This window comes from Comamonas sp. C24C, assembly GCF_053345995.1.
Window position 1 is genome coordinate 212,700 of sequence record NZ_JBKFBC010000007.1, and the last position, 56,201, is coordinate 268,900.

The following is a 56,201-nucleotide window of genomic DNA, read 5'->3' on the forward strand; positions in this document are numbered from 1 at the left end:
CGACTGAAGGCGCGCGGGCAGCCAAGGCTTTGATAAGCTAGCGTGCTCTCGCAAGACAAGGCCCGCCGGGTGTCAATCCGGCGGGCCTTTATTTGGCAAAGAAACAGGATGGCGGCGCGGATGGCCGCGCCGACGCAAGCAAGAAAGAAGAAATCATGAGCACTATCGTTGTGGTCTACCACTCCGGCTACGGCCATACCCAGCGCATGGCGCAGTCGGTGGCGCAGGGCGCGGGCGCGCAGCTGCTGGCCATCGATGCCGACGGCAATCTGCCAGACGGCGGCTGGGAGCAACTGGCCGCGGCCGACGCCATCGTCTTTGGCGCGCCCACCTATATGGCGGCTCCGAGCTGGCAGTTCAAGAAGTTTGCCGACGCCTCGTCCAAGGCCTGGTTTGCCCAGGCCTGGAAGGACAAGCTGTTCGCCGGCTTCAGCAATAGCGCCAGCGTGCAGGGCGACAAGCAGGTCACGCTCGACTACTTCTACCACCTGGCCATGCAGCATGGCGGCGTCTGGGTGGGTCTGGGCCTGCTGCCTTCGAACACCAAGGCCGCGCAGCGCAATGATGTGAACTGGATGGGCAGCTTCAGCGGCGCCATGGCGCAGTCGCCCTCGGATGCATCGGCCGGCGAGATGGCCGCTGGCGATCTGGAGACCGCACGCCAGTTCGGCGAGCGCGTGGCCAGCGCTGCGGCACGCTGGGCCAGATAAGCAGCTTTGATCTGCTATTGAATAAGAAGCAGCTAGCGCTTTTCTATATTGGATTTCAGATTGATTTGTATCTGAAATCCTTTGATGACAAGCGCTAGCTGCTCTTTTTTTGAGAGTAGTCCAGACGGGCCGGCTTATTCCATCAGATGCTTTTTGATGGGGCGGGGGTGAACCAGTTCGGTACGCGACAGATCGGTGCCCAGCGAGTCGCGGCCGTCAAAGACAAAGCAGCCGCCGTCGTAGAACTTGCCGTCGGTTTCCTCGAAGTACTTGAGGATGCCGCCTTCGAGCTGATAGACGTTTTCGATGCCTTCGTCCTGCATCAGGATGGCGGCCTTTTCACAGCGGATGCCGCCCGTGCAGTAGCTGACCACGGTCTTGCCGGCGAATTCGTCCTTGTGCTGGCGCAGTGCCTGCGGGAATTCGGTGAACTTGCTCAGGCGCCAGTCGATCGTGCCTGCAAACGCGCCTTCGTCCACTTCGTAGTCGTTGCGCGTGTCCAAAGTCACCACCTCGCGGCCCTCGTCGTCATGGCCTTGCTCCAGCCAGCGGCGCAGCGTGACCGGGCTGACCGAAGGCGCACGTCCATGGGCAGGGCGAATGGCGGGATGATCCATGCGGATGATCTCGCTCTTGACCTTGACCAGCATTTTGCGAAAGGGCACGGTCTCGGACCAGCTTTCCTTGGGGGTCAGGTCGGCAAAACGCGGGTCTTGCTTCAGCTGCTCGACAAAGCCGCGTACGGCATCGGCCGGGCCGGCCAGGAAGAAGTTGATGCCTTCCTCGGCCAGCAGCACCGTGCCCTTGAGGCTCAGGGCATGGGCGCGCTCCAGCAGCGTCTGGCGCAACTGGTCGGCATCAGGCAGGGGCGTGAATTTGTAGCAGGAGATGTTGAGTATGTCGGCCACGTCGATATCCGGGGGGCGGCCGCGCGGCTGCTGCATCGACGGTGATGCAGCTCAGACCGGGGCCGTCAGCTCTGCCTTGATTTTATTGGACAGCTGTGCCACTGCGAGGGATGCGGGTGCTCCGGGCATGGCCTGCAGCAGCAGCTGTCGGCGCATCACGGCTTCGCGCACGGCGGAGTCGACCGGAATATCGCCCCAGTGCGTCAACTGCAGCGGCTGGCCGGAATCGGTGGTCACGAAGCGGTTGAGCACCTGCTGCAGCTGTCCCGTGATGGCGCGACCATCGCCGGGACGCTGCGCCTGGTTGATGACCAGACGGATCTGCTGGCGCTTTTGCTGCAGGGCCAGCACCTTGATGGCTGCATAGGCGTCGGTCAGCGAGGTGGGCTCGGGCGTGGCCACGACCAGTACCTCGGTGGCCAGAGAGACGGAGAACAGCACCACGTCGGAGATGCCGGCGCCGGTGTCGAGCAGGATGATGTCGTAGCGCGGACGCAGCAGCTCCACCGTGCGCATGAACTGGGAGCGGATCTCGGGCGTCAGGCGTGAATACTCGATCATGCCCGAGCCGGCCAGCAGCACGGAGTAGCCGCCCGGCGTGGTCAGAATCGCATCTTCCAGCGTGGAGCGGCCCGTGAACACATCGTGCAGCGTGACCTTGGGGTAGAGGTTGAGCACCACGTCCAGATTGGCCAGACCCAGGTCGGCGTCCAGTACCAGCACGTTGAAGCCATGACGCGTCAGAGCCGCAGCCAGATTGGCAGAGACAAAAGTCTTGCCGACACCGCCTTTGCCGCTGGTGACGGCAATGATGTGGGCCTGCTTGGTGCGGCCAGGCGCCCGCAGGGCATCTTCCATGGATATATGAGCGGGCAAAGTAGGGTGAGGGGCCAAGGTGTCCATCGTCTCAAGGCGTTATGACCTGGCTTGCGGCGTCGGTGTTTACGTCTGGTGCTGTGTTGTCGGAAACATTTTCCTCTAAAGAGGCAGCATGCAAAGGGCTGAATAGCAGGCTTTTTTCCTCGGCACTCACCGTACTGTCGGGCGGTTCCTCGACACAGACGCAGTTGCGGCCTGCCGATTTGGCCAGATAAAGCTGACGATCGGCACGCTCGGTCCACAGTTGCGCGGTGCTGCGAATCCATTGCTGGGCGTAGACCCCGCCGATACTCACGGTGACCTTCAGCATCTGACCCGAGGACACCGCGATGGAGTTGTCTTCGATGGCCTGGCGCAGGCGCTCGGCGACCGCACGGCCTTGATGCGCGGGGCAGACCGGCAGCACTATGGCGAATTCCTCGCCGCCGAAGCGCGCCAGCGTGTCCATGGGGCGAATGATTTCGGACAGCGTCTGTGCCACCGATTGCAGCACCATGTCGCCGGCGATGTGGCCGTGCTCGTCGTTGATCTGCTTGAAGTGGTCGATGTCCAGCATCAGCAGCAGAGCGGTCTCGCCCGAGCGGGCCACGCGGTCGATCTCGCGCTCGATCACCGAGCGGAAATGGCGGCGGTTGGCTAGTCCCGTGAGAGGGTCGCGCAAAGACAGAGCGCACAAGCCATCAATCAGGGCTTGCAGGTAATGGGTGGGAGTGTCGGTGGGCAGACGGATATCGCCACCGCCCGCGCGAGTCACCAGATTGTGTGCGGTGGCAAGGCGCAGATCGCGCAGGAACACGGATTGATGGGGGGCGGATGAGGTCACGACAAGCTATCAATGGTGGCCGTCAGTGTAGCAGCGACCCTTATCATTTTGTGGGTGTAGGCTTTTCGTCAGCGTTTACAGATGGCGGTTCTGTGGGGAAATTGCCAAGCGTTCGCAGAAAGTCGGCATCGGTGCGATAGAGCCTGATGGGGCTGCCGGGCTGGTGCAGCAGGCCGGCGCGCTCCAGTCGTTGCTCGGCAGGCAGTTTCAGCCCCACCACATGCAGCAGGCCACCACGCAAGGCAACCATGCGTTCGAGGCGGGCAAATGTTTCGACGCCGGTGATGTCGATGCTGTTGATGGACTGCATCAGCAATGCCAGGTCTTTGGCCTGAGGCGCCTGCTGCAGTGCGTCGGCCGCATAGCGCTCAAGGGCCGTGGCTGTGGCGAAGTCCAGGTCTGCGTCCATGCGCAGGGCCACCACATTGGGCGCCAGGGCCGGCAACTGCCAGAGCTGGCGGCTGCGCAGGCTGCCGTCGGGATGCTCTCCGATCTCGATGATGCGCGGGTGCAGGTGGTGATAGAGGTAATAAGCCTGGCTGAGCATGATGCCCGCAAACACCCCCCAGTACATGCGCGGGGCGGTGACGATGGTCAGCACCAGTGTGGCGACGCTGATGCAGGCTTCCACCTTGGAGACCCTGAACAGCTTGAGGATCGCGCTGGGCTTGACCAGGTTGAGCACGGCGGTGATCACGATGGCTGCCAGCGTGGCCTGAGGCACATGGTAGAGCCAGGGAATGAACCAGAGCACGACGACCACCACCAGCAAGATGGAAAAGACATTCGCATAGCCGGTCTTGGCACCGGCGAGCAGATTGACCGCCGAGCGTGAGAACGAGGCGCTGGTGGAAAAGCTGCCGAACAGGCCGGCGCTGATCTTGGACAGACCCTGGGCAATCAGATCCTGGTTCTCGTTCCAGCGCGTGCCGGCCTGCTGATGCTCGACCTGGGCGCTGGAGGCCGTCTCCAGAAAGCTGACCAGTGAGATGACCAGCACCGGCATGACCAGGGCGCCGAACTGCTCCCAGTCCAGCATGCCCGGCCATTGGAAGCTGGGCAGCCCTGCAGGCAGGTGGCCGATCACGGAGCCGCCCGCATCGGCAAAGCCCGTGATACAGCTGATGAAGCCGCTCAGGCCGATGATGAAAATGGCCGAGGGAAAGGCCGGACGCCATTTCTTGGCCAGCATCAGAAGAGCCATGCTGACCAGGCCGTAGGCGATGGACTGGATGCTGAACAGGTAGATGGACGGCGAGTGCCAGACGGTGGACCAGTCAGCACGCATGCCTAGAAGGGTGGGCAGCTGCGAAGCCAGGATCAGCAGGGCTGCTGCCTGGGTGAAACCTGCCAGTACGGGCGAGGTGACCAGGTTGAGCAGCCAGCCTGCGCGCACCACGCCCAGACTCCATTGCACCAGGCCGGAAAGAATGGCCATCCATGCCGCAAGCACCACCCATTGGGCCGAGCCCGGTTCGGCCATGCCGGTCAGGGAGGCGCCGATCAGCAAGGCGCTCAGCGCCGTCGGCCCCACGCCGAGCCGTGGCGAGGGGCTGAAGAGAATGGCCACTGCGGCCGGAATGATGGAGGCGTAGATGCCGGTGATCAGTGGCATGCCGGCCAGCGCGGCGTAAGCCACGCCCTGGGGCAGCAGCATCAGGCCCACGGTCAGGCCGGCCCAGAATTCGCCGCGCAGCAGGCCGAAAGTAGGTTTGGGCCAATCGAGAAAGGGCAGCCATCGGGCCAGGGATTGCATGGAAGTCATGATTGCGGCGAACTAAACCGTCTGCAAGCTTAGTCGGGCTTTGTTGTGCAGAGATTAAAACAGGGCGAGGCTGCGACCTGGGTCGAGAAGGTCGGGCGACTCGGGGGGCGTTGTCCGAACCGGGCCCGCATGGCATCGATGGCGACAAGGTTGTCGGCGGATGGCCGATGAATCCGGGCTTTGCCAGGCGACCGGGTGGGGCGCTGGCAGCTTGTGAATGATGCTCACGTTGAAATCGACTCGAAGACAGAAAAAACGGCGCCAACAGCCATGGTTTTCAATGCCGCCGCCGTGTTTCATCCTAGCACGCTGCCCGGGCATATGCGGGAGCGCGCCAGCTTCGGGCGTTGGAGCAGCCATAAAAAAGAGAGGCTCATGGCCTCTCTTTGCACGCTGTGGTGCGGTGCGCGCGGTGGCTGAGCCACCTGTCGTCTATCAGTTGCCCAGATTGCGGATCGCTTCGGGGGTGTACTGGCTGGGCTTGAGGTTGTCCTTGCCCAGGATCGGCGCCTTGGGGCGCTCCTGGACCAGATTCATGCTCACATAGGAGCCGGCATTCAGGTCGTAGTAGAACGATGTGCCGGCATGCCATTTCCTGATGTCGTAGGCGTAGTAGTAATTGATCTCTGCGTGCTGCCACAACTGGCCGCGTGCATCGTAGAAGTCGCCCGAGATGGCGTGGCCGGTATCTTCGTCGATGAACATCACGCGCTTGGAGTACAGGTGGCGAAAGCCCGGCTTGAGCTTGCCCTCCAGCACCCAGACACGGCGCAGCTCATAGCGGGTGTAGGCCGGGTTGGGGTGGCCGGGTTTGAGCAGATCGGCGTACTTCAGCGGCTGGTTGATGCGAAAGGTATTGGCCGGAACGAACATTTCGCGCTTGCCGTGCATGGTCCATTCATAGCGCTCGGAGCCACCGTTGAACAGGCGCTCGGAGTCGATGGTCGCCTTGCCGCTGGTGCCCGGGGAGGGTTGGTCATAGCCGAACTCGGGCAGCTGGCGCACGCGCCGGGTGCCGGGGTCGTAGTTCCAGGCCAGGCGCTTGTCCGTGCCGAAGTTCATGGGCTCTATGGACAGGATCACACCGCCTTTTTCGCGCTCGGGCAGGATGGAGAAGTTGGTCACATAGGCGTACTTGCCTTCGTTGGGCTTGCCCAGGTTTTCCTTGGAGTCATAGCGGCTGAGCTGGATGTAGCTGGTGCGGCCCCAGGCGATATCGCCGCCTGCGCCCACCAGTGCCATGTCGCGCTCCACCTCTTCGGTGCTGGCGCGGCTGGGCATGAGGTTGTTCCAGAGCAGCTCCACACCGCTCTTCGGAATGGGGAAGGGAAGGGCGCCCATGAAGCCCTTGACGCCGTTGCCGTCGTTGGTGATTTCGGCTTCCTGAGCGTTGCGCTTGGCGACGGCGCAGATATCGTCGTCATAGCGGAAGTCGCGGTGGCCCGGATAGACGGGAATGCGCATCGTGGCTGGGAATTTGCCAAGCAGCGCCTTCTGGCCGTCACTGAGCTTGTCGCCGTACTGCGCCATATTGGCGGCCGTGATCTCGAACAGCGGCTTCTCGTGGGCATAGATATCGGGCTGGAACTGTCCCACGGACCTTGTGAACTTCACGCCGGGCGGGACACCCAGGATCTTGCCCGTGAAGGGCGGAATGCTGCCGTCGGCATTGCCGGCCCTGATGGCGCCCGTGCAGGTCAGCTCCTTGCCCAGTTTGTCGGCCTCGGCGGCGGGAACCTTGGCACAGGCTGCACCTGCGCTCAGCAAACCCATGCACAGCAGCTGCGCCATATTCATCGTTTTGTTTTTCATTGCTCTCCTCCCTGATGAAAACCATGCAGGCTCTTGCCTGCGAGCATCGATTCTTCAGATATTTGTCATGACATGAATCGTCTGTTGAGACTAATCGGCAGCGTCCGGGGCCGGCCCATGATGCAAAAAGGGCAGCGCCGTTGCCGGTGCTGCCCTTTGGAGGGATCAAAAATGACTAGGTATTAACGTGAGCCGTTCAGATCCATTTCCGAGTATTTGACGATGCGCGTGCCCTTGACCCATTTGTAGCCGAACCAGATGACCAGGAAGAGAGGCAGGCCGATATAGGTGGCGATGGCGCCAACCCAGTCGATCTGGTCCTTGATCAGGTTCTCGTAGTTCTGGCCCAGGGTGATGATCAAGCACAGCACAAAAGCGAAGATGGGGCCGAAGGGGAAGGCCGCAGCCTTGTAGGGCAGCTGGTTCATATCGTAGTTCTGCACCTCGCAGCCCTTGCGGAAACGATAGTGGCTGATGGCAATGCCCAGCCAGGCGACGAAGCCGCACATGCCGGACAGATTCAGCAGCCAGATGTAGACCACTTCGGGGCTGAAGATATTGGTCAGGAAGCACAGGGCGGCGATCACGGTGGTGGCGATCAAGGCCAGCACGGGCACGCCACGCGTGTTGACCTGGGCGAACACCTTGGGCGCCATGCCTTGCTTGGCCAGTGCATACAGCATGCGGGTGGAGGCATACATGCCGGAGTTGCCGGCCGACAGCACCGAGGTCAGCACCACGGCATTCATCACGGCGGCAGCGCCCAGCAGGCCGGCACGCTCGAACACCAGCGTGAAGGGGCTGACGGCGATATCGCCCAGATCGTTGCGCAGCAGCTTGGGATCGGTATAGGGAATCAGCAGGCCGATGATGAGGATGGCGAAGACGTAGAACAGCAAAATGCGCCAGAACACCTTGCGCACGGCCTTGGGCACGTTCTTGGCGGGATCTTCGGACTCGCCGGCGGCGATACCGATCAGCTCCGTGCCCTGGAAGGAAAAGCCCACCACCATGGCCACGCCGATCAAGGCCGCAAAGCCGCCTGCAAACGGGGCGTCGCCCGTGCTCAGGTTGGCAATATTGCCCCAGATTCCGTCAGGTGCGCCGCCTTGCAGAATGCCGAAGATCATCAGCACGCCGATGCCAATGAAGACCAGCACCGTGGTCACCTTGATGGCGGCGAACCAGAATTCGGATTCGCCAAAGCCCTTTGCCGACAGTGCGTTGAGGCCGAACATCAGGGCCAGAAACAGCGCACTCCAGAGCACTCCGTTGGTGCCCGGGAACCAGTAGGCCATCACCAGCTGTGCGGCCACCAGATCCACGGCAATGGTCACGGCCCAGTTGTACCAGTAGTTCCAGCCCAGCGCGAAGCCGAAACCTTCATCCACGTACTTGGCGCCATAGGTGGCAAAAGAGCCGGAGACGGGCATGTGCGCGGCCATCTCGCCCAGACTGGTCATCAGGAAATAGACCATCAGGCCCACGATCATGTAGGCCAGCAAGGCGCCGCCCGGGCCTGCCTGGGAGATGGTTGCGCCGGAGGCGACAAAAAGGCCGGTGCCGATGGAGCCGCCGATGGCGATCATCGACATATGACGGGCCTTGAGGGAACGGTGCAACTGGCCGGTTGCTGCAGTGGATTCGCTGTCGCTCATGAATACGAGATTTTCTGGCAGGACATGACAAGGGGAAACAGGCTGGCTAAGGCCGTTGTCATGGCTTGCATTATTGTGGTTCTGCACGGCCGGCCCTGAGATAACAACGCGGCGTGCGCGATCGGCGATGACACTCATTGCCGTTCAGTGGGTGCAGATTGTGAGCGATTTATGGGCGGTGCGTGCGCTTCGGGTTGTCATGAAGTGCAGCGAATTAGCGGATATTTTTTCCAAGTATCTGTTTTTTATGGGTTTATGGGCTTGGGTCGGTGGCTGCCTCTTGTGGGTGGCATTGGCTCTGCATAGAGCGGTGGCGCACAAATGGTGGCATGGACGCAACGGATCGAGGCAAAGTACGGACCGACAGCGGTCTTTCGGCCAGCCGGTAGAGGCTGCAGCGAGCCTGGGGCGTCAGTGCTTTACCGCGGCCCGATGCGCCAGACCTCGGTTTTAACGGCGGTAGCAACACAGCGCCTGCAACTCGTGTGATGCCACGACGCGGCTGCGCGGTCTGGCACTGTTCTTCCGGCTGTGCCTGTATGCCGGTAGTGGAGAAGATCGGCAGTCCCCGGCAGGTGCAAGATGCTCTGTGGGCGTCCCGACCGAAACAGGCTTCAGCTTGCCGGTGATGGTTTCGTGAGCATTTCTATTCTTGAATTCAATTCAAGAGAATTTATTGGATACAGGGCTTAATCGGCAAAGATGAAGCGGGCACACTGCGGGTCATGAAATCCTCTGCCGCTTTATTTGCCCTGGCCGTTGGCGCTTTTGCCATTGGCACGACCGAGTTCACTCCCATGGGATTGCTGCCCGTGATTGCCGATGGGGTGCAGGTCAGCATTCCCACGGCGGGCATGCTGGTCTCGGCCTATGCCGTGGGCGTCATGCTGGGGGCTCCGGTCATGACGCTGCTTTTCAGCCGTTTTGGCAAACGGGCTGCGCTGATGGGCCTGATGGTGCTGTTCACAGTGGGCAATCTGTTGTCGGCCTTTGCGCCGGGCTATACCACGCTGCTGCTGTCGCGTCTGGTCACCAGTCTCAACCACGGCGCTTTCTTCGGCATCGGTGCCGTGGTGGCCGCGAGCGTGGTGCCCAGGGACAAGCAGGCCAGCGCGATTGCCGCCATGTTCATGGGCCTGACGATTGCCAATATCGGTGGCGTGCCGGCTGCGACCTGGATCGGCCAGCAGGTGGGCTGGCGCCTGGCCTTTGGCGGCACGGCCGTGCTGGGCCTGGTCACCATTGCCGCGCTGTGGCTGGCGCTGCCCAAGGGCGAGCCGGGCACACGCCCCGACGTGCGCCGCGAGCTGAAGGTGCTGGCGCGCCCCGAAGTGCTGCTGGCCATGGGCACCACGGTGCTGGGGGCCGGCGCCATGTTTGCGCTCTATACCTATGTGGCGCCCGTGCTGGCCGAGATCACGCACGCCAGTCCCGGCTTTGTGGCCTTTGCCCTGGTGCTGATCGGCGTCGGATTCACGCTGGGCAATACGCTGGGCGGCAAGCTGGCCGACTGGTCGCTGGACGGGGCGACGAAGATCATTCTGGCGCTGCTCGCCGTCATCATGGCCTTGCTGCCGCTGGTCATGACAACCCATCTGGGTGCGGCCATCGGTCTGGTGGTCTGGGGCGCTGCGGCGTTTGGCATCGTGCCGCCAGTGCAGATGCGGGTCATGCAGGCCGCGGCGCAGGCCCCAGGTCTGGCTTCATCGGTCAATGTGGGGGCATTCAATCTGGGCAATGCGGTGGGCGCTGCGTTGGGCGGCTTCGTCATCGGTCAGGGCCTGGGATATGCGGCCGTGCCGCTGGTGGGCGCTGCGCTGGCCGCTGGCGGTCTGGGCCTGGTCTGGCTGGGCAAGGCCGGCCGCAGTCCTGCGGCGCAAGGGGCTGGCGAGAGTGCCGTTCGCAAGGTTTGACGGCGTTGTCGTTCCGAGCGGCTCCGGCCTGTCGCTTACCAGCGCGCCTGCTCCAGCAGCATCTGGGTCAGCGCCTTGATCTTGGGTGAGGCATGGCGGGTGCGTGGGTAGACCAGAGACAGCTCGCGGCTGCGGCCTTCGAGCTGGGTCAGCACGGGTATGAGCCGCGCACTGGCAATGTGCTCGCGCACGGCAAACTCCATGACCTGAGCCACGCCCAGACCAGCCAGCGAGCCCTCGACCAAAGGGTCGCCGCTGTCAAAGCTGATGGACTGCGGCGGCATCCAGTCCAGCGGCTCTTCCCCTTCGGCCTTGAACTGCCAGGGCACCTTAAATCCCAGATAGTGGTTGTAGACCGACAGGCAGCGGTGCCGGGCCAGCTCCTGCAGCGTGCGCGGTGCGCCATGGGCTTGCAGATAGCCGGGTGAGACCACGGTCACCCAGCGCAGCGGCGGCAGGCTGCGCGCAATCATGCGGCTGTCGGCAAGAGGGCCTATGCGCACGGCTGCGTCAAAACCTTCTTCCACCATGTCCACCACCCGGTCGGTAAAGCTGGCATCGATCTGCAGACCCGGATAGCAATCCATCAGCGGCCCCAGCAACGGCGTGAGCACCACCCGTCCCAGCACCGAGGGCGCGGTCATGCGCAACACGCCACTGGGTTCGCAGCGCCGGTCCAGCATCAGCTGGCGCGCTTCGTCGAGCCCGGCAATCAGCGCGGCGCTGCGGTCCACCAGGGTGCAGCCATCGGGCGTGAGCGAGACATTGCGCGTATTGCGATGCAGCAGCCGGGTGCCCAGATCGGCTTCCAGCTGGGCAATCGCCCGCGAGATGCGGGACTGCGTGGTCCCCAGGCTGTGCGCGGCCTGCGTGAAGCTTTTGCACTCGGCCACCTTGACCAGCATGTGTACGGCGTTCAGATCCATGGTGCTCAAGCTTAATTGATGCGTATACGCATAAGTTAAACATGATTTTCATGTTTATCTACGTCCTTGAATTAAATACGATGCCTGCCTGACCGGTCATTCACGCTGTACCTGCAATGCAGCACGCTTTGGAGCACTCACGCCCGTCGCCGCGACGAGGCGTGCAGCCGCTTCTTTTCGAGAATGAGGACCGATGTGATGGATCAAAAGAGAGACAAGTTGCCACCCCTGCCCAGCCTGCGCTATCCGCGTGCAGCGCTGGCCCTGTTGTCGCTGGCGCAGCTGATGATTGCGCTGGATGCGACGATCGTGTTTGTGGCGCTGGACGCCATAGGCATGCATCTGCAGCTGCCTGCACACCATCTGCAATGGGTAATCAGCGGCTATAGCGTGGCTTTCGGCGGCTGTCTGCTGCTGGGCGGTCGCTGCGCCGATCTGCTGGGGCAGCGCCGCATGTACATAGCAGCCATGGCCTTGTTCGGACTGGCGTCGCTGGCCGGAGGCTTTGCCACCGAGGCCTGGCTGCTGATCGCGGCGCGTGCGGCCCAGGGCGTGGGGGCGGCGCTGCTGTTCCCGGCCACGCTGGCCATGATCAACACCCTGTACCGCCCAGGTGCCGAGCGCAATCGGGCGCTGGCCGTGTGGAGCATGGCCAGCGCCGGAGGGCTGGCGGCAGGGGCCTTGCTGGGCGGCGTGCTGACCCAGTTGCTGGGCTGGAACTGGGTGCTGTGGGTGCTGGTGCCGATTGCCTGGCCTTGTGCGGTGGCGGCGCTGCGCTATCTGCCCGCCATGCCCAGCGTGCCGCGTCATAAGCGCCGCTTCGATGTGGCCGGGTGCATCAGCGTGACGCTGGGCAGCTGCCTGCTGGTCACGGCCCTGGTGCAAGGTCCGCAATGGGGCTGGCTGGACGGGCGCACCTTGGGTGTGCTGCTGGTCGCCGCACTGGCGCTGGCGGCATTCTTTGCCATTGAAAAACAGGTGACTGCGCCGCTGATGCCGCTGGCCATGCTGAAAGTGCGTGGCCTGCAGCATGCCATGCTGCTGACGCTGCTGTTCATGAGTTGCTACGGCGTGCAGTACTACTTTCTGGGCCTGTACTTTCAGCAGGTGCTGGGCTGGAGCCCACTGCAGGCCGGGCTGGCCTTTGTGCTGCCCACCATTGTCTGCACCGTCGGTATTCGCTGGGCCGAACGCGGATTGGCGCGCTACAGCGCCCGCATCGTGCTGATGGCCGGCTGGGCTGCAGGCCTGGCGGGCCTGGTCTGGACCACCGCCGTGCTGCCACTGGCCGGCAATTACTGGTGGCTGGTGCCGGGCTTCATCGTGATGAGCATAGGCCAGGGTGCAAGCTGGACCGGCATGTGGGTATTGGTGGGCGAGGGCATTGCGCCGCAGCAGCAGGGGGTGGCTTCCGGTGTGGCCGCCACGGCCCAGCAGGTGGGGGCGGCACTGGGGCTGGCCGTGCTGGTGATGGTCGCTTCCCTGCCGGTGGCGCAAGTGCAGGCCACGGGTTCGGCAAATGCCCAGACACTGCAGCAGGCCAATGCCCTGGGTCTGCAGAATGCGGAATGGGGCACCGCGCTGATTGCCTTGGTGGCCTTGCTGGTCTGCGCGCTCATGGGGCACAGGCCGCTGGCTCAGGAGCTGAAGCCTCAGCTTGGCTGAGTTGAGTTGATATAAAAATAGCTGCTAACGCTTATGGATAAAGCGTTGGCAGCTATTGTTTTGATGGTTTCTGGTTTAGCTCAGCAGCAATGCATCGTCGGCCAGCTTTTCGCCACGCACCTTCTCGAACATGTGCAGCAGGTCGGGCACATCCATTCTGGAGCGCTCTTCGCCGCTGACGTCCAGCACCACATTGCCCTGGTGCAGCATGACGGTACGCGTGCCCACATCCAGGGCCTGGCGCATGCTGTGCGTCACCATCATCGTGGTCAGATTGGCTTCCTGCACGATGCGCGCCGTCAGCTGCAGCACAAAGTCGGCGGTGCGTGGGTCCAGAGCGGCAGTGTGCTCGTCCAGCAGCAGAATGCGCGAAGGCTGCAACGCTGCCATCAGCAGGCTCACGGCCTGACGCTGTCCGCCCGAGAGCAGGCCGATGCGGTCGGTCAGGCGGTTTTCCAGGCCCAGGCCCAGCGTGGCCAGACGCTCGCGATACAGATCGCGATTGCTGGCCTTTACGGCCTTGGACAAGCCGCGGAAGTTGCCGCGCTCGTGCGCCAGTGCCATGTTCTCTTCGATGGACAGGTCTTCACAGGTGCCGGCCATGGGGTCCTGGAACACCCGGGCCACCTGCTTGGAGCGGGACCATACCGGCATGCGCGTCATGTCGATACCGGCAATTTCGATCTTGCCCTTGTCCACGCTCTGGTCGCCCGAGACGCAGTTCAGAAACGTGGACTTGCCTGCGCCGTTGGAGCCGATGACGGTCACAAACTGACCGTCGGGAATCGACAGCGACAGGCCGCGCAGCGCGCGGGTTTCGATCGGCGTGCCAGGGTTGAAGGTGAGTTCGAGGTTTTGTGCGTTCAGCATGGTGTTCTCCGCCGTCCTTCTTCTTACTTGCGCTTGCTCAGCTTTTTCTTGATTTGCGGAATCACCAGTGCGATGGTCACCAGCACTGCCGTCACCAGGTTCAGATCCTGCGCCTTCAGGCCGATGGCATCGATATTGAGGGCTGCCGCGATGAAGAAGCGGTAGACCACTGCGCCAAGCACCACGGCCAGCGTGGCCCAGATGATCTTGCGCGAAGGCAGTATGGTCTCGCCCACGATCACGGCAGCCAGACCGATGACGATGGTGCCGATGCCCATGGAGATGTCGGAGCCGCCTTGTGTCTGCACGAACAGTGCGCCCGCCAGGCCGACCAAGCCATTGGAGATCGCCATGCCCAGCAAGATCATGGCACCGGTGTTGACGCCCTGGGCGCGAGCCATGCGGGCGTTGGAGCCCGTGGAACGGATGGCCAGGCCGCGCTCGGTGGCAAAGAACCAGTCCAGAGCCAGCTTGGCCACGATGACGAAGCCGAGCATGATGAGCGGGCGCATCACATAGTCGTCAATGCCCGCCGGCTGCAGCATGGTGAACAGCGTGGGTTCGTTGATCAGCGGCACGTTGGGGCCGCCCATGATGCGCAGATTCACCGAGTACAGGCCGATCATCATCAGGATGGAGGCCAGCAGGTCCATGATCTTGAGCTTGACGTTGAGCCAGCCCGTAATGAAACCGGCCACGGCACCGGCAGCCGTGCCGGCCAGCGTGGCCAGCCAGGGGTTGGTGCCCGTGGAAATCAGAATGGCGCAGACTGCACCACCGAGGGGGAAGCTGCCGTCGACCGTCAGATCGGGAAAACGCAGCAAGCGAAAGGAGATGAAGACGCCCAGCGCCACCAGGCTGAAGATCAGGCCAATTTCAATGGCACCGAGGATGGAAAATAAAGACATAGAGAGAGCGACAGGCGCGGCAAACGTCTAAAAAAATCGGCAGGGCCATGTTGCCACGGCACCTGCCGCTGCGCTGGCACTGCCTGGTGGCAGTGCTGGCGACAGGGAGTGGATTACTTGACCACGGTCGCGGCGGACTTGATCAGCGCGTCGGACAGCTTCACGCCTTGCTTTTCGGCAGCGCCCGGATTCACGAACAGTTCCATCTTGGTGGAGACTTCGGGCTTGATGTCGCCGGGCTTCTCGCCCTTGAGGATGCGCACCACCATGCGGCCGGTCTGTTCACCCAGGTCACGGTAGTTGATGCCGTAGGCAGCCACGGCGCCGCGCTTGACGGAGTCGGTGTCAGAGGCCACCAGAGGAATCTTGGCGTCCTGGCCCACCTTGACCAGCGATTCGTAGGCCGACACCACGTTGTTGTCGGTGTTGGTGTAGATCACGTCGACCTTGCCCACCAGCGAGCGTGCGGCGCTGGAGACGTCCACCGAGCGGGGCGCGGCAGCGGTCACCAGAGTCCAGCCCATCTTGGGCAGCAGGGCCTGCAGTTCCTTGACGACCACGGCGGAGTTGGCTTCGCCGGGGTTGTAGACCATGCCGATTCGCTTGGCATTGGGTGCGACCTGCTTGACCAGGTCCATCTGCTTGTCCAGGGCCAGCAGGTCGGACACGCCAGTCACATTGTTCTTGGAGGGTTCCCAGCTGGGGACCAGCTTGGCGGCCACGGGGTCGGTCACGGCCGAGAACACCACGGGCACGGTCTTGGTCGATGCGATCACGGCCTGGGCGGAAGGCGTGGCGATGGCGACGATGGCATCGGGCTTGTCACCCACGAACTTGCGGGCGATCTGGGCTGCTGTACCGGTGTTGCCCTGTGCGCTCTGGTACTGCCACTTCAGGGCCTTGCCTTCTTCGTAGCCGGCAGCCTTCAGGGCGTCCTTGACGCCGTCGCGCACCGCATCCAGGGCGGGGTGTTCAACAATGGCGGTCACGGCCACGGACTTGGTGTCGGCGGCATAGGCACCCGACATGGCGGAAATTGCCAGGGCCAGTGCGCCCATGCGGGCCAAGGACAGCTGCTTCATGTGTATCTCCAGCGTTTGTTGTGTGTTCCAGGTGAATTAAGACGGCAGTGCTCGATGCGCGTCGCCTCGCGGCAAAGTCTACTGCACCGATCTGGCTGTCTTCGCAATTGAGATAACCTTGTTTATCCCTATACGATGATCGCGAAAAAATGGCATGAAAGCTGCGCAAAGCGCTATTTGACTGGTGTTTGTGTGTGCGGATGCTGTTCAATGGCGCGCAATATTGCGTTGAGTGGGGCAGGGTTTCTGCTTTTTGCTGCATTTTTCCTGCGTTTGATTTGCCCAGGTCAAGGATATTGAGGCGATTGCCTGTTTTTTGGTCGCAGCGCTTTCCCGGCCACAAGCCTGTCTCCATTGGGAGATTCACGGCCTTTGCTCTGGCCTGAGAATTTTCAGGATGCTGCAAATTTGTGGGCATTTCACGGGCTGCGTTGCAAAAAACATTCAGCCCATGAAAAAAGCCTGCGCAGTCGGAACTGGCGCAGGCTTTCGGGGAGTGCATCCGGCAGCGGCTGCCGCCGCCGAATGCCATCACATGGCTTACATGCCGGAGTAGTTGGGGCCGCCTCCGCCTTCGGGCGTGACCCAGACGATGTTCTGGGTCGGATCCTTGATGTCGCAGGTCTTGCAGTGCACGCAGTTCTGCGCATTGATCTGCAGACGCTGCTTGCCGGCATCGGCCTCGTCCTCCACGAACTCATACACGCCTGCGGGGCAGTAGCGCTGCTCGGGGCCTGCGAACTTGGTCAGGTTCACGGCAACGGGAACGCTGGCGTCCTTGAGCGTCAGGTGGGCCGGCTGGTTCTCGGCATGATTGGTGCTGCTGATGAAGACGCTGGAGAGGCGGTCGAAGGTCAGCTTGCCGTCGGGCTTGGGGTACTCGATGGGGGCGCACTCGGAGGCGGGCTTGAGATAGGCGTGGTCGGGCTTGTTGCGATGCAGCGTCCAGGGGATGTTGCCGCGCAGCACGAACTGCTCCAGTCCGTTCATCACGGTGGCTGTGGTCAGACCCTTCTTGAACCAGGCCTTGAAGTTGCGCGCTTTCCACAGCTCTTCATAGAGCCAGCTGTTCTCGAACGCATAGGTATAGGCCGTCAGCTCATCGCCCTGGCGACCGGCGACGATGGCGGCGTAGGCGGCTTCGGCGGCCAGCATGCCGGTCTTGATCGCGGCATGGCTGCCCTTGATGCGGCTGACATTGAGGAAGCCGGCTTCGCAGCCCACCAGCGCACCACCGGGGAAGACAAAGCGGGGCAGGCTGGAGATGCCGCCGGCCGTGATGGCGCGCGCACCGTAGCTGATGCGCTTGGCGGGCTTGATGCCCTTGGCTTCGTCGCCTTCCAGGTAGTAGCGGATATTGGGATGGGTCTTCCAGCGCTGCATCTCCTCGAACGGAGACAGGTAGGGGTTGGAGTAATCCAGACCGGTGATGAAGCCCAGCGTGACCAGATTGTCTTCCAGGTGGTAGAGGAAGGCGCCACCGTAGGTGTCGCTCTTCATGGGCCAGCCGGCAGTGTGCAGCACCATGCCGGGCTTGTGACGCTGGGGGTCGATCTCCCAGAGTTCCTTGATGCCCAGACCGTAAGTCTGTGGGTCGCGGTTGGCGTCCAGCGAATACTTGGCGATGACCTGCTTGCCCAGATGGCCGCGCGCACCTTCGGCAAAGATGGTGTACTTGCCGTGCAGCTCCATGCCCAGCTGGAAGTCGCCTGTGGGCTCACCTTCCTTGCTGATGCCCATATTGCCGGTAGCCACGCCCTTGACGGAGCCGTCCTCGTTGTAGAGCACTTCGGCGGCCGTGAAGCCGGGGAAGATTTCCACGCCCAGGGCTTCGGCCTGTTCCGCCAGCCACTTGGTGACAAAGCCCAGGCGAACAATGTAGTTGCCTTCGTTATGAAAGCACTTGGGCAGCAGCCAGTTGGGCGTGCGCAGAGAGCTCTTCTCGCCGAGGAAGACCATGGCGTCTTCGGTCACCGGCTGGTTCAGGGGGGCACCCTTTTCCTTCCAGTCGGGGATCAGTTCGGTCAGAGCGCGAGGATCCATGATGGCGCCCGAGAGGGTGTGAGCGCCGGGCTCCGAGCCTTTTTCCAGCACGACCACGGAGACATCCTGACCTTTTTCGGTCGCCAGCTGCTTGAGGCGAATGGCAGTGGCCAGGCCGCCGGGGCCACCACCGACCACCACCACGTCATATTCCATGGCCTCTCGCGGGCCGTACTGGGCCAGGATCTCTTCGTTTGTCATCGGGAAAGTCTCGCTTGATATTGGATTGGGAAAACTGGCGTGCGCGGCCCAGGCAGGTGCGTCTGCAAAAAACCACGATGCGGGCGATTCTATGCTGACAGTCCGGCACGACCGTGCAGATTTGGCGACAGCGCATCAATCGGTGTTGCGGCAAAGTCCATAGGCTAGTGCTCCCCCCGGGGCACGCCATCCCTCAAAGAAACTAGAACAAGGTGATGATGCAGTCGCAAACCTCGTTCAATCAGGAGACATAGCGGCATGAAAATCGAGTTGCCAGAGCACAAAAAACAGGTCTATGAAACGCGCTTTCCCGTGCGCTGGGGTGATATGGACGCCATGGGCCATGTCAACAACGCCCAGTACTTCCGTTACCTGGAAACTGCCCGTATCGACTGGATGCGCGGCATGGGTCTGAATCCGGACCCCGCTGGGCAGGGGCCGGTCATCGTCAACGCCTTCTGCAATTTCTATCAGCAGCTGGCCTATCCCGACGAAGTGCTGCTCAAGATGTTTGTCAGCGATCCCGCACGCACTACCTTCGAGACCTGGGCCACGATGGAGCGTGTGGCACAGCCGGGAGTCATATGCGCCGCCGGTGGAGGCACGGTGATCTGGGTCGACTTTCCCCGGCAGAAAGCCGCTGCGCTGCCGGACTGGATACGTTCGGCAGTGATGGCCTGAGCCTTGTTCGGAATTCCGTACATCTCTCTGGATGTCGTCCGGAAATCCGATCGTTGTTATGCAAAAAAGTATTTTGAATATAAGCAAATCAAAGACTTGGCCGTGATTTGGTGGCTGGCACGGTATGTGCTTAAAGGACGGCACGCCGCTTCGCTGCGGCTGACCAAGTGAGACTGGGGCTGGACCTGGCTGACGAAACCTCGGTTGCGTCGGCGGTCCGTCTCGGTTTGTTGTCGCTGCCTGAGCCCGGTGCCTTCAAGGCCTGGACTCCGGCTGCGGCTCAAACAACGCATACCAAGATTCCAAGAAATGAAATCCAATCGCCTGACCATCATGGTTCTGCTGGCCATGGTTCTGGGTGTGGTCGTGGGCTATCTCGTCCACGCCAACGCCGCGACACCGGAGACTGCCAAAGACATTGCCGGCTATTTCGGCATCCTCACCGACGTATTCCTGCGCATGATCAAGATGATCATCGCGCCCCTGGTGTTTGCCACGCTGGTGGCGGGCCTGGCCAATATGGGCGATGCCGGTTCCGTGGGCCGCGTGGGTGGTCGTGCGCTGGGCTGGTTTATCGCGGCTTCGTTCTGCTCGCTGTTTCTGGGTCTGGTGTTTGCCAATGTGCTGCAACCCGGCCATGGCCTGACCGTGGAGCTTCCCACGAATGCCGAGAGCCTGGGTCTGAAGACCGGTGCGCTGAACTTCAAGGATTTCATCACCCATGTCTTCCCCAAGAACATCTTCGAGGCCATGGCCACCAATGAGGTGTTGCAGATCCTCGTGTTCGCGCTGTTCTTCGGTATTGCCCTGGGTTATCTGAACCACCAGAAAAAGCACATGCTGGTCGATCTGATGGAAGAGACCTCGCACGTCATGCTGCGCGTGACCGAGTACGTGATGCGCTTTGCGCCCGTGGGTGTGTTCGGCTCTGTCGCCGGCACCATTGCCACCCACGGACTGGGCATGCTGCTGGTGTTCGGCAAGTTCCTGCTGGGCTTCTATATTGCGCTGGCCGCGCTGTGGGTGCTGCTCATCGGTGCCGGCTATGTGGTGCTGGGCAAGGATGTCTTCCGTCTGCTGTCGCTGATTCGCGGCCCGGTGCTGGTGGGCTTTTTCACGGCCAGCAGCGAATCCACGCTGCCCAAGCTCATGGAGCAGTTGGAGAAATTCGGCATCAAGCCACGCATCACCGGTTTTGTGCTGCCCCTGGGTTACTCGTTCAACCTCGACGGCTCCATGATCTACACCACCTTCCTGGCCATCTTCATCTCTCAGGCCTATGGCATCGAGATGTCGCTGACCGCACAGCTGACCATGCTGATGGTGCTGATGATTTCCAGCAAGGGCATTGCCGGCGTGCCGCGCGCCTCGCTGGTGGTGGTGGCCGCCGTGCTGCCCATGTTCGGTTTGCCGGAAGCCGGCATTCTGCTGATTCTGGGCATCGATCACTTCCTGGACATGGGTCGTACGCTGACCAATGTGCTGGGCAACGCCATTGCCACGGCCGTGGTGGCCAAATGGGAAGGTGATGAAGCTCCTGAGTCTTCCACAGACTCGGCAGTCCAGCCCGTGATCATGGCCGAGGCCGCCCGCGCCTGAGCCTGATCCCCGCCTTGCCCGGCTTGCTGCCTGCTGCTGCGCGCGGCGCTGCTAACATGGCCCGCACCATGCTAGCTTTCCTGCCCCCGCACCTGCGCGCTGCTTTGCTGATCCTGCTCTGGCTGGCCGCAAGCAGCCTGGGCGGCTGGCTGGGCTATCAGGGCTTTGTCAAGATCGGTCTCGAGACGGTGGCGGCAGCCGGCAACAACCGCCTCGATCTCTATGCAGCCAGCCTTCGGCGCGAGATCGACAAATTTGCCTTTCTGCCCGATGTGGTGGCCCTGCAGCCCGAGATCCTGTCCCTGCTGAAATCGCCAGGCGACGAAACGCTGCAATCCCGTGCCAACCTCTATCTGGAAGAGCTGAGCCGCCGAGCGGGTACGCTCAGCGTCTACATGCTGGATCACCAGGGCCTTGTGCTGGCCGCCAGCAACTGGCGCCGCGCTGACAGCTTTGTGGGCGAGAACCTCGGCTTCAGGCCCTACGTCCAGCAGGCGCTGCGGGAAGGGCGGGGGCGCTACTTCGGTGTCGGCACCACGCGCGGCGAGCCTGGCTATTACCTGACCACGACCTTGGGCCAGGGCGAGTTGCATGGCGTGGTGGTGGTCAAGGTCGGGCTGGCGCAGCTCGAACAATCCTGGGCCAGCGCAGAGTCGCCGGTAATGGTCAGCGATGAAAACACCGTGGTCATCCTCAGCAACATGCCTGCCTGGCGTTTTGCCACCTTGCAGCCGCTGAACTCAGCAAGACGCGCGGAGCTGGAAGCTTCGCAGAAATACAACCGTCTGAATCTGAGGTCGCTGAGCTGGGGTGGCGTAAGCGGTGCCACGGGTACCAGGCAGGTCAGCATTCCCGATCTCAAGGACGCCGCGGCAGGGCCGAGTGCGGGCCGCTTTCTGGCGCAGTCCACGCCGCTGGCCGGCACGCCCTGGCAGATCACCGTGCTGTCTCCCCTGAGTGTTGCATTGCAACTGGCGGCGAGCCGTGCATGGGTGACAGGGGCGTTGATTGCATTGATGCTGCTGCTGGGGGCTTTGCTCTATCAGCGGCGCAGGCATGTGCGTGAGCAACTGGCGGCCCAGCAGGCTCTGAAGCAGGCCAACGAGGTGCTGGAGCAGAAAGTGCAGCAGCGCACGGCCGATCTTCAGTACGCCAATTTGGCACTGCAGCAGGAGGTGGTGGAGCGCATGCATGCCGAGACCACACTGCGCGCTGCGCAGGATGAGCTGGTGCAGGCCGGCAAACTGGCTGTCATCGGTCAGCTCTCCACGGAAGTGGCCCATGAGCTGAATCAGCCCCTGGCGGCCTTGCGGGCGCTGGCCGGCAACAGCCAGCGTTTTCTGGAGCGAGGCCAGGGCGAGATGGTGCACAGCAATCTGCAGCGCATGGCCGAGCTGACGGAGCGCATGGGACGTATTACCGGACAGCTGCGCAACTTTGCGCGCAAGTCCGCGGGCCAGCCGGCACAGGTCGAACTGGCCAAGGTGGTCGATGGCGCTCTGACCCTGCTGGAGCCGCGCATTGCGCAAAGCGGCGTCATGATCGTGCGACAGCCTTCGGATCTCGCGCTGAGTGCCTGGTGCGATGCCAATCGCGTGCAGCAGGTGCTGATCAATCTGCTGAGCAACGCGCTGGACGCCGTGCAGGGCGGTAGCACGCAGTGCGTGGAAATCACCTGCAACCGGTCCGGTGCCTGGGCGCAGATTACGGTACGCGATCATGGCCCCGGACTCAGCGAGCAGGTTCAGGCGCGGCTGTTCGAGCCCTTTTTCACGACCAAGCCCGAGGGTTTGGGACTGGGTCTGGGCCTGCCGCTGTCGGCAGAGATTGCCCATGCCGCGGGTGGCAGCCTTAGTGGTGGCAACCATCCGGAAGGCGGGGCCATCTTCACGCTGCGCCTGCCCTTGGTGGATACTCGGCCGCTGTCCTGATTGCCTGCTGCCCATGAACCCTTCCCTCCAAGTCCTGATCGTTGAAGACGATGCCGATGTCGCCATGGCCTGCGAGCAGACCATGCGCCTCGAAGGTCTGGACTGCATCTGCGTGAGCAGTGCCGAGCAGGCGCAAAAGCACCTGTCCCCGGATTTTGCCGGCATCGTGGTCAGCGATATCCGGTTGCCCCAGATGAGCGGCCTTGGGCTGCTGGCCGCCGTCCGCGTGCTGGATGCCGAGCTGCCCGTGATTCTCATCACCGGTCACGGCGATATCTCCATGGCCGTGCAGGCCATGAAGGATGGTGCGGCCGATTTTCTGGAAAAGCCATTTGCGCCCGAACGCCTGGTGGAGGCCGTGCGCCGTGCGTTGGAGCGACGTCGTCTGGTGCTGGAGGTGCGCAGCTTGCGCCAGCAGCTACAAAGTCGGGATGTGTTGCAGCACCAGTTGCTGGGGCGGTCGCTGCCGATGCAGCAGCTGCGCAGTACCTTGCAGAGCCTTGCGGCCAGCGAGGCCGATGTGCTGATCTGGGGTGAAACCGGCACCGGCAAGGAAAGAGTCGCGCGCAGCCTGCACGAGTCCAGCCGGCGCAAAGGCGGCAATTTCGTCGCCATTAACTGCGGCGGCCTGCCGGAAACCCTGTTCGACAGCGAAATGTTCGGCAGCGAGGCCGGGGCCTTCACCGGTGCGGGCAAAAAGCGCGTCGGCAAGATTGAGCATGCCAGCGGCGGCACGCTGTTTCTCGACGAGATCGAGAGCATGCCTTTGGCCATGCAGGCCAAGCTGCTGCGCGTGCTGCAGGAACGAGTGCTGGAGCGTCTTGGATCCAACACGCTCATTCCCGTGGACTGCCGCGTGATTGCGGCAACCAAGGTCGATCTGCTTGAGCTCAGCCGCCAGGGCCTGTTTCGCTCCGATCTCTACTATCGTCTCAATGTGGCGACCGTGAACCTGCCCCCGCTGCGCGAGCGCCGTGAGGATGTTGCGCTGCTGTTCGAGCATTTCGCGCTGCAGGCGGCGGCCCGCCACCAGCGACCAGTGGCCGAGCTGACGCCGCAGCGTCTTCAGACCTTGCTGGCCCACGACTGGCCCGGCAATGTGCGCGAGCTGCGCAACGCGGCCGAGCGCATCACGCTGGGGCTGGATGCCGGCATATCTCCACCCGGCGCCGCGCCCGGGGCCGCTGCTTCGCTGGCTTCGACCATGGAGTCCATAGAGCGCTCCCTGATTTCCGAAGCCCTGCGCAACAACGAAGGCAATCTGACGCGCACGGCTCAGGCGCTGCACACCCCCAAGACCACGCTGCACGACAAGATTCGCAAGCACGGGCTGTGAGCAAGCCATGAAAGCGGCTGCCGCGTTTGGGCTCCAGGGCGGAACTTGCGTCCCGCTACACTGGGGCATGCGTGAATTCAAGGTCATGGTCGTTGGTGCTTATGGCTTCTTCGGCAGTCGCCTGGTTGCCAGGCTGGCCAGACAAAGTGGTCTGCACATCGTGGTGGCAGGGCGCTCGGCTTCTGCGGCGCATGCGCTGCTCGAAGGTCTGGCCCGGGATGCCCGCTCAAGCCTGAGCCATGCGATGCTGGACGTGATGGCTGCGGGGCTGCAAGAGCGGCTCAAGGCCCTGGCGGTGGATGCGCTCATTCACACCTCGGGCCCGTTTCAGGGACAGGACTACCGCGTGGCCCTGGCCTGTGCCCGAGCCGGCGTGCACTATGTGGATCTGGCCGATGGGCGTGAGTTTGTCTGCGGCATAGACCAGCTTGAGCTGCAGGCCAAAGCCGCCGGCGTGCTGCTGCTCAGTGGTGCCAGCTCGGTGCCGGCGCTGTCCTCGGCGGTGGTGGATGCGCTGGCTCGGGGCATGGACCGCGTCGACCATATCGACATCGGCATCAGCCCGGGCAATCGAACGGACAGAGGCCTGTCCACCGTCGCTGCCATCCTCAGCTATTGCGGCAAGCCACTGCCCGGTGCGGGCCAGCAGGCCGTGATCGGCTGGCTGCGCAGCTATGCACATGACTATCCGGCTCCCGTGGGGCGGCGGCTGCTGTCGGCCTGCGATGTGCCCGATCTTGCATTGCTGCCGCTTCGCTATCAGAACTGTTCTGTCAGATTTGGCGCCGGACTTGAGTTGCCGCTTCTGCACCGAGGCATGAACGCCATGGCCTGGCTGGCGCACAAAGGGCTGGTACAGGATTGGTCCACCCATGCGCGCACGCTCAAGCGCATGGCAGACTGGTTCAAGAACCATGGCAGCGATGTGGGCGCCATGCATGTCACCGTCAGCGGGCTGGATGCCCAGGGGCAAGCCAGCCAGCGCAGCTGGGTGCTGACGGCGGGCTCCGGCGACGGGCCTTATGTTCCCACGCTGGCCGCCAGTGCACTGGTGCGCAAGCTGGCAGCAGGTGCAGCGCTGGGACCTGGTGCCCGGCCCTGCATGGGACTGCTGACGCTGCAGGACTTCATGGCCGAGGCTCGGGGGCTGGACATCCGGATGCAGGAGCTGGCCCCATGACGCAGAGCGCTTCCTTGTTTCAGCAGGCCATGGGTGAAGAGTTTGGCAGGCTCGATGCCGCGCTACAGCGCTTTCACTGTCTGCAGGGCGAGCATGAGTTGGAGGGCAGGGTACAGACCGGCGCACCCCGGACGCTGCTGGCCAGGTTGCTGGCCCTGGCCCTGGGTACACCGCGCACGGCCGCTGAGGGGGAGATTCATTTCGAGCTGCAGGCCAGTCCCGAGGCCGAGACCTGGACTCGCATCTTCCCCGAGCAGGTCATGCGCTCCAGCATGCATTTGCACCAGGGCGGCCTGGTCGAACGTCTCGGGCCGGCGCGGCTGTGCTTTGCCCTGCAGGCGGTGGATGGACGGCTGCACATGCGACTGCAGCGCCTGTATTTTCTGGGCATCCCTTGTCCGGGTTGGCTGGCGCCGCGCATCGTGGCCGAGGAAACAGGGGCCGGGCAGCGCTTGCAGTTTCATATCGAGGCGGCCGTGCCGCTGATTGGCGTGGTGGCCAGTTACCGAGGCCATCTGCTGCTGCCCGAGGAGAAAAAATGATTGTGGTCTTCGATGCGCAATGCCTGCTGTGCAACGGCTGGGTGCAGTTTCTGCTCAAGCACGACAAGCAGGGCATTTTTCAGTTTGCAGCCATTCAGGGAGAGGTAGGCGGCAAGCTGCTGGCCGATGCGGGCCTGCGCCTGGAAGGTCTGCAAACCCTGCTGCTGGTGGACGGCAAGCGTTCCTGGCAGCACACCGATGCCATTCTGCGCGTGCTGCACGCGCTGGGCTGGCCCTGGCGCCTGACAGCGCTGTTCCGACTGATACCCGCTGCATTGCGCGATGCGCTCTATCGCCTGATTGCCAGAAACCGCTACCGCTGGTTTGGCAAAAGCGAGCAATGCCTGATGCCGGACCCCGCAGTGGCCGCGCGCTTTCTTGATTGAAGTTCTGATGAAAAGTGCCTTGGCCCATCAAGTGCACTGCAGCCTGTCGGCAACACCGATGCTTGGCGGCCGGGCCGCTAATCATTAGAATCTGCGGCTTACCCATCCTTCCTGATGCTGCTGCTCGAAGGTGCGTTGCATCTCCCAGATTCGGAGATGCGCTGTTGCGTACCTGTTTTTCTCAGCATCATGCCCCATCTTTCCGGGAAGCTTTCCCGACTGCAAAAAGCTCTGTCACGTCAGGGCATCCAGGTCTCCTACCGAGACAATATCTATCAAATCCATAACGAGCAGGCGGCCGCCACGGTTTTGCTGCCTGACAGTCTGCCGCTGGAGCACAAGGCCGTCAGCCAGCTGCTGGACTTTGCCTCGGTCGCCGACCCGCAAGGCCATGGCGCAGTCTGCAAAGCCTGTGCCACGCCGGACTTTCACCCCGGCAGCATTGCGCCAGTGGGGGCTGTGGTGGCGACATCGCCGGATTTCGTGATTCCTGCTGCCATCGGCACGGATATCAACTGCGGCATACGCCTGTTGAGCACGGGCCTGACGCAGGCGCAGGCCGAGCTGCACAAAAGCACCATCGTGCAGCGGCTGACCCGCGTCATCTTGCAGAACGGGCGCGATGTACCCGTGCGCAGCGCAGGCTTCAAGGCATTGTTCGACGAGGGCCCGCATGCTTTTATCGAACACTTGCCCGACGCCGGCCTGTGGCAGGGCGTGAATCGCGATCGCCTGCAAGCCGAACTGGCCGGCTGCGTGGGCCTGCAAGGCTTTGCGGGCCGCAGTCGTTACGCGCCCGAAGCCCTGTTGCAGCCGCGTGAGTTGCTGCGCCCGCCGTCTGCCGCCGACCTGGGCAGCGGCAATCATTTTCTGGAGTTCTGCGTGGTCGATGAGATTTTCGATCGCCTCGCCGCCTATGCGGCAGGGCTCAAGAAGGGGGATGTCACGGTGATGATCCATACCGGCTCGCGCGATGTCGGCTTTTATGTCGGCCGCCGCTGGATGGATCTGGCCAGGCAGCAATGGCCGCAGGGCATCAAACACCCGCGGCACGGCCTGTATGGTCTGAGCGGTGCGCTGGCGCAGGATTACCTGCAGGCCATGGGCGTGGCCGCGCGCTATGCATGGTTCAACCGCATGGCGCTGGCCGAGCTGGTGCGCAAACAACTGGAGGACATTGCCGCGCCCGATGCATCGCGCCTGATTGTGGATGTGCCGCACAACGTCGTGATGACCGAAGGCGAGTTCAATGTGCACCGCAAGGGCTCGACCCCGGCGCACGACGGCCAGTGGGCGCTGATTCCGGGCTCCATGGGCGACTACTCCTTCCTTGTCAAGGGCCTGGGCCATGAAGACTGGCTGCAATCGTGCAGCCACGGTGCAGGTCGGCAGGTGCGGAGACAGGACACACGCCGCATGAAGCAGCCGCTGATCGAGTCCATGTGGCAGTGCATTACGCTGCGCGAGGAGCGCTTGATCGAGGAGGCCCCAGGCGCCTACAAACCCGTGGGACCGGTGCTGCAGGCGCAGGAGGAGGCGGGGCTGATCCGGGCGAGCCTGAGATTGAAGCCTTGGCTGACTTTCAAGGCCTGAAAACTCCATGGCTGTCGGCGCTTGATGAACGAATGCCGGCAGTCATTGCTTCCCGGCGGCCAGGCAAATCGCTCTTGCAGGCTTGGATGCGCTCTGGACTGCTTTGGCGGATCGTCACGGAAAATCCTGTACTCCTCGCAATGAGTGGCTTTGCGCTAATTTTTTGATGGCGGGTTGCCGCTTCCGAGGTTCAATGCCTCGCGACGCAGGATTTCATCCACCAGCGCCTTGAACTGGCGCGTCAGTAGTTGGCGCACCACCGCTTTTCCGAGCAGCGGGGGTATGGTGAACGCGGGAACCAGGCGGCCGCTGTAGCTCAGGCGCACGCGGCCGTCCGCCAGGGGTTCGAGGGTATAGCTGCCGTCCATCTGCTTGAGATTTCCGCCAACCGCATGGGCGATGATGCGCTGAGGCGGCCATTCGTTCACAGCCAGTCTGATTTCGATGGCCTGGCGAAAGAACAGAAATCCCAGGCTGCCTTTCTGCTCCACCAGCACCTGGTTGCCGTTGCGTTGCAGCACGCGAGAGCTGTGCATTCCGGGCACAAATTCGGCCAGATGCTCGTAGTCGGAAATCACGCTCCAGGCAGTGGCCGGCCTGACCTGCATGATGGCCGAGGCGTTTACCAGCACGGCTTCATCCTGCTCGGCGGTCTCGATCTGCAATTGCTGTGCCGACACCATCGGGCCGCAGCAGAGCAGCAGCAGCGCTGCGCTCGGGGCACGCCAACTCACCGCTCTCATGATCCGGATTCCCGCTTCATTGGGTCGGCGCGCACGTCGAAGCTCAGATCGAGCCGGTCCCGGACCTGGATGGCGCCGCCCAGGATCGAAAAAGGTGTGATGCCGAAGTCTGACTGATCGATGCTCAGCGCTCCGCTGATACGAATAGCTCCTTGCTCCCTACCAATCCGGGCCGGCACTCTCAGGCTGCGCGTGACGCCGTGGACTGTAAGAGCCATGGCCAGCATGACCTCGCCGTCCGCATCCGGGGTGGTGCGCACCTGGACGCGTGCAAACGGATGGAGCTGGGTCTGCAGCACCTTGCTCAGCATATTGGTGCGGGTCCCCTCGATATCGGCGGCGCTGGGCTGGGTGTCCAGGCCCGCACCGGCACGCAGAGCGGGTTCGTCGACCGAGAGACCGTCCAGCGCCACATACAGGTCAGCCCGGCCCAGCTGGGGCGCCACATAGCCTTGCAGCTGCCGGCTGGCAATCACATGATCGTGCCCCAGGCTGGCCAGGGCGCCAGCGCGACGCACGGTGATGGAGACCAGCGAACGTGAGGAGGTTACCTTCAGTACTTCCTGACCGCTGGCTGCGGCCTGTTCGTAGAAGGCTGCTGGAAAGTCCGCAGGCCTTGCCTGCGGGCTGGCAGGCTGCGCTTTTTCCAGCCCCGGTTGGGAACATCCCGCAACCAGGGTCATAAGGGTTATCAGTGCCGTCAGTACCGCAATCAGCGGTCTGAGGGCCTTCATGGCAGCTCGCGCAGCCGGGCGCGAAATTTCACTTTCACCTCGTCGCCCACGGCATCGCTGCTTTGCCACTGTCCCGTGCCTATGCCGAAGAGGGTGCGGCGGGTAAGGAATTCCCCTTCGAGCAGGCGCTCCTCGGGCTTCCAGCTGAAAGGCAGCGCAAGCGGCTGCCGAACACCTTTCAGAAGCAGCGTGCCGCGTGCCAGATGGCGGTCAGTGCCCGCCGTGCCGAGGATTTCGCGGGTATCAAAGACTGCTTCGGGGTAGCGGGCAAAGTCAAACCAGTCCTTGCCGGCAATGGCCTGGTTGATGTCCTTGCTGTTCATGTCAGCGCTGCTGACGCGAATGCGGACGTTCAGGTGACTGTCGGCAGCTTGCTGCGGGTCGAAATCAAAGCGAATGCTGAAGTCTTTGAATACCCCCGTCACCGGCGTTTTCTCGAAGGTGGCAGTGAACTCCAGCCGGTTGTCAGGCCCTGGCTCGAGTTGCCAGGTGGCAGCATGAGCCGTTGTGGCGCTGAACGCCGCCAGCACGGCGAGGCAGCAAACGGTTTTTCGCATCTTGATAGGCCTCCGGCAAGCAGCGCTTTGCCGGGTCGGCCGCTGCTCTGCCCGGGATGATGCGCCATTCCTGCGCCTGTTGCACCGGTTGCAGCCAACGAGTTACTGCCTGTTGCCGGTGGCTTCAGGCCTTTTTCTCGCGCGGCACGCGACCCATGAGATAGAACTCAGGATTGGGCTGCATGCCCGCAAAGCTGGCCATGCGGTTGGACAGGCCGAAGAAGGCGGTGATGGCCGCGATGTCCCAGATATCCTCGTCGTCAAAGCCGTGGGGATAGAGCGCTTCGTGGTCGGCATCGTCGATGTCCTGGCTGTGCAGGCAGACCTTCATGGCAAAGTCCAGCATCGCCCGTTCGCGCGGACTGATATCGGCCTTGCGGTAGTTGACGGCTATCTGATCGGCAATCAGCGGCTTTTTCTCGTGAATGCGCAAGATGGCGCCATGGGCCACCACGCAGAACAGACACTGGTTGGCGGCACTGGTGGCCGTGACGATCATCTCGCGCTCGCCCTTGCTCAGGCTGCCTTCCTCCTTGAGCATCAGCGCATCGTGGTAGGCAAAGAAGGCCCGCCACTCGGCCGGCCGACGCGCAAAGGCCAGAAACACATTGGGGATGAAGCCGGTTTTTTCCTGCACTTCGGCAATGCGCTGCCTGATGTCTTGCGGCAGGGTGTTCAGATCGGGAAAGGGGTAGCGATTCTTCATGGTGCTGGTCTCCTCTGGCTTTTTCACTGATGCCGACCAAGCATGGCATGGGTGAGCGCTCCAAAGCTGTCGTTTACGTTGCAGATACTGCTATCGAACACCTTGTTGGTCTTAAACCCTTTCATATCAATTGCAAGCAGCTATCAAAATTGAATTTGCCGTGTGGTGCTGGCACCGATCAGCAACCCACCCAGGCCCATGAGCACAATGCCCAGACTGCGGTCCACCCAGGGGCGCACAGCCTGTATCCTGAGTTGCAGCACCGGGGTCGAGAAAAAGCAGGCGACCAGCGCAAACCACAGCACATGGGTCAGGGCGATGAAGAGTCCGTAGGCCAGCTGGCTGGTCATGGGCACGGCAGGGCCTGCGACCTGCATGAACAGACTGATGATGAAGAGCGCGGTCTTGGGATTGAGCACGTTGGTCAGAAAACCCAGTGCAAAAAGCGAGAGGCCGGCAGCATGCCCGGTTGCAGCGCCGCAGGCAGGCTTTGACGAACCTTCGCTGGCATGGCTGGCGCCGCGCCATAGAGAAATTCCCAGCCAGACCAGATAGGCTGCACCCGCATATCTGAGCAGGTCGAACAGCCAGGGCAGGCGCTGCAGGACCAGGCCCAGTCCCAGCAGGGCATAGGTGACATGGATCAGCACACCGCTGCCAATGCCCAGCGCTACCCAGAGACCTGCACGGCGCGATTCCATCAGGCTGGTGCGGGTGACCAGGGCGAAGTCGGCGCCGGGGCTGATGACGGCAAGAGAGGTGACAAGAATCACGGTAGGCCAGGCGTTCATGCTATGCGTTTGGTTGAGTTTAAATTGCTGTTTGTTCGATGGCTCTGCTGCAGGAGAATGGCAGGCAGCGCTCTATGGTCCTGAACTCTAGGTCGGTCACAGCTTTTTGAATAACGATGATTTCTCAAGAAAATAGTGAATCTGGCTCACAGATGAACATGGTCGGTCCACAGCGCATGCCGTCGCTGGTGGCCTTGCGCTGCTTTGAAGCCGCAGCGCGGCTGGAGAGCTTCAGCCGCGCTGCCGATGAGCTGCATCTGACCCATGGCGCCATCAGCCGTGCGGTGCGCGCGGTGGAGCAGGAGCTGGGGGCGCCGCTGTTCGAGCGCCGCAATCGCCGTGTGTTTCTCAATGCCGCAGGCCGCTTGTTGTTCGATGGCGTCCATGCCGGGCTGGCACAGATGGCACGCGCGGCAGAAGCGGTGCGCCGGCAGGTGGCCGACAGGCCTTTGCTGCTGTCCTGCGAGCCCACGCTGCTCATGCGCTGGCTGATTCCGCGCTGGGGCGACTTCCAGGCTCGCTACCCGCAGCACACCGTGCATCTGGTCGCAGGCGGCGGCGCCGTCGAATGGGGGCACGGCATCGATCTGGCCATACGCCGCAACGACTTCGACTGGGGGCGTAACGTCCATGTACAGCCTTTGTGCGCAGAGCGCATGGGGCCGGTCTGCCAGCCGGACCGGCTGGAGCAGTTCTTTGCCTCGAAGGCGGATGGCAGTCTGGAGCTGCGGGGTGGCGCGGCGCTGTTGCACAGCAGGACGCGCCCCGGGGCCTGGGCGGATTGGTGTCAATCTGTGTCTCTTCAGCTCCCGATGCAGCTGGGGCAGGCACCAACAGCCGGCGCTCTGGTGCTTGAGCATTTCTACTTGAGCCTGCAGGCCGCCGCAGCGGGTCTGGGCGTGGCCATGGGCCCGCAGTTGCTGGCGCAGGACGATATCGCTGCCGGGCGGTTGGTGGCGCCGCTGGGCTTTGTGCCGGACGGCTCGCAATACTGTCTGCTGGCCCCGCAAGTCTGGGTTGCCGGTTCGGTGCAGCAGCTTCTGGCCGACTGGATAGCGCTGCAGATGAAGAACTGAGCGCACGCCTGCGGGGGCATAGGGTTCCAGGCCCTGGCATGCCCGCTTCTTGCCTGACAATGCGCTCTGTTGAAAAGCATGGATACGCGATGAGCAACGACGAACAAACCACCGACTGGTCCGCCTGGAGCCGTGAGGCCGTTGAAATGATGCAGGCCCGCAATGCCGAATGGCCCCGGCAGTTCGGCCTGGAGGGCAGCCCCAGGTACCGCTGGGATCTCGAACGTGCGCTGCTGGCACTGGAAGCTCCGCTGCATGAGGTGGTTGCCACGGTCTGCCTGGTGGGCACCAGCAGCGAGCAGGACGGCAGCTTTGTCTGGAGCTGGGCCAACGAAGCCGTTCCCAGACAGCACGGCGAAGCGCTGGAGGTGGTGCATGAATTCGGTCGCCAGAACCAGCTGGCGCTGCTGACCACGGCCAGGATTCCCGGCGGCCGTCCCGAGGCCATGGAATGCCTGTGCATTGCCGCCCGCCTGCAGCGCGCCGTGGGCACCTTCATCGACCAGCAGGGCGATGTGACCCTGTATTTCACCTTGCTGCACCTGCAGGTGGCGGCCGAGCAGCAGCCTGCCAATTGAGAGCTGCAGAAAAGATTGTTGACAGAATTCGGGCGGGATCGCCTATAGACTGGCACTCCGAAAAATCAGAAAAAGGTCCAACCCATGAAAACCATGTTTGCGCTGGCTGCGGCCCTGTGGGTGCTCAGCGGCTGCGCGGTCTATGACGGCCGCGGCGGGTATTACGACGATGGCTACAAAAAGCCCCATCCCCATGGCTGCCCTCCGGGCCAGGCCAAAAAAGGCAATTGCTGATAAGGCTGCTGAAAAAACCCGCTCAGGCGGGTTTTTTTGCGTCCTATAGCTCGTCGGGCTTGAGCCAGCCAATGCGGCCCTGGCCGCTTTCATTGAGGGTGCTGACAAACTGGGCAGCATCGGCCTCGGGCATCTGCAGCGTGAAGCGCACCAGAGAGCCATGATCGACCTCCAGCAACTCCGCGCCCGCTGTATCGGCCATGCGCCGCACCAGACCTTCCAGCGGATAGGGGGCCGTGCACTGCAAGGTCTGCATGCGTTGAATGGCGACTTTTTCGGCCTGCAGCAAGGCCTGTGCCACGGCATCGGTATAAGCGCGCACCAGTCCGCCGGCGCCGAGCTTGACGCCGCCAAAATAGCGCACCACGGTAGCCAGCACGCCTTCCAGGTCCTGATGGCGCAGCACATCCAGCATGGGGCGGCCTGCCGTGCCGCTGGGCTCGCCGTCATCCACGGCGGCCGATTGACCGCCTGCCAGCAGGGCCCAGCAGACATGGGCCGCGCCCGGATGCTCGCGCCAGAGTGCATCCACCACGGCCTGTGCGCTGGCCCGGTCCGTCATCGGCTGCACGCAGCCGATGAAGCGGCTTTTCTTGATGATGAGTTCGCTGGAGACGGGAGCACGAAGGGTCTGAGGCATAGCGGCGGCAGCATAACCGCAAAGTCGAGGCCGAGCAGCGTGGCCCGATGATGGCAGTTGTGACATATCCATGACACGACGACGCGGCCTGTGGGGATTGCTCGACAGTGTCCTTAAGCCAATTCCTACAGGAGCGGCCCGCTTCGAGCCTTAAGCTTTGAGCAAAGGAGGCCATCATGAACCATCCGCACCCAGAGTCCCTGAGCGAACATACTTTTGGCCGCGAACACTTCACGCCGCCTCCGCTGGCCCAGGAGCTGGCAGAGCCTCAGGCCCTGCAGGCTGCGGCTCCCGAAGACGAATGGGAGCTGCTGCAGCGCATACGCAATGTGGGCGAGTGGTAGGGCGCCAGAGCCAGGCCGCATTTTCTGCTTCAAGCCAGACCGGCCGCTCCTGAAAGGACAGCCGGTTTTTCCTGTCTGCAGCCGCGCTGCAGCGGCGAGAATCGCGGTCTATGACTGCCTGCTCCGCGCCGTTTCCCGATTCCTCTCACTGGATGCTGCTGCCGGCTGCCGCGCAGGCAGCTCAGCTGCCCGTGGCTCTGGCCGATGTGACGGCCATGATGGAAAGAGTGGGGCGCAGCAGCAGCGATGCCGTGGCCGAGCAGATCCTGCAGTTGCTGGGGCGCCATGTGCCGCTGGCGCAGTGCACGATCTTCTCCTTCCAGGGCATGGCCAGGCCGCGCGTGGTGGGTATGGGTGACAGGGCGCGCACGGGGGCGCTGCCCATGATCTCTCAGGATTACAGCGAACGCTTCTATCCGCTCGACGGCTCGCAGCGCGTGATGCAGGCCGAGCTGGAACGCCTTGCCAGGGACCCGCATGCCAAGCCACGCGTCTGGCTGCATCGCCAGGGCCCGCGCGATGTGCAGCATCCCGAATACCGTCATGTCTGCTATGAGCTGCCGCGCATCGCCGAGCGGCTGTCGCTGCTGATGCTGCAGGAAAACGCGCGCTGGCTCTCCGTGAACCTGTACCGAGGCGAGGAGCACGGTTGCTTCGACGCCTCAGCCATTGCCCGGATCGAGGCTTTCGCGCCCCTGGTAATGCAGGCCATGCGCCTGCATTACGCGGGGCAGACGCTGCAGGACGACCTGGTCGGGCTGGTGCTGGCGCGACTGGCAAGGCGCTTCGAGCAACTGACGCCGCGCGACCTCGATGTGGTGCGGGCGCTGGCCCAGGGCCTGGATGCCGATGCGCTGGCGCAGCGCCTGGGCATTACCGTCAACAGTGCACGCACCTATGTCAAACGCGTCTGCGCCAAGCTGGGCGTGCAGGGGCAGCGCGAGCTGTTTGCGCTGCTGATGGAGCCTGCTGAAGCTGTCGATGGTCAACTTTGATAGCCCCCATCGATTGATGGGAAAGGGGCAGAGGCCGATTTCATTGAAATTTGACTTGGGATAGATGTTGTCTCCATCTGGTGACATTGGCGGCGGGTTGCTTTTCTACACTGCATTGCAAGCCAGACCGCAAAGGGGATGAAAGCGCACCGGTTTGACCACGACAGCGCCCCCAGGAGACAAGAACATGCACCAGCCATTTGCCGAGCCACGCCGCTCCATCTACTACCAGTACCAGGTGCACCAGCCCTGGCTTGCCTCCCGGCATCCGGGCGAGCAAAACCACCCCATCGTCATCGTCGGCACCGGCCCCGTGGGCCTGACCACGGCGCTGGAGATTGCCCGCCACGGCCAGCGCTGCGTGGTGCTGGAGTCCGAGCTGCAGGTGTCCGAAGGCAGCCGTGCCATCGTGTTCACGCGCCGCTCCATGGAAATCCTGCAACAGGTGGGCGTGGCACAGCGCGTGACGGAGACCGGACTGCCCTGGTGCTACGGCAACAGCATCTATCGCGGCCAGCGCGTGTTTCGCATGGAGAACGCGCGTGCCGACGACGACCGCTTTTTTCCCATGATCAATCTGCAGCAGCAGTACCTGGAGGAATACCTGGTCGATGCAGCGCAGGCCAACCCGCTGATCGAGCTGCGCTGGGGCAATCGCGTGAACAAGGTCGAGCAAAAGGGCGAGCAGATTTTGGTGGAAGTGGACACCCCAGAAGGCAGCTACGAGTTGCGGGCCGACTGGCTGGTGGCCTGCGACGGCGCGCGCTCCGGGATTCGCACGGCCATGAATCTATTGATGGAAGGCGCCTCCTACGAGGGCCGCTTCGTGATCGCCGACATCCGCATCGACCTGCCCCTGCCCACCGAGCGCCTCGCATTCTTCGATCCCACCTGGAACCCGGGCAACACCATCCTCATGCACCGCGAGCCGCATGGCATCTGGCGTGTGGACTACCAGCTGCCTGCCGGCGAAGATCCCGAGGATGCGCTCAGGCCCGAGTCGCTGAAGGCGCGCATCGATGCTCAGCTGGAGATGATCGGCTTTGGCGGCACGCCCTGGGAGATGGACTGGAGCTCCGTCTACTCGGCCCGCGCGCTGACCCTGCCCGACTATGTGCATGGCCGCGTGATCTTTGCGGGCGACGCCGCCCATATGCTGCCCATCTTCGGCGTGCGCGGCGCCAATACCGGTTTTCAGGATGCCCAGGGCCTGGGCTGGCGTCTGGCACTCGTCGCCAAGGGCGCGGCCAGCGCCGCGCTGCTGCAAAGCTATAGCAGCGAGCGCGTGGGTGCGGCCCGCGAGATTGTGGAGGAGGCCGGCAAGAGCACGCGTTTCATGGCCCCGCCGAGCAGAGGCTTCAGACTGCTGCGCGATGCCGTGCTGTCCCTGTCGCTGAGCCAGCCCTTTGTCGGCCCGCTCTACCACTGGCGAACTTCGCGCCCGCATGAGTACGGCAGCTCGCCGCTCAACAGCATGGGCGACGACAATCTGCTGTTCAAGGCCGGCCCCGCCCACGGCGCGCCGCCTCTGAACGTACGCTTTGCGCCGGACAGCTATCTGCTTGACCACCTGGGTGGCGGCTTCGATCTGCTGTATTTCACGAACGGCAAGGTGATACCCGCCGAGCTGCAAGCGGTCGTGGCCGGGATAAGGGCTCGCGGCATCGGCGTGCGCCTGATTGCCGTCAGCAGCCAGGCCGTCAGCGCGATACAGGGTGCCGATCTGGTGCTCGACGACAGCGAGGGCCGTTGCCGCGCCCGTTATGGCGTGATGGCCGATGGCGCTGCCTATCTGCTGCGTCCCGATCAACATGTCTGTGCGCGCTGGATGGCGCTGGACGCCAATCGCCTGCAAGCGGCATTCAAGGCGGCCCTGCCCGCCTGAGGAGAGATGCAAATGAACCCAACCACTCTTGATATCGCCGGTCTGGAGACCGTGTATGACCAGCTGGCTGTCGCCATCGATGCCGTGGGCGCGGACAAGTCCGAGCTGCTGCTGGTCAAGCTGGCGCTGCTGGCCGCCAATCGGCTGGGTGACGCCGGCCAGTTCGGCGAGTTGATTACCGCAGCCCAGCGCGATCTGTAACAGCGACAGCGGCCTGTTTTCGATCCGATTGCAGCCCGCCAAGGCCCGGCCCTGGCGGGCTGTTTGCATGGGACTCTTGAATTTCATAGCGACAAAGCTTTGTCTGGCAAAGGCTTTGCATGGATTTTCTGAAAGTCGATACGGCTTGATTTCTGACAAGCCAGAGCCCCGGAATAGGGGCAGACTGCAAGGGTCGCCACTGTCGGAGGATGGGTTCATGAGATTGCGTTCCAGCACCTTGCTGCTAGCTGCCACCCTGAGCCTGTACGGATGGAGCGCAGCTCCGGCCCTGGCAAAGTCGGCTGCCGAATGGCTGGCCCTGACCGGCGCCGTGCAGATCGGCCTGACCCAGGCCGTCGAGAAAGCCCAGGCCGTCGTTTCCGGAAACGCGATAGACGCCGAGCTGGAAGAGGGCAAGAAAGGCGCCGCTCCTTATTACGCGGTCACCCTGGTGTCGCCCGCGAACGAGGAAATCAGGCTGCGTGTGAATGCCAGCACCGGCGATGCCGCCGTGGAGAAGAACAAGGGACGGGCCGAGGCCAAGCATGTCAAGCGCCTGGCCGATACCCGGATCACGCTGGCGCAGGCGGTCGATGCCGCCGTTGCCTCCTTGCCGGGCAAGCCGCTGGAGGCCCAGCTGGATTCGGACTGGGGCAGGACCAGCTACAAGGTCAAGTTGCTGCGGGCCGACCAGACGGTCATGAAGCTCCGGCTGGACCCGGTCACAGGTGCCGTCACGGGCCAGGAAAAGGATTGAGGCAGCGTGGCGGCGGGATTTTGGTGCTATTAATAAGTGAGTATGTGGCGCTTGTCAATCAAAGGTTTAAGGTACGTTAAGCATTGAATTTCAATGGTCGCAAGCGCTGCCTGCTATGAAGTTCAGAGTTTCAGCCCTGTTTTCGCAAGACCTTGCTCGTGCAAGGCCGAGGGCGGAAAAGTACACTGACGGGTTCTTTCTCCGCATAGGCCATGAGGCCATATAAAGCCCATCCACATGAACGCCCCGGTTGATGTTTCCTTTTTCCATCGCGATGCCAAGCCGCTGACCAGCTACAAGCCGTACTGGGCCAAGCGCTTTGGCCCGGCGCCGTTCCTGCCCATGAGTCGTGCGGAGATGGATCAGCTCGGCTGGGACAGCTGCGACATCATTCTGGTCACGGGCGATGCCTATGTGGACCACCCGAGTTTCGGCATGGCCGTCATCGGTCGCGTGCTGGAGGCGCAAGGCTTTCGCGTGGGCATCATCGCCCAGCCCGACTGGACCAGCGCCGAGGCCTTCAAGGCCCTGGGCAAGCCCAATCTGTTCTGGGGCGTGACGGCCGGCAACATGGACTCGATGATCAACCGTTACACGGCTGATCGCAAGATTCGCAGCGACGATGCCTACACCCCCGGCGATGTGGCCGGCAAGCGCCCCGACCGCGCGGCCATCGTTTACAGCCAGCGCTGCCGCGAGGCCTACAAGGATGTGCCCATCGTGCTGGGCGGCATCGAGGGCTCGCTGCGTCGCATTGCCCACTACGACTACTGGAGCGACAAGGTGCGTCGCTCCATCGTGGTGGACAGCAAATGCGACATCCTGCTCTACGGCAATGCCGAACGTGCCCTGGTCGAAGTGGCGCACCGCATCGCGGCGCGCGAACCGGTAGAGCAGATCACCGATGTGCGCGGTACTTCGTTCTTTCGCCGTGCTTCGGAGGAAGGCTGGTTCGAGGTCGACTCCACCACGGTGGACGAACCCGGCGAAGTAGAGCCCCATATCAACCCCTATATGACGACCAGCGAGCAGGCAGAGGCCCAGGGCCAGAGCTGCTCCAAGGAAGATGCCGCGAAATCGGAAGCGGACGCCCCCAATGACGGCGCATCGGTAGCCAAGGTCCAGCCCATCCAGTTCGTGCCCAATCTTTCGCTGCGCAGCAAATCCAAGCTGCCCCCGCGCGAGCGCACCGTGCTGCGCCTGCCCAGCTACGAAGAGGTCAAGAGCGATCCGATTCTGTACGCCCACGCCAATCGCGTTCTGCATCTGGAGACCAACCCCGGCAATGCCCGTGCGCTGGTCCAGGCCCATGGCGAGGGAGCCACGGCGCGCGATGTGTGGATGAACCCGCCACCCATTCCTCTGACCACGGCCGAGATGGACTGGGTTTTCGGTCTTCCCTACGCCCGCAGCCCGCATCCCGTCTATGCCGACGAAAGCGGTAGCCACGAAGGCGCGACCAAGATTCCGGCCTGGGAGATGATTCGCACTTCGGTGAACATCATGCGCGGCTGCTTCGGCGGCTGCACCTTCTGCTCCATCACCGAGCACGAGGGTCGCATCATCCAGAGCCGCTCGGAAGACTCCATCATCCAGGAGCTCGAGGAGATCCGCGACAAGGTCAAGGGCTTTACCGGCACCATCTCCGACCTGGGCGGGCCCACGGCCAATATGTATCGCCTGGGCTGCAAGAGCCCGCAGATCGAGGCCGCCTGCCGCAAGCCCAGCTGCGTATTCCCCGGCATCTGCCAGAACCTGCATACCGACCACGGGCCGCTGATCAAGATCTACCGCCGCGCGCGCAAGCTGCCCGGCATCAAGAAGATCCTGATCGGCTCGGGTCTGCGCTACGACCTGGCCGTGAAGTCGCCCGAGTACGTCAAGGAACTGGTCCAGCACCATGTGGGTGGCTATCTGAAGATCGCGCCCGAGCACACCGAGCAAGGCCCGCTGACCAAGATGATGAAGCCGGGCATCGGCAGCTATGACAAGTTCAAGCAGCTGTTCGAGAAGTTCAGCGAAGAGGCCGGCAAGAAGCAGTTCCTGATTCCCTATTTCATCGCCGCCCACCCGGGCACCAGCGATGAAGACATGATGAATCTGGCCATCTGGCTCAAGAAGAACGGCTTCCGCGCCGACCAGGTGCAGACCTTCTATCCCAGCCCCATGGCCACGGCGACGGCCATGTACCACAGCGGCCGCAATACGCTGACCAAGGTGCGCCGGCAGATGCGCGACGAGGACGAAGAGCGCGTGGACATCGTGCGCGGTGAAAAGCGCCGACGTCTGCACAAGGCTTTTCTGCGCTATCACGACCCCAACAACTGGCCGCTGCTGCGCGAGGCGCTCAAGACCATGGGTCGTGCCGATCTGATCGGCAACGGCAAGCAGCATCTGATTCCGACCTTCCAGCCTCTGGTCGACGGCAGCTATCAGAGTGCCCGCAAGAAGAACAGCACCTCGTCCAAGAGCGGTGGCGGCATCGGCTACACCACCAACAAGGATGGCAAGGCCGTGGCCGTGCGTCGTCGCCAGGATGATGCAGGCCTTGAGCCCAAGGGGGATGTGCGCTTTCGCAGCAGCCAGCCCCAACCGGGCAAGATGCTGACCCAGCACACGGGTCTGCCTCCGCGTGCCGGTGTGACGGGCAAGGCCAGGCCTGGAGCCAGGCCGGCGAAGCCTGCGGGTCAGGCTTCGCGCAAGCCGCGCTGATGCCAGCAGCCTGAGTGCTGCCTAAAAAGGAAACGACGCCTCAGGCGTCGTTTTTTATTGCCGGCGTGCGCTGCTTTCAGCTCATGGCCAGTGCTCCGCACCACTGTGGCAGCTGGTTTTCCTGCGTGGGAGCAAAGTATTCGCTGGTCATGGGCTTGGGGCGGGCGATGGCGTAGCCCTGGACATAGTCCACGCCCATGCTCATGAGTTCCTCGGCGATCTCGCGGCTTTCGACGAACTCGGCAACCGTTTTTTTGCCCAGGGTCTGGCCGATGCGATTGATCATTTCCACCATGGCGTGATCGCCCTTGTCCTTGAGCATGTCGCGCACAAAGCCGCCATCGATCTTGAGGTAGTCGACAGGCAACTGCTTCAGATAGGTCAGAGACGACATGCCGACACCGAAATCATCGAGGGCAAAACGGCAGCCCAGGGCTCGCAGCGCCTGAATCAAGCGCGTGGCATTGCTGAGGTTGCCGATGGCGCTGGTTTCGGTGATTTCAAAGCACAGCTTCTGCGCTGCAATTCCGTGCAGCTGCAGCTGCTCCTTCACGAACTCCAGCAGGCCGTCGTCGTCCAGGCTGGGGCCGGAGAGATTGATGGCGCAGGTTTCCACCAGCTTGGCATGTCCTGGCTGCTGGGCCAGCGTCTGCAGAGCCTTGGAGATCACCCAGCGATCTAGCGAGGGCATCAGGCCGTAGCGCTCCGCCGCGGGGATGAAATGGCCGGGCGCCAGGATCTGGCCGTTCTCGTCGCGCAGACGCAGCAGGACCTCGAAGTGCATGCCGCCATGCTTGCCGCTCTTGCTGTGCTGCAGCGGTGCAATGCTCTGGGCGTACAGGCAAAAGCGCTCTTCGTCCAAGGCGGTGCGGATGCGCGTGGCCCATTCCATCTCGCTGACGTAGCGGCTGTAGATTCCATCCTCGGCCTTGTAGAAAAAGACCTTGTTGCGCCCACGCTCCTTGGCCTGGTAGCAGGCCATGTCGACCATGCGCAGCAGATCGGAGGCATTCACCGCATCGCCGGGAACATGCACGGCGCCGATGGAGAAGCCGGTGCGCAATATCTTCTCTCCCCAGGTGGTCTGCAATTGCTGGGCCGCCAGGCGCAGCTTCTCGGCAATGCTTGCCACATTGGAGGGCGGGCAGTTCTCCAGCAGCACGGCAAACTCGTCGCCCCCCATGCGTGCCAGGCAATCGGTTTCGCGCAGATTGGCCTGCAGCATGCGCGAGACTTCGCACAGCACCTCGTCGCCGGCGGCATGGCCGCTGGTTTCGTTGATGAGCTTGAACTGGTCCAGGTCGATGTAGAGCAGGGCATAGGGCTTGACCTGATGCAGGCCCTGGGTCAGCATTTTTTGCAGGCGCCGCTCGAATTCGCCGCGGTTTTCCAGCCCCGTCAGCGTGTCGTGGCGTGCGTTCCAGGAGATCTGATCCATGTATTGCTGCTCGCGCGATACATCGCGCAGCACGAAGACGGCGCCCGATGTCTGGCCCTCGCGCTGCATGGCGGAACCCAGCACCTTGACCGGCACGATGCTGTGGTCGGTGCGGCGCACCCAGTGCGTTTGTTCGTCACGCACGACGGTGCTTTCCTTGGTTTCGCTGACCAGCTGGGCGAGCAGACCTTCGCTGGTGATGGAGGCGTCCATGGTGTAGAACTGCAGCACCTGTTTGATGGGCTTGTCCAGATAGTTTTGCTTTTGCAGACCCAGCAAGCCGATGGCGGCCGGGTTGACGTAGTTGATCAGGCCCTTGGCATTGGTTGTGATGACCGCATCGCTGAGCGCAGCAAGCGTGGTTTCCGCGCGCTCTTTCTCGCTGTTCAGGCCTTCCTGAACCTGTTCGCGTAGCAGGATCAGCCGCCAGGTGTTCCAGACCCACAGGCTCACCAGTCCGATGGCCAGTGCACCGTTGAGCGCGAGCAGCAGCCAGACGATGTTGCGCGAGCTTTGGCCCAGAGAGTCGCTGAAGGCTCGGGTCAGGGCCGTCACGCCCTGGTTGATCAGGTCGATTTCGCGCTTCCAGGTGGCAATGTTTTCGCGGCTGATATTGCCCACTTCGTAGCCGCGCCTGATTTCCTGGGCCAGGGTGTCCAGCTGGTTCAGATATTCGTCGCCCAGCTTCCAGTAGGCCACGGGCTCCTGCACCCAGCTGAAGTAGCGGAACGTGCGCAGCAGCCAGATCAGGGAGCTGACGTCATCGGGGTGGTTCTGGCCTTGTTCTATGCCTTTGCGCGCCAGGTCCAGGCGCAGTGGCTTGTCATAGAGGGCGATGCGTGCCTCGGCATCCCCGCGGGGCACCTGCAGGGCCCGCTGGTAGTGGGCGAAGTCTACCGGGTTGCCTTCGTCGGCATAGCGGGACAGCGAGTAGATCGCATCCTTCTGGGCCTTGGACCAGAGGCTTTCTCCGTTGACGAAGGCGCGCACGGCCGAGAGCAGGTACAGGCTGCAGCTGGCACTGAGCAGCAGAATCAGTGCCAGGAGCGCAAAAGCCCAGACACGCTGCAGCAATTGTTGAGACTTCAGTGCGGGGCTCAAAGATGCCTTCATGACGCCTCATCCAGTAAATAGACTGTAGAAGCATGGGCTCAGGCAACCACAAGGCGCACGGGTACGAAACAGCCAGCAGGCGCCATGCCCGTTGGCGATCAGAGCTCCGTTGCGATGCCCGCTCTCATGCTCGACCTTTCACAGCATTGCGTAGGAGATATGTCAGGTCACACGCAATTTGTATTCATTGGTAATTTTTGGCCTGCAGACGTGAGCGTGGCGTCAGACAACTTCCTCTGTCCCTCGAAGACAGAGCGGTGATTTTTGTGAGAAAGTGGGTAGCCAGTCTGGCAGTTTCAGAGCAGGTCTATGCAGTGCACTTGCGGCTGCTCGAGCACGCCGGCCCTGCGGTCGGCAAAGAAGCGCTCCAGGGTGAGCTTGACGGTGCGAAACGCGATTTCCTCCCAGGGGATGTCTGCCTCGGCAAACAGCTGGGCCTCCATGGTCTCGGGGCCGGGGTAGAACTGGGTGCTCCTGAGGCGGGCCAGATAGAAGAGATGGACCTGTCCCACCTGGGGCACGTTGATGAGGCTGAACAGCCTGCCTAGCTCTATGTCGGCTCCGGCTTCCTCGTCGGTTTCGCGCTGGGCTCCGCGGCTGGTGGTCTCGGCCAGTTCCATGAAGCCCGCGGGCAGCGTCCACTTGCCACGGCGCGGCTCGATATTGCGCTTGCACAGCAGCACGCGCCCGTCGTCCGTCACGGGCAGGGTGCCGACCACATTGAGCGGGTTTTCATAGTGGATGGTGTGGCAGGCCGGGCAAACGGCACGCTCGCGTGTGTCCCCATCGTCAGGAACGCGGTAGGTGACTGCGGTGCCGCATTCGCGGCAGAACTTGATGGGGCTGCGAAAAATCATTCCGCAACTATAAGCAAATCAGGCTGCAAGCGCAGGCGCAACATGTGCAAATAGCTATAAAAAAGGGAGCCACACCCGGTGCAGGTGTGACTCCCCTGGAGCTTGACTGGCGCTAAATGCTTGTGCGCCAAGGGTTTTCAGGCAATCTGGATCCTGATGGCCTCAAGTCCGCTGATGGCGCCTTCCAGCACATCGCCCTTGACCACGGCGGCCACGCCCTCGGGAGTGCCGGTCATGATCAGGTCGCCGGGCTGCAGTTCCCAGGCGCTGGACAGATGTTCGATGGTCTCGGCGATGTTCCAGATCAGCTTGTGGATGTGGCTGCGCTGGCGATAGTCGCCATTGACCTGCAGCGAAATCTCGGCGTTGACGATGTCGCCCGCCTGATCGGCCGGCGTGATGGGGCCGATGGGAGCCGATTGTTCGAAGGCCTTGCCGATGCACCAGGGGCGGCCCTGCTTTTTCATCTCGTTTTGTAGATCGCGGCGCGTCATGTCCAGACCAACTGCATAGCCGTAGATGTACTGCAGTGCGTCGGCGGCCTTGATGTTCTTGCCGGCCTTGCCGATGGCGACGACCAACTCGATCTCGTGGTGCAGGTTCTGGGTCAGCGTCGGATAGGCCACCTGGCCGGTGCTGCCGGCTTCCTGCGCCACGGTCGCGTCCGCAGGCTTCATGAAGAAGAACGGTGGCTCGCGGCCGGTGAAGCCCATTTCCTTGGCGTGATCCTCATAGTTGCGGCCCACGCAGTAGATGCGGTGAATGGGAAAGCGCTCGCCACGGCCCACAACAGGCAGGCTGGCAACAGCAGGGGGGGTGAACACGTAACTCATGAGGTCCTCGGCAGGAACAGGCGCTGAAATCAGCAATGGTTGATGTGGCAAGCAGTGTGCCACGGTGCGGGCACGCCGGCGGCGCGGCGCTCGTCGGCTTTTACGTATTCCGGACCTAGGGAAAATGCCAGTCTGCGCGGCTCGCGCTATGCTGGCGGCATCATGAAGCTGCATACCTATTTCCGCTCCTCCGCCTCTTATCGCGTGCGCATTGCGCTGCAACTCAAGGGCCTGCCCTATGACTCCGTACCCGTGCATCTGGTGCGCGGCGAGCAAAAGGCTGCGGCCTATGCCTCCCATGTCGGCGACGCCCTGGTGCCCACATTGGTGACGGACGAGGGGCTCTGGCTCACGCAGTCCATGGCCATCATCGAATATCTCGATGAGACCCATGCTCAAACACCATTGCTGCCCGCAGATGCACTGGGCCGTGCCCATGTGCGGGCATTGGCGCAGATGGTGGCCTGTGAAATCCATCCGCTCAACAATCTGCGCGTGCTCAAGTATCTGGTGCACCAAATGGGGGTCGGCGACGAAGCCAAGAATGGCTGGTATGCGCACTGGGTACGCTCCGGCCTCGAAGCCTTCGAGCGTCAGCTGGCGCTGTTGGACGCCGAGCGCAAGGCCGCGGGGCTGGCGCCGTCGACGTTTTGCTGGGGTGATGCGCCCACGCTGGCTGAATGCTGCCTGGTGCCGCAGATCTACAACGCCCAGCGCTTCAATGTGAATCTTGATGCGCTGCCGCGCCTGATGGGCGTGGTCGAGCGCTGCAACGCCTTGTCGGCTTTCCAGCAGGCCCATCCTTCGGCCTGTCCGGATGCGGAGTGAAGAGGGCGTCATGAGCGAGAACTACAGGCCGGGCCTGCCGGACTCCTGGCCCGACTCCTGGCTGGTCCCCGATTGGCCGGCCTTGCCTGGCGTGCATGCGCTTTGCACCTCGCGCGAGGGCGGCGTCAGTCAGGCCCCCTGGGGTAGCTTGAATCTGGGCGACCATGTGAGCGATGACCCCGCTCATGTGCGCCGCAACCGTGAACTGTTCAATGCGGCGCTGCAGGCTCGCACGCCCGGTGCCTGTACGGCGTTCTTGCAGCAGGTGCATGGTGTGGGCGTGCTGACTCTGGATGCAGGCAATGTGGCCGAATCCAACGGTGCAGCCTTTGATGCCTGTGTGAGCGACGAGGCAGGCGTGGTCTGCACCATCATGGTGGCGGACTGCCTGCCCGTGTTGCTGGCCCATGATTCGGGGTTGGTCGTGGGTGCAGCCCATGCGGGCTGGCGCGGTCTGGCCGGCATGCCGCCCGGCAGGAAGCCGTCTGACGGGCCCTTGCCCGGAGGTGTGCTGGAGACACTTTTCGAGGCTTTCTGTCGCAAGGTGCAGATGCAGCCATCGCTTTCAGGGGCCGAGACAGAGCGAGCCCGGATTGCCGCGCACACCCAGGCCTGGCTGGGCCCCTGCATAGGCCCCGACTCCTTCGAGGTGGGGGCCGAGGTGCGCGATATCTTTGTGGCTCATGACCCTGGTGCTGCGCGGCATTTTGTGCCGGTAGCGGGCAGCGAGGGCAAATATCTGGCCGATCTGGCGCAACTGGCGCGTCAGAGGCTTGCTGCTTTGGGCATTGCTGCAATCTTCGGCAACGATGGCAGCCAGCCCTGGTGCACGGTCAGCAATGCATCACGTTTCTTCTCGCACAGGCGCGATGCCGCCCGTCTGGGCAGCAGCGGTCGGCTGGCTGCCAGCATCTGGCGCGACGCCTGAATCGGGGCCGGGCGGTACGTGTCCTGCAGCTAGTGCTTCCTGCTCCTGGCGGGCTTTGAGGCGGCGCTTTCTGGCGGGAGTGCCCAGTATGTAGAGCACGATGGAAAGCGGCAGCAGACCATAGAGAACAAAGGTGAAAAATGCACCCAGCAGGGTGCCGCCGGGGCTGGCTGCCTCGGCGATCGTCATCATCGCGACAACGTACATCCAGGCGATGGCTATGAGGTACATGGTGTCTATCTTAAGAGCCGCCATGCATGTCGGCAGCACTGTGTTTTGTGTCAAAACAGCTTCATAACGGCGAAATGACGCAGCTTCTTGTCAGAACCGAGTGGCACATAGGTGACAATGCCGCCGTGTGAGCCGTATTGCAGATTCCGCAAGCGTCCCCAGACCCTGAGATCGCCGGTCGCTTGCCTTGACTAGGATGTAAGCATGAATTTTGACCCGAGCTGGGGCCAGGCTGGCCAATCCGTTCAACAATTCTGGCAGGAGCATTGGAGCAAAAGTCTACAGACGCTCCAGCAAATGCAGGCCACTGCTCCCATGGGGCTCAGTGCCATGCCGGGTCTGGGTGCTGCACCCAACCCCTGGGCCTCCATCACGGAGGCCATGCAGTCGGCGATGCCCCAGGCGGCGGCCGGTTCGGCCCAGACGGTTCAGTTCGATACCCCCAAACTGCAGGGGTTGCAGCAGGAATACCTCCAGTCTGTGCAGTCGCTCGCGGATGCCAAGCAGGTTCAGGCCCTGCTGGCCAAGGACAAACGCTTCGCCAAGCCCGAATGGAGCGCCAATCCTGTTGCGGCGATGGCCGCAGCCAACTATCTGCTCGGCAGCCGCATGCTGACCGGCATGGCCGAGGCCGTGCAGGGTGATGAGAAAACGCGCAACCGCGTGCGCTTCGCGGTCGAGCAATGGGTGGCGGCCATGGCGCCCAGCAATTTTCTTGCGCTGAATGCCGATGCGCTCAACAAGGTCGTGGAAACCAAGGGCGAGAGCCTGGCCCAGGGCATTGCCAATCTGCTGGCTGACATGCGCCAAGGTCATGTCTCCATGACCGACGAAAGCCTGTTCACCGTGGGACAGAACGTGGCGACCACCGAAGGCGCGGTGGTTTTCGAGAACGAGCTGTTCCAGCTCATCGAGTACAAGCCGCTGACGGCCAAGGTCTTCGAGAAGCCTTTTCTGATGGTGCCGCCCTGCATCAACAAGTTCTACATTCTGGATCTGCAGCCGGACAACTCGGTCATTCGCTATGCCGTCAGCCAGGGCCATCGTACCTTTGTGGTCAGTTGGCGAAATCCCGACGAAAGCCTGGGCCACAAGACCTGGGACGACTACATCGAGGACGGCGTGCTCAAGGCCGTGAGCACGGTGCAAGACATCTGCGAGGTGCCGCAAATCAATGTGCAGGGCTTTTGCGTGGGAGGCACCATGGTCTCCACGGCCATGGCGGTGCTGGCCGCACGCCACGCCCGCGAGCATGAAGAGCTACCGGCAGCCAAGCCTGCGCGCAGCCGCGCTGCTGCAGCAAAGACCAGCAGCAGGACGGCTGCTGCGGTCAAGGCGCAGGCCCAGCCGTTCCCCGTGGCCAGCATGACGCTGCTGACCACGCTGATCGACTTTCGCGACACCGGCATTCTGGACATCTTCATCGATGAAAACATGGTGCGCCTGCGCGAGATGCAGATGGGCAAGGGCGGGCTGATGAAGGGTCAGGACATGGCGTCCACCTTCAGCTTTCTGCGGCCGAACGATCTGGTCTGGAACTATGTGGTGGGAAACTACCTCAAGGGCGAAACGCCGCCCCCCTTCGATCTGCTTTACTGGAACAGTGACTCGACCAATCTGCCCGGCCCGTTCTACGCCTGGTATCTGCGCAATCTCTACCTTGAAAATAATCTGATCAAGCCCGGCGTGCTGACCGTGTGCGGCGAGAAGATCGATATGGGGCAGCTCAAGATGCCGGTCTATATCTACGGCTCGCGCGAGGACCATATCGTCCCTGTCGGCGCGGCCTACGCTTCCTCCCAGGTGCTGGGCGGTGAGTTGCGTTTCGTGATGGGGGCTTCCGGCCATATCGCTGGCGTCATCAATCCCCCGGCCAAGAACAAGCGCAGCCATTGGCTGCGTGAGGATGGCGAGTTTCCAGAGTCGTTCAACGACTGGCTGGCCGATGCCACGGAGTATCCGGGCAGCTGGTGGGCGGACTGGAGCGCCTGGCTCGGCAGCCATGCGGGCAAGCAGCTGGCGGCTCCCAGGAGCTATGGCCGTGCGCGCGCCTATGCCGCCATCGAAGATGCACCGGGTCGCTACGTTCTGTCAAAAGCCTGAGCGAGGCCTGAGGCACAATCAGTTCCATATTGCGGTGCAGCAAACAAGGTTTGCACCGTGATAGGAAGCGTCGGGTGGCACGATGAACAGAATGCGACCCGCACGCATGCATCACTTGTAAGAAACCTAGAAAGGTTCGTCAGCAATGGAAGACATCGTTATCGTTTCCGCCGTGCGTACGGCGGTCGGCAAGTTCGGCGGCTCTCTGGCCAAGATTCCTGCAACCCAGCTGGGTGCGACCGTGATTTCCGAGGCTCTGGCCCGTGCCAAGGTGGGCAAGGACCAGGTCGGTGAAGTCATCATGGGTCAGGTGCTGACGGCAGCGACCGGACAGAACCCTGCACGTCAGGCCATGATGGCAGCCGGCATTGCCAAGGAGACTCCTGCGCTGACGATCAATGCCGTCTGCGGCTCCGGCCTGAAGGCCGTGATGCTGGCGGCTCAGGCCGTGGCAACCGGAGACAGCGAAATCGTGGTTGCCGGTGGCCAGGAGAACATGAGCCTGTCGCCCCATGCCGTACCCAATTCGCGCGACGGCCAGCGCATGGGCGACTGGAAGATGGTGGACACCATGATCGTGGACGGGCTGTGGGATGTCTACAACCAGTACCACATGGGCATCACTGCCGAGAACGTGGCCAAGGAAAAAAGCGTCAGCCGGGCACAGCAGGATGCGCTGGCACTGGCCAGCCAGCAAAAGGCTGCAGCTGCGCAGGATGCAGGCAAGTTCAAGGACGAAATCGTTCCTGTGAACATTCCCCAGCGCAAGGGAGATCCCGTCGTGTTCGACAGCGACGAATACATCAACCGCAAGACCAATGCCGATGTGCTCGCCACTCTCAAGCCCGCTTTCGACAAGGCGGGTTCGGTGACCGCCGGCAATGCTTCGGGTCTGAATGATGGCGCTGCGGCCGTGGTGGTGATGACGGCGGCCAAGGCCAAGGCACTGGGCCTCAAGCCTCTGGCCAAGATCGTGTCTTATGCCACCAGCGGCCTGGCCCCAGAGGTCATGGGTCTGGGCCCTGTCTATGCCACGCGCAAGGCGCTGGATCGCGCCGGCTGGAAGGCTGCCGATGTGGACCTGTTCGAGCTCAACGAAGCCTTTGCTGCACAGGCCTGCGCGGTGAACCAGGATCTGGGTATTGACACCGCCAAGGTCAACGTCAACGGCGGTGCCATCGCCATCGGTCACCCCATTGGTGCATCGGGCTGCCGCATTCTGGTGACGCTGCTGCATGAAATGCAGCGCAGCGGTGCCAAGAAGGGCCTGGCCGGCCTGTGCATCGGCGGTGGCATGGGTGTTGCTATGGCTTTGGAAGCCTGCTGAGGCTTCAGGATTGCAGACTGCTGCGGTGCTCCTGAAGGCCGCGCAGTCTGAGCAGCCCGCTGAAGCCCGCCTCCCATCGACCCTAGGGAAGATCACGAGGTAAACCACGGCGAAAGCGGGTTCATTCGGACCTACTCGATTGCATACTGGCATGGCCAGCGTGCAGGGTGTGTGGCGTTCAAAACGATAAGCAATACCTAAATATGTTTATCGTTGATAGTGTGATCGTGAAATAACCATTGATTGACAGGAGAGATGAATGGGTCAGAAAGTAGCGTACGTCACGGGGGGCATGGGCGGTATCGGTACCGCAATCTGCCAGCGTTTGCATAAGGATGGCTTCAAGGTGATCGCGGGTTGCGGACCATCGCGCGACTACCGCAAGTGGCTGGACGAGCAGGCGCAATTGGGTTACACGTTTTATGCCTCGGTCGGCAATGTGGGGGATTGGGAATCCACCGTCGAAGCCTTCAACCAGACCAAGGCAGAGCACGGCAATATCGATGTGCTGGTAAACAACGCGGGTATCACTCGCGACCGAATGTTCGTCAAGATGACGCCGGATGACTGGAAGTCGGTCATCGAAACCAACCTCAACTCCATGTTCAACGTCACCAAGCAAGTGGTGGCAGACATGGTGGAAAAGGGCTGGGGCCGCATCATCAACATCAGCTCGGTCAACGGTGCCAAGGGCCAGGCCGGTCAGACCAATTACTCGGCCGCAAAGGCGGGCATGCATGGCTTCACCATGGCGCTGGCGCAAGAGCTGGCCGCCAAGGGAGTGACCGTGAATACGGTCAGCCCGGGCTATATCGGCACCGATATGGTCAAGGCCATTCGTCCCGATGTGCTCGAAAAGATCGTGGCGGGCGTGCCCGTCAAGCGTCTGGGCGAGCCTGCAGAGATTGCCTCCATCATCTCCTGGCTGGCTTCGGAAGAGGGCAGCTATTCCACCGGCGCTGACTTCGCGGTCAACGGCGGTCTGCACATGCATTAAGCCTGTTCAGGCATCCAGCAAAAAAGGAGCTCAGGCTCCTTTTTTCATGCCCCCTTGCTTTGCACTGCTCGCCTGCGGCCGGGAAATTCGGTTTGGCAAATGACAAAACCCGCAGAAATCATTCATGCGGGTTTTGAGGAATGGGAGCCACTTCAGGGAGTGGCAGGTCGAGCGCGGGGCAGTAAGGCTTGTGGGTTCTTTGGCCTATCAGTGCCGACTGCCCGGGCACCTGGCTGCAACACACTGCGCTTTGGTCTGCACAGTGCTGCGCGGCGAGCGCTTAGCGCTTGCGATCGCGTTCGTCTTCGGGCCAGATGGACATGATGTTCGTGGTTTGCATGGGAATCTCTCCTGTATGTCTGTTTAACGTCTGACAGATTCAGCTCGTTGACAGCTTTTTGGAAATTTTTTGCCTGTTCTTTTATCCAGTGATCATCAGGCTGCGAATGCGGGGGCACGCTTGCGATCGCGCTCGTCCCAGGGCCAGGCCATCAGAGACATAGCTGCTGCTGCCTTTACAGGCTGGGCTTTGGCGGTGTCGGTAACAGTGGTGGTCATTGCAGTTCACTCCTTTGCGTGTTCAACGCCTGGCCTGAACTGCAGGTTGACAAGAAGCTGAATCAACCGCGCAAGAAAATGCAACTCACGTTTGCTGATGTTCTCAGCGGCTGCTGAATCTATTCAAAATGAATAGCACCCTGCCAATGCTGGGCAATGGCAGGGCTTGCTTTACGGTCTCAGCAGGTTTCGGTGGACAGGGCTTCGATCTGCTCCGAAAGCTCCAGCCAGCGCTCCTCCAATTGATCGATCTCGGCGTTGACTGCACTTAGCTGCTTGCCGGCTTCCACGATATCGCCGCCCGACAGGCCGGGCGTGGCCAGCTTGGCTTCGAGAGTGCCGCGCTCTGCATTGAGCTTGGGCAGTGTCTTGTCGATCTGTTCCAGCTCTTTCTTGAAAGGCTTGGTCTTTTCGGCCAGTTGCTGGCGAGCTGCAGCAGCCAGGCGGCGGGCCTCCTTGGGGTCGGCTACGGTGTCGCTGAACGCTTCCACTTTAGGAGTATCTGGCGCTTTTTGTTCAAGGGCTTCAGGCAGATTTGGCTTGATTTCTTCCGGAGCTTGCACCTTCGGAGTGCTGGCGGCCTGCTGTTCGGCGTTACGTGCTTCTTCACGCAGGCGCTTGGACTCTTCGAGCAAATAGCGCTGGTAGTCGTCCAGGTCGCCGTCGAACGGGCCGACAACGCCGCGGCCCACCATCCAGAAGTCTTCACATACGGCGCGTAGCAGGTGACGGTCGTGAGAGACCAGCATCACGGTGCCATCGAAGTCGTTGAGTGCCATGGCCAGCGCTTCGCGGGTGGCCAGGTCCAGGTGGTTGGTAGGTTCGTCCAGCAGCAGCAGATTGGGGCGTTGCCAGACGATCATGGCCAGCACCAGACGGGCTTTTTCACCGCCGCTCATGCTGCCCACAGACTGCTTGACCATGTCGCCGCTGAAGTTGAAAGTGCCCAGCCAGTTGCGCAAGTCCTGTTCACGGCTGGCGGCAGGCGCAGCAGCGCCGAGTTCTTTGGCCAGCCGGATCATGTGCTCCAGCGGGTTCTCGCTGGGGCGCAGCACGTCCAACTCTTGCTGGGCAAAGTAGCCGATGTTCAGGCCCTTGCCTTCGGTGACGGTACCGGCCAGCGCCTTCATCTCGCGCGCAATGGTCTTGACCAGGGTCGATTTACCCTGGCCGTTGGCTCCCAGAATGCCGATGCGCTGTCCCGCCAGCACCGAGCGGTTGACGCCGCGCAGAATGGTGGTCTGGTTGCCGTCCTCGTCCTCGTAGCCAAAAGCTGCGTCGGAGATGGCCAGCATCGGGTTGGGCAGATTGGCTGGCTCCTTGAACTCGAAGGTGAATTCGGCCTCGGCCAGCACCGGCCCGATCTTTTCCATGCGCTCCAGCTGCTTGACCCGGCTTTGTGCCTGCTTGGCCTTGCTGGCCTTGGCCTTGAAGCGGTCAATGAACTTCTGCAGGTGAGCCATTTTTTCCTGCTGCTTGGCAAAGCTGGCCGCTTGCAGCTCCAGTTGCTGAGCACGCAGCTCTTCAAAGCGCGAGTAATTGCCGCCGTAGCGGTTGATCTGCCCACCCTGAATCTGCAGTGTGACGTTGGTGATGGCGTCCAGAAATTCGCGGTCATGGCTGATGACGATCATCGTGCCGCTATAGCGCTTGAGCCAGGCCTCCAGCCAGACCAGGGCATCCAGGTCCAAGTGGTTGGTGGGCTCGTCCAGCAGCAGCAGATCGCTGGGAGCCATCAGTGCACGGGCCAGCTGCAGACGCATGCGCCAGCCGCCCGAGAAGCTGTTGACGGGGTGATCCAGCTCGGAGACCTTGAAGCCCAGACCCAGAATCAGGGCTTGTGCGCGCGATTCGGCATCATGTGCACCGGCATCGGCCAGATCCACATAGGCCTGAGCGATTTCCATGCCATCGCCGGAAGCTTCGGCTGCAGCCAGCTGGGCGTTCAGCTCGGCCAGGCGCGTGTCGCCATCCAGTACGAACCGGGTGGCGGATTCGTCGGTTTCCGGCATGTGCTGGGCCACCTGTGCCATGCGCCACTGAGGAGGGATGAAAAAATCACCTCCGTCTTCGCTGATGCTGCCATTGAGTAGGGCAAACAGGCTGGACTTGCCCGCACCGTTGCGGCCGACAAGGCCGACGGACTCTCCCGGGTTGATGGTGGTGCTGACTTGGTCGAGCAGGACTTTGGTGCCGCGGCGCAGCGTGATGTTCTTGAGACTGATCATGACTGGAGCCAATTATCCGCGAATGCCCGCAGACCCAGGAGCATGCGGGATTGAGCCGAGGGCGGCGGTGCCCCGGTCACGGCGGCTCAGTCGGAGTCGTCAGACCGCTTGAAGGCCTATGCGCTTCATCATGGTTTCGGTGAATTTCAGTTCATGCTCGAACGCCTGGGTGTAGGCAGCAGAGTCCAGAATCTGCACCTTTCCGCCATCCATCTCCAGCATCTGGCGCACCTTGGGCTGGCTCAGCACCGCATCCATGGCATTGCGCAGCCTAGTGGTGATGGCTTGCGGCGTGTCCCTGGGCACGGAAAGGCCGCCCCAGGAGCTCAGATGCACATTCTTCACGCCGGCCTCCTCCAGCGTGGGGACCTGGGGCAGCTTTTCGTTGCGTTGCTCGCCGGCGACTGCCAGCGGGATCAGCCTGCCGGCCTGCACATGGGGGTAGGCGACGGAAAAGATAGGCGCCGCAAACACCACCTGCTGGCCCAGCACTGCGTTGACCAGATCGGACGCCCCTTTGTAAGGCACGTGCGTGGCCTGGATCTGCAGCGCCGAGAGCAGTAGCTCCACCCCCAGGTGCGACGGTGTGCCCACACCGCCAGAGGCGTAATCGATGTCGCGGGATTTGCTGGCGGCGATCAGGTCGGCCAGGCTGCGCAGCCCGGAGCCAGGATGAACCACGAGCAGAATGTCCGAGCGAGACATGCCCATCACATGCCGGAAATCCTTGAATACCTCAAAGCCTGGGTTTTTGTACATGCGCATGGCGGCTGCCATGGGCGATCCTGAATACAGCAGGGTGTAGCCATCTGCAGCAGCGCGGGCGACCTGGCGCGCACCGATGTTGCCGCCTGCGCCGGGCCGGTTTTCGATCACCACAGGCTGACCCAGCTGCTGACCCAGCGCCTCGGAGACGATGCGCGCGGCATTGTCCGGACCGGTACCTGCCATATAGGGAACCACCCATTTGATGGGGCGGCTGGGCCAGCTCTGGGCCTGGGCGGCTAGACCCACAGCGCCCAGGCCTGCGGCGCCCAGACTGGCGCCAGCCAAGCGCAGCCAAGCGCGGCGCTCGCTGTTGCCGACAGAGGGGTTCAAGGATTGCTTGCTCATTTTGTCTCCTGGTTTTTTTAGTTGCCTGGTTATGTCCCGTCAGGGCATGAGCAGTTCCTTGGCAATGGTGTTGCGCTGGATCTCGCTGGTGCCGGTGAGCACACGGTACATGCGCAGCATGCGGAACAGAAACTCGACGCGTCGGCCCTGGACAATGCCTTCACCGCCGTGGATCTGCACGGCGCGATCGGCGATGGCAAAGGCTTTTTCCGAGCAAAACAGCTTGCTCATCGAGGCCTGGGCGCGTGCATCAATGCCTGCATCCAGCGCGCGGGCGGTCTGGATCATCAGCGCGCGGGCGGCCGTCCAGTCGGTAGCCATATCGGCAAGCATGTGCTGTATGGACTGGAACTGGGCAATGCTGTGGCCAAACTGCTGACGGCTCAGCGCATAGTCGCGCGCATCGCGCAGCGCGCACTGTGCCAGACCCAGCATGGCGGGGCAGTGCAGCAGTCGGTTGACGGTAATGCGCCCCAGCGCAAGGCCCAGGCCGCGGCCTGGCTCGCCAATCAGCTGCGCCACGGGCACGCGCACGGCGTTCAGATGAATATCGCCGGTGTGCGACTGCCCGGCCATGGTCTTGTAGCCGCTGACCACTTCCACGCCAGGTGCGGCCAGGTCCACAAAGAATGCGCTGATTTCCCGTTCGGCGCTGCCCTCGGAGGCGGTGGATGCCATGAGCACGGCAAAGTCGGCAAACGGCGATCCAGAGATAAAGCGCTTGCGGCCGGTCAGCACATAGTGCTCGCCTTCGCGTACGGCCCTGGTTTGCAGAGCGCCTGCATCGGATCCTGCCTGGGATTCTGTCAGCGCAAAGCAGATAGCTTTTTCGGCGCGCGCAACAGGTGCGATGAACTGCTCCATCTGAAAAGGCGTGGCCTTGCGCACCAGAGAGCCGATACGCGGCGGGCCGCTGAGCTCGCCCAGCAAATGGGGAGCGAACGGTGAGCCACTGGCATAGATGGCTTCCTTGATCAGCACCTGGTCCAGCACCGAGAGCTCTTCGCCGCCCATGGCGCGGGGCAGCGTCATGCCGTAGAAGCCCAGCGCGCGCGAACGCTTCCAGACCTGTCGCAGCAACTCCTTGCTGGCGCTGTTGTCATGGCTGATGCCGTGCTTTTGGGCCAGCTCTGCGAGCTCACCCTGCAGGAAATCCTGCAGGGCTGCAATCAGCTCGGCAGCGCGCGGCGAGCCCTCAAACGGCATGGCAAGCAAGGCAGAGCTCGGGGATGCGGCTTGCATGGGGTCTTTGGCATTCATCTCAGTTCACCTTTCGGCTGTGG

The 56,201-nt window shown here is 62.4% G+C and carries 51 protein-coding genes (1 of these 51 only partly in view); 25 read left to right on the forward strand and 26 right to left on the reverse strand.

All coding sequences use genetic code 11. The annotated features are described in order from the left end of the window. Positions 1–155: 155 nt before the first annotated feature. Positions 156–710: a flavodoxin family protein gene (locus ACLBXN_RS14910; protein WP_043376517.1), complete on the forward strand. Its 555-nt coding sequence runs from the start codon at positions 156–158 to the stop codon at positions 708–710. Between the two features lie 134 nt (positions 711–844). Here the strand turns inward: ACLBXN_RS14910 and ACLBXN_RS14915 are convergent, their stop codons facing one another. The 6 genes from ACLBXN_RS14915 to ACLBXN_RS14940 form a co-directional block, all read right to left on the reverse strand. Further along, entirely contained in the window at positions 845–1,618 is a 774-nt protein-coding gene (locus tag ACLBXN_RS14915; protein ID WP_447612706.1) for a sulfurtransferase, read from the reverse strand. 51 nt (positions 1,619–1,669) lie between these two features. Continuing rightward, positions 1,670–2,521, reverse strand: coding sequence for a MinD/ParA family protein (locus tag ACLBXN_RS14920; protein ID WP_003054751.1), 852 nt, complete (start codon positions 2,519–2,521; stop codon positions 1,670–1,672). Between the two features lie 4 nt (positions 2,522–2,525). After that, positions 2,526–3,320, reverse strand: coding sequence for a GGDEF domain-containing protein (locus tag ACLBXN_RS14925; protein WP_080757923.1), 795 nt, complete (start codon positions 3,318–3,320; stop codon positions 2,526–2,528). 43 nt (positions 3,321–3,363) lie between these two features. Then, entirely contained in the window at positions 3,364–5,076 is a 1,713-nt protein-coding gene (locus ACLBXN_RS14930; RefSeq protein ID WP_447612707.1) for a SulP family inorganic anion transporter, read from the reverse strand. A 444-nt stretch (positions 5,077–5,520) separates the two neighbouring features. Then, complete coding sequence (locus tag ACLBXN_RS14935; protein WP_447612647.1) at positions 5,521–6,897, reverse strand: DUF1329 domain-containing protein; 1,377 nt, start codon at positions 6,895–6,897, stop codon at positions 5,521–5,523. Between the two features lie 182 nt (positions 6,898–7,079). Next, the gene (locus ACLBXN_RS14940) at positions 7,080–8,555 is read right to left on the reverse strand and encodes an amino acid permease (protein ID WP_447612648.1); all 1,476 of its coding nucleotides are present in this window, start codon (positions 8,553–8,555) and stop codon (positions 7,080–7,082) included. A 725-nt stretch (positions 8,556–9,280) separates the two neighbouring features. Between ACLBXN_RS14940 and ACLBXN_RS14945 the strand changes: the two genes are divergently transcribed. Continuing rightward, positions 9,281–10,468 (forward strand): MFS transporter, encoded by a 1,188-nt coding sequence (locus ACLBXN_RS14945; protein WP_447612649.1) that lies wholly within the window; start codon positions 9,281–9,283, stop codon positions 10,466–10,468. Between the two features lie 35 nt (positions 10,469–10,503). Here the strand turns inward: ACLBXN_RS14945 and ACLBXN_RS14950 are convergent, their stop codons facing one another. Beyond that, complete coding sequence (locus ACLBXN_RS14950) at positions 10,504–11,394, reverse strand: LysR family transcriptional regulator (RefSeq protein ID WP_447612650.1); 891 nt, start codon at positions 11,392–11,394, stop codon at positions 10,504–10,506. Between the two features lie 198 nt (positions 11,395–11,592). Here ACLBXN_RS14950 and ACLBXN_RS14955 point away from each other — a divergent pair, with 198 nt between their 5' ends. Next, entirely contained in the window at positions 11,593–13,059 is a 1,467-nt protein-coding gene (locus ACLBXN_RS14955; RefSeq protein WP_447612651.1) for an MFS transporter, read from the forward strand. Between the two features lie 75 nt (positions 13,060–13,134). Here the strand turns inward: ACLBXN_RS14955 and ACLBXN_RS14960 are convergent, their stop codons facing one another. The 4 genes from ACLBXN_RS14960 to ACLBXN_RS14975 all read right to left on the reverse strand — a co-directional run bounded on the left by ACLBXN_RS14960 (position 13,135) and on the right by ACLBXN_RS14975 (position 18,163). Next, on the reverse strand, positions 13,135–13,929 hold the full coding sequence (locus ACLBXN_RS14960; protein WP_003054766.1) for an ABC transporter ATP-binding protein: 795 nt from the start codon (positions 13,927–13,929) through the stop codon (positions 13,135–13,137). A 23-nt stretch (positions 13,930–13,952) separates the two neighbouring features. Then, positions 13,953–14,837, reverse strand: coding sequence for an ABC transporter permease (locus ACLBXN_RS14965; RefSeq protein ID WP_043004983.1), 885 nt, complete (start codon positions 14,835–14,837; stop codon positions 13,953–13,955). Between the two features lie 113 nt (positions 14,838–14,950). Continuing rightward, positions 14,951–15,919 carry an ABC transporter substrate-binding protein gene (locus tag ACLBXN_RS14970; RefSeq protein WP_043004982.1) on the reverse strand — a complete coding sequence of 323 codons (969 nt, stop codon included), beginning with the start codon at positions 15,917–15,919 and terminating at the stop codon, positions 14,951–14,953. 540 nt (positions 15,920–16,459) lie between these two features. Continuing rightward, positions 16,460–18,163, reverse strand: coding sequence for an electron transfer flavoprotein-ubiquinone oxidoreductase (locus ACLBXN_RS14975; protein WP_447612652.1), 1,704 nt, complete (start codon positions 18,161–18,163; stop codon positions 16,460–16,462). A 258-nt stretch (positions 18,164–18,421) separates the two neighbouring features. Here ACLBXN_RS14975 and ACLBXN_RS14980 point away from each other — a divergent pair, with 258 nt between their 5' ends. The 8 genes from ACLBXN_RS14980 to ACLBXN_RS15015 all read left to right on the forward strand — a co-directional run bounded on the left by ACLBXN_RS14980 (position 18,422) and on the right by ACLBXN_RS15015 (position 27,411). After that, a complete protein-coding gene (locus tag ACLBXN_RS14980) occupies positions 18,422–18,844 on the forward strand; it encodes an acyl-CoA thioesterase (protein WP_447612653.1) in 423 nt (140 codons plus the stop codon). A gap of 309 nt (positions 18,845–19,153) precedes the next feature. Further along, the gene (locus ACLBXN_RS14985) at positions 19,154–20,443 is read left to right on the forward strand and encodes a dicarboxylate/amino acid:cation symporter (RefSeq protein ID WP_447612654.1); all 1,290 of its coding nucleotides are present in this window, start codon (positions 19,154–19,156) and stop codon (positions 20,441–20,443) included. A 56-nt stretch (positions 20,444–20,499) separates the two neighbouring features. Beyond that, entirely contained in the window at positions 20,500–22,374 is a 1,875-nt protein-coding gene (locus ACLBXN_RS14990) for an ATP-binding protein (protein ID WP_447612655.1), read from the forward strand. A 13-nt stretch (positions 22,375–22,387) separates the two neighbouring features. Further along, positions 22,388–23,710 carry a sigma-54-dependent transcriptional regulator gene (locus ACLBXN_RS14995; protein WP_447612656.1) on the forward strand — a complete coding sequence of 441 codons (1,323 nt, stop codon included), beginning with the start codon at positions 22,388–22,390 and terminating at the stop codon, positions 23,708–23,710. A gap of 67 nt (positions 23,711–23,777) precedes the next feature. Beyond that, positions 23,778–24,890, forward strand: a complete 1,113-nt coding sequence (locus ACLBXN_RS15000; RefSeq protein WP_447612657.1) for a saccharopine dehydrogenase family protein — start codon at positions 23,778–23,780, stop codon at positions 24,888–24,890. Further along, entirely contained in the window at positions 24,887–25,432 is a 546-nt protein-coding gene (locus tag ACLBXN_RS15005; protein ID WP_447612658.1) for a DUF4166 domain-containing protein, read from the forward strand. The genes ACLBXN_RS15000 and ACLBXN_RS15005 overlap by 4 nt, the downstream gene beginning before the upstream one ends. Further along, complete coding sequence (locus tag ACLBXN_RS15010) at positions 25,429–25,818, forward strand: thiol-disulfide oxidoreductase DCC family protein (protein WP_447612659.1); 390 nt, start codon at positions 25,429–25,431, stop codon at positions 25,816–25,818. Before ACLBXN_RS15005 ends, ACLBXN_RS15010 begins: the two co-directional genes overlap by 4 nt. A gap of 114 nt (positions 25,819–25,932) precedes the next feature. Further along, positions 25,933–27,411 carry an RtcB family protein gene (locus ACLBXN_RS15015; RefSeq protein WP_447612660.1) on the forward strand — a complete coding sequence of 493 codons (1,479 nt, stop codon included), beginning with the start codon at positions 25,933–25,935 and terminating at the stop codon, positions 27,409–27,411. Between the two features lie 155 nt (positions 27,412–27,566). Here ACLBXN_RS15015 and ACLBXN_RS15020 read toward each other — a convergent pair whose 3' ends face one another. The 5 genes from ACLBXN_RS15020 to ACLBXN_RS15040 form a co-directional block, all read right to left on the reverse strand. After that, positions 27,567–28,154 carry an SRPBCC family protein gene (locus ACLBXN_RS15020; protein WP_447612661.1) on the reverse strand — a complete coding sequence of 196 codons (588 nt, stop codon included), beginning with the start codon at positions 28,152–28,154 and terminating at the stop codon, positions 27,567–27,569. Continuing rightward, positions 28,151–28,888, reverse strand: coding sequence for a YceI family protein (locus ACLBXN_RS15025; RefSeq protein ID WP_447612662.1), 738 nt, complete (start codon positions 28,886–28,888; stop codon positions 28,151–28,153). The genes ACLBXN_RS15020 and ACLBXN_RS15025 overlap by 4 nt, the downstream gene beginning before the upstream one ends. Next, positions 28,885–29,445 (reverse strand): YceI family protein, encoded by a 561-nt coding sequence (locus ACLBXN_RS15030; RefSeq protein WP_447612663.1) that lies wholly within the window; start codon positions 29,443–29,445, stop codon positions 28,885–28,887. Before ACLBXN_RS15030 ends, ACLBXN_RS15025 begins: the two co-directional genes overlap by 4 nt. A gap of 124 nt (positions 29,446–29,569) precedes the next feature. After that, the gene (locus tag ACLBXN_RS15035) at positions 29,570–30,151 is read right to left on the reverse strand and encodes a peroxidase-related enzyme (protein ID WP_043005093.1); all 582 of its coding nucleotides are present in this window, start codon (positions 30,149–30,151) and stop codon (positions 29,570–29,572) included. Between the two features lie 143 nt (positions 30,152–30,294). Then, positions 30,295–30,942, reverse strand: a complete 648-nt coding sequence (locus tag ACLBXN_RS15040; RefSeq protein ID WP_447612664.1) for a LysE family translocator — start codon at positions 30,940–30,942, stop codon at positions 30,295–30,297. 116 nt (positions 30,943–31,058) lie between these two features. Between ACLBXN_RS15040 and ACLBXN_RS15045 the strand changes: the two genes are divergently transcribed. The 3 genes from ACLBXN_RS15045 (at position 31,059) to ACLBXN_RS15055 (ending at position 32,830) form a co-directional block, all read left to right on the forward strand. Next, complete coding sequence (locus ACLBXN_RS15045) at positions 31,059–32,018, forward strand: LysR substrate-binding domain-containing protein (RefSeq protein WP_447612665.1); 960 nt, start codon at positions 31,059–31,061, stop codon at positions 32,016–32,018. Positions 32,019–32,107: 89 nt separating this feature from the next. Beyond that, the gene (locus ACLBXN_RS15050; RefSeq protein ID WP_447612666.1) at positions 32,108–32,596 is read left to right on the forward strand and encodes a DUF6882 domain-containing protein; all 489 of its coding nucleotides are present in this window, start codon (positions 32,108–32,110) and stop codon (positions 32,594–32,596) included. 84 nt (positions 32,597–32,680) lie between these two features. Beyond that, entirely contained in the window at positions 32,681–32,830 is a 150-nt protein-coding gene (locus ACLBXN_RS15055) for a hypothetical protein (RefSeq protein ID WP_043004967.1), read from the forward strand. 43 nt (positions 32,831–32,873) lie between these two features. On the opposite strand, the gene ACLBXN_RS15060 is transcribed toward ACLBXN_RS15055, so the two are convergent. Continuing rightward, the gene (locus tag ACLBXN_RS15060) at positions 32,874–33,470 is read right to left on the reverse strand and encodes an IMPACT family protein (protein ID WP_043004966.1); all 597 of its coding nucleotides are present in this window, start codon (positions 33,468–33,470) and stop codon (positions 32,874–32,876) included. A gap of 176 nt (positions 33,471–33,646) precedes the next feature. Here ACLBXN_RS15060 and ACLBXN_RS15065 point away from each other — a divergent pair, with 176 nt between their 5' ends. The 6 genes from ACLBXN_RS15065 to ACLBXN_RS15090 all read left to right on the forward strand — a co-directional run bounded on the left by ACLBXN_RS15065 (position 33,647) and on the right by ACLBXN_RS15090 (position 40,364). Then, a complete protein-coding gene (locus ACLBXN_RS15065) occupies positions 33,647–33,814 on the forward strand; it encodes a hypothetical protein (protein ID WP_196250296.1) in 168 nt (55 codons plus the stop codon). Positions 33,815–33,924: 110 nt separating this feature from the next. Further along, positions 33,925–34,809 (forward strand): helix-turn-helix transcriptional regulator, encoded by an 885-nt coding sequence (locus ACLBXN_RS15070; RefSeq protein WP_447612667.1) that lies wholly within the window; start codon positions 33,925–33,927, stop codon positions 34,807–34,809. A 187-nt stretch (positions 34,810–34,996) separates the two neighbouring features. After that, positions 34,997–36,694 carry an FAD-dependent monooxygenase gene (locus tag ACLBXN_RS15075; RefSeq protein ID WP_447612668.1) on the forward strand — a complete coding sequence of 566 codons (1,698 nt, stop codon included), beginning with the start codon at positions 34,997–34,999 and terminating at the stop codon, positions 36,692–36,694. Between the two features lie 12 nt (positions 36,695–36,706). Continuing rightward, a complete protein-coding gene (locus ACLBXN_RS15080; protein WP_447612669.1) occupies positions 36,707–36,895 on the forward strand; it encodes a DUF2783 domain-containing protein in 189 nt (62 codons plus the stop codon). A 217-nt stretch (positions 36,896–37,112) separates the two neighbouring features. Then, positions 37,113–37,652, forward strand: coding sequence for a PepSY domain-containing protein (locus tag ACLBXN_RS15085; RefSeq protein WP_447612670.1), 540 nt, complete (start codon positions 37,113–37,115; stop codon positions 37,650–37,652). 237 nt (positions 37,653–37,889) lie between these two features. Then, positions 37,890–40,364: a YgiQ family radical SAM protein gene (locus ACLBXN_RS15090; RefSeq protein WP_447612671.1), complete on the forward strand. Its 2,475-nt coding sequence runs from the start codon at positions 37,890–37,892 to the stop codon at positions 40,362–40,364. Positions 40,365–40,440: 76 nt separating this feature from the next. On the opposite strand, the gene ACLBXN_RS15095 is transcribed toward ACLBXN_RS15090, so the two are convergent. From ACLBXN_RS15095 to ACLBXN_RS15105, 3 genes are all read right to left on the reverse strand, one after another. Continuing rightward, a complete protein-coding gene (locus ACLBXN_RS15095; RefSeq protein ID WP_211456446.1) occupies positions 40,441–42,915 on the reverse strand; it encodes a putative bifunctional diguanylate cyclase/phosphodiesterase in 2,475 nt (824 codons plus the stop codon). A 296-nt stretch (positions 42,916–43,211) separates the two neighbouring features. Continuing rightward, positions 43,212–43,772 (reverse strand): NUDIX hydrolase, encoded by a 561-nt coding sequence (locus ACLBXN_RS15100; RefSeq protein WP_043004959.1) that lies wholly within the window; start codon positions 43,770–43,772, stop codon positions 43,212–43,214. Between the two features lie 137 nt (positions 43,773–43,909). Then, positions 43,910–44,605, reverse strand: a complete 696-nt coding sequence (locus tag ACLBXN_RS15105; RefSeq protein WP_447612672.1) for a fumarylacetoacetate hydrolase family protein — start codon at positions 44,603–44,605, stop codon at positions 43,910–43,912. Positions 44,606–44,767: 162 nt separating this feature from the next. Here ACLBXN_RS15105 and maiA point away from each other — a divergent pair, with 162 nt between their 5' ends. Together maiA and ACLBXN_RS15115 are read left to right on the forward strand one after the other, a co-directional pair. Then, positions 44,768–45,433 (forward strand): maleylacetoacetate isomerase, encoded by a 666-nt coding sequence (gene maiA / locus ACLBXN_RS15110; protein WP_447612673.1) that lies wholly within the window; start codon positions 44,768–44,770, stop codon positions 45,431–45,433. 10 nt (positions 45,434–45,443) lie between these two features. Continuing rightward, a complete protein-coding gene (locus tag ACLBXN_RS15115; protein WP_447612674.1) occupies positions 45,444–46,361 on the forward strand; it encodes a polyphenol oxidase family protein in 918 nt (305 codons plus the stop codon). Here the strand turns inward: ACLBXN_RS15115 and ACLBXN_RS15120 are convergent. Continuing rightward, positions 46,278–46,592, reverse strand: a complete 315-nt coding sequence (locus tag ACLBXN_RS15120) for a hypothetical protein (protein WP_447612675.1) — start codon at positions 46,590–46,592, stop codon at positions 46,278–46,280. The genes ACLBXN_RS15115 and ACLBXN_RS15120 overlap by 84 nt on opposite strands. A gap of 204 nt (positions 46,593–46,796) precedes the next feature. Between ACLBXN_RS15120 and ACLBXN_RS15125 the strand changes: the two genes are divergently transcribed. The 3 genes from ACLBXN_RS15125 to phbB all read left to right on the forward strand — a co-directional run bounded on the left by ACLBXN_RS15125 (position 46,797) and on the right by phbB (position 51,019). Beyond that, the gene (locus ACLBXN_RS15125; RefSeq protein WP_447612676.1) at positions 46,797–48,695 is read left to right on the forward strand and encodes a PHA/PHB synthase family protein; all 1,899 of its coding nucleotides are present in this window, start codon (positions 46,797–46,799) and stop codon (positions 48,693–48,695) included. A 145-nt stretch (positions 48,696–48,840) separates the two neighbouring features. Continuing rightward, entirely contained in the window at positions 48,841–50,022 is a 1,182-nt protein-coding gene (locus tag ACLBXN_RS15130) for an acetyl-CoA C-acetyltransferase (RefSeq protein ID WP_211456442.1), read from the forward strand. A 259-nt stretch (positions 50,023–50,281) separates the two neighbouring features. Then, entirely contained in the window at positions 50,282–51,019 is a 738-nt protein-coding gene (phbB, locus tag ACLBXN_RS15135; RefSeq protein ID WP_003064980.1) for an acetoacetyl-CoA reductase, read from the forward strand. Positions 51,020–51,454: 435 nt separating this feature from the next. Here phbB and ACLBXN_RS15140 read toward each other — a convergent pair whose 3' ends face one another. The 5 genes from ACLBXN_RS15140 to ACLBXN_RS15160 all read right to left on the reverse strand — a co-directional run. Further along, positions 51,455–51,577 (reverse strand): hypothetical protein, encoded by a 123-nt coding sequence (locus ACLBXN_RS15140; RefSeq protein WP_003054819.1) that lies wholly within the window; start codon positions 51,575–51,577, stop codon positions 51,455–51,457. 179 nt (positions 51,578–51,756) lie between these two features. Further along, positions 51,757–53,805 carry an ABC-F family ATP-binding cassette domain-containing protein gene (locus ACLBXN_RS15145; protein ID WP_447612677.1) on the reverse strand — a complete coding sequence of 683 codons (2,049 nt, stop codon included), beginning with the start codon at positions 53,803–53,805 and terminating at the stop codon, positions 51,757–51,759. Positions 53,806–53,904: 99 nt separating this feature from the next. Then, positions 53,905–54,918 carry a Bug family tripartite tricarboxylate transporter substrate binding protein gene (locus ACLBXN_RS15150; protein ID WP_447612678.1) on the reverse strand — a complete coding sequence of 338 codons (1,014 nt, stop codon included), beginning with the start codon at positions 54,916–54,918 and terminating at the stop codon, positions 53,905–53,907. 39 nt (positions 54,919–54,957) lie between these two features. After that, positions 54,958–56,178, reverse strand: coding sequence for an acyl-CoA dehydrogenase family protein (locus ACLBXN_RS15155; protein ID WP_447612679.1), 1,221 nt, complete (start codon positions 56,176–56,178; stop codon positions 54,958–54,960). 1 nt (position 56,179) lies between these two features. Further along, positions 56,180–56,201, reverse strand: the 3' end of a protein-coding gene (locus ACLBXN_RS15160; RefSeq protein WP_447612708.1) for a class I adenylate-forming enzyme family protein. 1,580 nt of this gene lie beyond the right edge of the window; 22 of the gene's 1,602 nt are visible here — the last part of the coding sequence; its start codon lies off the right edge, out of view; it ends in the stop codon at positions 56,180–56,182.

Bases quoted from the DNA above. Each gene is read 5' to 3' on its own strand.
- ACLBXN_RS14935 (WP_447612647.1), bottom strand. From the start codon at position 6,897: ATGAAAAACAAAACGATGAATATGGCGCAGCTGCTGTGCATGGGTTTG.
- ACLBXN_RS15010 (WP_447612659.1), top strand. From the start codon at position 25,429: ATGATTGTGGTCTTCGATGCGCAATGCCTGCTGTGCAACGGCTGGGTG.
- ACLBXN_RS14975 (WP_447612652.1), bottom strand. From the start codon at position 18,163: ATGACAAACGAAGAGATCCTGGCCCAGTACGGCCCGCGAGAGGCCATG.
- ACLBXN_RS14920 (WP_003054751.1), bottom strand. From the start codon at position 2,521: ATGGACACCTTGGCCCCTCACCCTACTTTGCCCGCTCATATATCCATG.
- ACLBXN_RS14980 (WP_447612653.1), top strand. From the start codon at position 18,422: ATGAAAATCGAGTTGCCAGAGCACAAAAAACAGGTCTATGAAACGCGC.
- ACLBXN_RS15105 (WP_447612672.1), bottom strand. From the start codon at position 44,605: ATGAGTTACGTGTTCACCCCCCCTGCTGTTGCCAGCCTGCCTGTTGTG.
- ACLBXN_RS15085 (WP_447612670.1), top strand. From the start codon at position 37,113: ATGAGATTGCGTTCCAGCACCTTGCTGCTAGCTGCCACCCTGAGCCTG.
- ACLBXN_RS15095 (WP_211456446.1), bottom strand. From the start codon at position 42,915: ATGAAGGCATCTTTGAGCCCCGCACTGAAGTCTCAACAATTGCTGCAG.
- ACLBXN_RS15035 (WP_043005093.1), bottom strand. From the start codon at position 30,151: ATGAAGAATCGCTACCCCTTTCCCGATCTGAACACCCTGCCGCAAGAC.
- ACLBXN_RS15075 (WP_447612668.1), top strand. From the start codon at position 34,997: ATGCACCAGCCATTTGCCGAGCCACGCCGCTCCATCTACTACCAGTAC.
- ACLBXN_RS15155 (WP_447612679.1), bottom strand. From the start codon at position 56,178: ATGAATGCCAAAGACCCCATGCAAGCCGCATCCCCGAGCTCTGCCTTG.
- ACLBXN_RS15090 (WP_447612671.1), top strand. From the start codon at position 37,890: ATGAACGCCCCGGTTGATGTTTCCTTTTTCCATCGCGATGCCAAGCCG.
- ACLBXN_RS15000 (WP_447612657.1), top strand. From the start codon at position 23,778: ATGCGTGAATTCAAGGTCATGGTCGTTGGTGCTTATGGCTTCTTCGGC.
- ACLBXN_RS15045 (WP_447612665.1), top strand. From the start codon at position 31,059: ATGATTTCTCAAGAAAATAGTGAATCTGGCTCACAGATGAACATGGTC.
- ACLBXN_RS14950 (WP_447612650.1), bottom strand. From the start codon at position 11,394: ATGGATCTGAACGCCGTACACATGCTGGTCAAGGTGGCCGAGTGCAAA.
- ACLBXN_RS14945 (WP_447612649.1), top strand. From the start codon at position 9,281: ATGAAATCCTCTGCCGCTTTATTTGCCCTGGCCGTTGGCGCTTTTGCC.
- ACLBXN_RS15145 (WP_447612677.1), bottom strand. From the start codon at position 53,805: ATGATCAGTCTCAAGAACATCACGCTGCGCCGCGGCACCAAAGTCCTG.
- ACLBXN_RS15100 (WP_043004959.1), bottom strand. From the start codon at position 43,772: ATGATTTTTCGCAGCCCCATCAAGTTCTGCCGCGAATGCGGCACCGCA.
- ACLBXN_RS14990 (WP_447612655.1), top strand. From the start codon at position 20,500: ATGGCCCGCACCATGCTAGCTTTCCTGCCCCCGCACCTGCGCGCTGCT.
- ACLBXN_RS14970 (WP_043004982.1), bottom strand. From the start codon at position 15,919: ATGAAGCAGCTGTCCTTGGCCCGCATGGGCGCACTGGCCCTGGCAATT.
- ACLBXN_RS14960 (WP_003054766.1), bottom strand. From the start codon at position 13,929: ATGCTGAACGCACAAAACCTCGAACTCACCTTCAACCCTGGCACGCCG.
- ACLBXN_RS14910 (WP_043376517.1), top strand. From the start codon at position 156: ATGAGCACTATCGTTGTGGTCTACCACTCCGGCTACGGCCATACCCAG.
- ACLBXN_RS14985 (WP_447612654.1), top strand. From the start codon at position 19,154: ATGAAATCCAATCGCCTGACCATCATGGTTCTGCTGGCCATGGTTCTG.
- maiA (WP_447612673.1), top strand. From the start codon at position 44,768: ATGAAGCTGCATACCTATTTCCGCTCCTCCGCCTCTTATCGCGTGCGC.
- ACLBXN_RS15020 (WP_447612661.1), bottom strand. From the start codon at position 28,154: ATGAGAGCGGTGAGTTGGCGTGCCCCGAGCGCAGCGCTGCTGCTGCTC.
- ACLBXN_RS15065 (WP_196250296.1), top strand. From the start codon at position 33,647: ATGAACCATCCGCACCCAGAGTCCCTGAGCGAACATACTTTTGGCCGC.
- ACLBXN_RS15060 (WP_043004966.1), bottom strand. From the start codon at position 33,470: ATGCCTCAGACCCTTCGTGCTCCCGTCTCCAGCGAACTCATCATCAAG.
- ACLBXN_RS15055 (WP_043004967.1), top strand. From the start codon at position 32,681: ATGAAAACCATGTTTGCGCTGGCTGCGGCCCTGTGGGTGCTCAGCGGC.
- ACLBXN_RS15140 (WP_003054819.1), bottom strand. From the start codon at position 51,577: ATGACCACCACTGTTACCGACACCGCCAAAGCCCAGCCTGTAAAGGCA.
- ACLBXN_RS15080 (WP_447612669.1), top strand. From the start codon at position 36,707: ATGAACCCAACCACTCTTGATATCGCCGGTCTGGAGACCGTGTATGAC.
- ACLBXN_RS15125 (WP_447612676.1), top strand. From the start codon at position 46,797: ATGAATTTTGACCCGAGCTGGGGCCAGGCTGGCCAATCCGTTCAACAA.
- ACLBXN_RS14940 (WP_447612648.1), bottom strand. From the start codon at position 8,555: ATGAGCGACAGCGAATCCACTGCAGCAACCGGCCAGTTGCACCGTTCC.
- ACLBXN_RS15030 (WP_447612663.1), bottom strand. From the start codon at position 29,445: ATGCGAAAAACCGTTTGCTGCCTCGCCGTGCTGGCGGCGTTCAGCGCC.
- phbB (WP_003064980.1), top strand. From the start codon at position 50,282: ATGGGTCAGAAAGTAGCGTACGTCACGGGGGGCATGGGCGGTATCGGT.
- ACLBXN_RS15005 (WP_447612658.1), top strand. From the start codon at position 24,887: ATGACGCAGAGCGCTTCCTTGTTTCAGCAGGCCATGGGTGAAGAGTTT.
- ACLBXN_RS14955 (WP_447612651.1), top strand. From the start codon at position 11,593: ATGGATCAAAAGAGAGACAAGTTGCCACCCCTGCCCAGCCTGCGCTAT.
- ACLBXN_RS15025 (WP_447612662.1), bottom strand. From the start codon at position 28,888: ATGAAGGCCCTCAGACCGCTGATTGCGGTACTGACGGCACTGATAACC.
- ACLBXN_RS15070 (WP_447612667.1), top strand. From the start codon at position 33,925: ATGACTGCCTGCTCCGCGCCGTTTCCCGATTCCTCTCACTGGATGCTG.
- ACLBXN_RS15040 (WP_447612664.1), bottom strand. From the start codon at position 30,942: ATGAACGCCTGGCCTACCGTGATTCTTGTCACCTCTCTTGCCGTCATC.
- ACLBXN_RS15130 (WP_211456442.1), top strand. From the start codon at position 48,841: ATGGAAGACATCGTTATCGTTTCCGCCGTGCGTACGGCGGTCGGCAAG.
- ACLBXN_RS15115 (WP_447612674.1), top strand. From the start codon at position 45,444: ATGAGCGAGAACTACAGGCCGGGCCTGCCGGACTCCTGGCCCGACTCC.
- ACLBXN_RS15150 (WP_447612678.1), bottom strand. From the start codon at position 54,918: ATGAGCAAGCAATCCTTGAACCCCTCTGTCGGCAACAGCGAGCGCCGC.
- ACLBXN_RS14965 (WP_043004983.1), bottom strand. From the start codon at position 14,837: ATGTCTTTATTTTCCATCCTCGGTGCCATTGAAATTGGCCTGATCTTC.
- ACLBXN_RS15050 (WP_447612666.1), top strand. From the start codon at position 32,108: ATGAGCAACGACGAACAAACCACCGACTGGTCCGCCTGGAGCCGTGAG.
- ACLBXN_RS15120 (WP_447612675.1), bottom strand. From the start codon at position 46,592: ATGTACCTCATAGCCATCGCCTGGATGTACGTTGTCGCGATGATGACG.
- ACLBXN_RS14995 (WP_447612656.1), top strand. From the start codon at position 22,388: ATGAACCCTTCCCTCCAAGTCCTGATCGTTGAAGACGATGCCGATGTC.
- ACLBXN_RS14930 (WP_447612707.1), bottom strand. From the start codon at position 5,076: ATGCAATCCCTGGCCCGATGGCTGCCCTTTCTCGATTGGCCCAAACCT.
- ACLBXN_RS15015 (WP_447612660.1), top strand. From the start codon at position 25,933: ATGCTGCTGCTCGAAGGTGCGTTGCATCTCCCAGATTCGGAGATGCGC.